This window comes from Lentzea sp. NPDC051208 (genome assembly GCF_040682435.1).
Taxonomy (GTDB): Bacteria; Actinomycetota; Actinomycetes; order Mycobacteriales; family Pseudonocardiaceae; genus Lentzea; species Lentzea kristufekii.
Genome location: NZ_JBFBAW010000014.1, coordinates 169,981 through 211,848, shown reverse-complemented (window position 1 = coordinate 211,848; position 41,868 = coordinate 169,981). Strand labels below are relative to the sequence as shown.

General features: G+C 67.8%; 41 protein-coding genes, 3 tRNA genes and 1 pseudogene (1 of these 45 only partly in view). 21 read left to right on the top strand and 24 right to left on the bottom strand.

The genetic code is table 11. The annotated features are described in order from the left end of the window. Window positions 1-104: 104 nt before the first annotated feature. The 4 genes from AB0M48_RS31350 to AB0M48_RS31335 form a co-directional block, all read right to left on the bottom strand. Window positions 105-761: an NAD(P)H-binding protein gene (locus tag AB0M48_RS31350; RefSeq protein ID WP_363848887.1), complete on the bottom strand. Its 657-nt coding sequence runs from the start codon at window positions 759-761 to the stop codon at window positions 105-107. Window positions 762-775: 14 nt separating this feature from the next. Then, the gene (locus AB0M48_RS31345) at window positions 776-1,393 is read right to left on the bottom strand and encodes a hypothetical protein (RefSeq protein WP_363848886.1); all 618 of its coding nucleotides are present in this window, start codon (window positions 1,391-1,393) and stop codon (window positions 776-778) included. Window positions 1,394-1,708: 315 nt separating this feature from the next. Next, window positions 1,709-2,290: a hypothetical protein gene (locus tag AB0M48_RS31340; RefSeq protein ID WP_363848884.1), complete on the bottom strand. Its 582-nt coding sequence runs from the start codon at window positions 2,288-2,290 to the stop codon at window positions 1,709-1,711. Between the two features lie 319 nt (window positions 2,291-2,609). Next, window positions 2,610-2,692 (bottom strand) — tRNA-Leu (locus AB0M48_RS31335). A 127-nt stretch (window positions 2,693-2,819) separates the two neighbouring features. On the opposite strand from AB0M48_RS31335, the gene AB0M48_RS31330 reads away from it, so the two are divergent. The 7 genes from AB0M48_RS31330 to pknB are packed head-to-tail and all read left to right on the top strand — an operon-like array spanning window position 2,820 to window position 12,494. After that, window positions 2,820-4,079, top strand: coding sequence for a DUF3662 and FHA domain-containing protein (locus AB0M48_RS31330; RefSeq protein ID WP_363848882.1), 1,260 nt, complete (start codon window positions 2,820-2,822; stop codon window positions 4,077-4,079). A gap of 50 nt (window positions 4,080-4,129) precedes the next feature. Beyond that, window positions 4,130-4,591 carry an FHA domain-containing protein gene (locus tag AB0M48_RS31325; RefSeq protein WP_030480247.1) on the top strand — a complete coding sequence of 154 codons (462 nt, stop codon included), beginning with the start codon at window positions 4,130-4,132 and terminating at the stop codon, window positions 4,589-4,591. Then, complete coding sequence (locus tag AB0M48_RS31320) at window positions 4,588-6,009, top strand: PP2C family serine/threonine-protein phosphatase (protein WP_363848880.1); 1,422 nt, start codon at window positions 4,588-4,590, stop codon at window positions 6,007-6,009. Before AB0M48_RS31325 ends, AB0M48_RS31320 begins: the two co-directional genes overlap by 4 nt. A 3-nt stretch (window positions 6,010-6,012) precedes the next feature. Continuing rightward, window positions 6,013-7,485 (top strand): FtsW/RodA/SpoVE family cell cycle protein, encoded by a 1,473-nt coding sequence (locus tag AB0M48_RS31315; RefSeq protein ID WP_363848878.1) that lies wholly within the window; start codon window positions 6,013-6,015, stop codon window positions 7,483-7,485. Continuing rightward, a complete protein-coding gene (locus AB0M48_RS31310; RefSeq protein ID WP_363848876.1) occupies window positions 7,482-8,954 on the top strand; it encodes a penicillin-binding protein 2 in 1,473 nt (490 codons plus the stop codon). Before AB0M48_RS31315 ends, AB0M48_RS31310 begins: the two co-directional genes overlap by 4 nt. Beyond that, window positions 8,954-10,438 carry a serine/threonine-protein kinase gene (locus tag AB0M48_RS31305; RefSeq protein WP_363848875.1) on the top strand — a complete coding sequence of 495 codons (1,485 nt, stop codon included), beginning with the start codon at window positions 8,954-8,956 and terminating at the stop codon, window positions 10,436-10,438. The genes AB0M48_RS31310 and AB0M48_RS31305 overlap by 1 nt, the downstream gene beginning before the upstream one ends. Window positions 10,439-10,493: 55 nt before the next feature. After that, a complete protein-coding gene (gene pknB, locus AB0M48_RS31300) occupies window positions 10,494-12,494 on the top strand; it encodes a Stk1 family PASTA domain-containing Ser/Thr kinase (RefSeq protein WP_363848873.1) in 2,001 nt (666 codons plus the stop codon). Window positions 12,495-12,555: 61 nt separating this feature from the next. Here the strand turns inward: pknB and AB0M48_RS31295 are convergent, their stop codons facing one another. Continuing rightward, the gene (locus tag AB0M48_RS31295) at window positions 12,556-13,197 is read right to left on the bottom strand and encodes an aminodeoxychorismate/anthranilate synthase component II (protein ID WP_363848871.1); all 642 of its coding nucleotides are present in this window, start codon (window positions 13,195-13,197) and stop codon (window positions 12,556-12,558) included. 77 nt (window positions 13,198-13,274) lie between these two features. Here AB0M48_RS31295 and AB0M48_RS31290 point away from each other — a divergent pair, with 77 nt between their 5' ends. Together AB0M48_RS31290 and AB0M48_RS31285 are read left to right on the top strand one after the other, a co-directional pair. Next, window positions 13,275-14,618, top strand: a complete 1,344-nt coding sequence (locus AB0M48_RS31290; RefSeq protein WP_363848869.1) for an FAD-dependent oxidoreductase — start codon at window positions 13,275-13,277, stop codon at window positions 14,616-14,618. A gap of 101 nt (window positions 14,619-14,719) precedes the next feature. Then, the gene (locus AB0M48_RS31285; RefSeq protein ID WP_363848868.1) at window positions 14,720-15,175 is read left to right on the top strand and encodes a hypothetical protein; all 456 of its coding nucleotides are present in this window, start codon (window positions 14,720-14,722) and stop codon (window positions 15,173-15,175) included. Here AB0M48_RS31285 and AB0M48_RS31280 read toward each other — a convergent pair. Beyond that, window positions 15,162-15,317 (bottom strand): hypothetical protein, encoded by a 156-nt coding sequence (locus AB0M48_RS31280; protein WP_090006645.1) that lies wholly within the window; start codon window positions 15,315-15,317, stop codon window positions 15,162-15,164. The genes AB0M48_RS31285 and AB0M48_RS31280 overlap by 14 nt on opposite strands. Continuing rightward, window positions 15,317-16,471: a class E sortase gene (locus AB0M48_RS31275; RefSeq protein ID WP_363848866.1), complete on the bottom strand. Its 1,155-nt coding sequence runs from the start codon at window positions 16,469-16,471 to the stop codon at window positions 15,317-15,319. The genes AB0M48_RS31280 and AB0M48_RS31275 overlap by 1 nt, the downstream gene beginning before the upstream one ends. Window positions 16,472-16,710: 239 nt before the next feature. Here AB0M48_RS31275 and crgA point away from each other — a divergent pair, with 239 nt between their 5' ends. Continuing rightward, a complete protein-coding gene (gene crgA / locus AB0M48_RS31270) occupies window positions 16,711-16,977 on the top strand; it encodes a cell division protein CrgA (protein WP_093595063.1) in 267 nt (88 codons plus the stop codon). Between the two features lie 234 nt (window positions 16,978-17,211). After that, window positions 17,212-17,607: a PH domain-containing protein gene (locus tag AB0M48_RS31265; protein WP_363848865.1), complete on the top strand. Its 396-nt coding sequence runs from the start codon at window positions 17,212-17,214 to the stop codon at window positions 17,605-17,607. 7 nt (window positions 17,608-17,614) lie between these two features. On the opposite strand, the gene AB0M48_RS31260 is transcribed toward AB0M48_RS31265, so the two are convergent. Both AB0M48_RS31260 and AB0M48_RS31255 read right to left on the bottom strand, forming a co-directional pair. Then, window positions 17,615-18,532: a rhomboid family intramembrane serine protease gene (locus AB0M48_RS31260; RefSeq protein WP_363848863.1), complete on the bottom strand. Its 918-nt coding sequence runs from the start codon at window positions 18,530-18,532 to the stop codon at window positions 17,615-17,617. After that, window positions 18,529-19,077, bottom strand: a complete 549-nt coding sequence (locus tag AB0M48_RS31255) for a peptidylprolyl isomerase (RefSeq protein ID WP_363848862.1) — start codon at window positions 19,075-19,077, stop codon at window positions 18,529-18,531. Before AB0M48_RS31255 ends, AB0M48_RS31260 begins: the two co-directional genes overlap by 4 nt. Before the next feature lie 94 nt (window positions 19,078-19,171). On the opposite strand from AB0M48_RS31255, the gene AB0M48_RS31250 reads away from it, so the two are divergent. Then, window positions 19,172-19,738, top strand: a complete 567-nt coding sequence (locus AB0M48_RS31250) for a hypothetical protein (protein WP_363848861.1) — start codon at window positions 19,172-19,174, stop codon at window positions 19,736-19,738. Between the two features lie 117 nt (window positions 19,739-19,855). Here the strand turns inward: AB0M48_RS31250 and AB0M48_RS31245 are convergent, their stop codons facing one another. Further along, the gene (locus tag AB0M48_RS31245; protein ID WP_363848860.1) at window positions 19,856-20,389 is read right to left on the bottom strand and encodes a DUF2020 domain-containing protein; all 534 of its coding nucleotides are present in this window, start codon (window positions 20,387-20,389) and stop codon (window positions 19,856-19,858) included. A 108-nt stretch (window positions 20,390-20,497) separates the two neighbouring features. On the opposite strand from AB0M48_RS31245, the gene AB0M48_RS31240 reads away from it, so the two are divergent. Next, window positions 20,498-20,890: a DoxX family protein gene (locus AB0M48_RS31240; protein WP_363848858.1), complete on the top strand. Its 393-nt coding sequence runs from the start codon at window positions 20,498-20,500 to the stop codon at window positions 20,888-20,890. 66 nt (window positions 20,891-20,956) lie between these two features. On the opposite strand, the gene AB0M48_RS31235 is transcribed toward AB0M48_RS31240, so the two are convergent. From AB0M48_RS31235 to dnaA, 11 genes and pseudogenes are all read right to left on the bottom strand, one after another. Further along, window positions 20,957-21,029 (bottom strand) — tRNA-Ala (locus AB0M48_RS31235). Window positions 21,030-21,069: 40 nt separating this feature from the next. Continuing rightward, window positions 21,070-21,189 (bottom strand): annotated as a pseudogene (locus AB0M48_RS31230) (DLW-39 family protein); the annotation flags it as partial. 199 nt (window positions 21,190-21,388) lie between these two features. Next, window positions 21,389-21,462, bottom strand: a tRNA-Ile gene (locus tag AB0M48_RS31225). A 69-nt stretch (window positions 21,463-21,531) separates the two neighbouring features. After that, the gene (locus AB0M48_RS31220; protein WP_363848857.1) at window positions 21,532-22,500 is read right to left on the bottom strand and encodes a DUF3566 domain-containing protein; all 969 of its coding nucleotides are present in this window, start codon (window positions 22,498-22,500) and stop codon (window positions 21,532-21,534) included. Between the two features lie 34 nt (window positions 22,501-22,534). Continuing rightward, window positions 22,535-25,078: a DNA gyrase subunit A gene (gene gyrA, locus AB0M48_RS31215; RefSeq protein WP_363848855.1), complete on the bottom strand. Its 2,544-nt coding sequence runs from the start codon at window positions 25,076-25,078 to the stop codon at window positions 22,535-22,537. A 49-nt stretch (window positions 25,079-25,127) separates the two neighbouring features. Further along, entirely contained in the window at window positions 25,128-27,098 is a 1,971-nt protein-coding gene (gene gyrB, locus AB0M48_RS31210) for a DNA topoisomerase (ATP-hydrolyzing) subunit B (RefSeq protein ID WP_363848853.1), read from the bottom strand. A 227-nt stretch (window positions 27,099-27,325) separates the two neighbouring features. Then, window positions 27,326-27,859, bottom strand: a complete 534-nt coding sequence (locus tag AB0M48_RS31205; RefSeq protein WP_363848851.1) for a DciA family protein — start codon at window positions 27,857-27,859, stop codon at window positions 27,326-27,328. Window positions 27,860-27,977: 118 nt separating this feature from the next. Further along, window positions 27,978-29,084 carry a DNA replication/repair protein RecF gene (recF, locus tag AB0M48_RS31200; protein ID WP_363848850.1) on the bottom strand — a complete coding sequence of 369 codons (1,107 nt, stop codon included), beginning with the start codon at window positions 29,082-29,084 and terminating at the stop codon, window positions 27,978-27,980. 5 nt (window positions 29,085-29,089) lie between these two features. Beyond that, the gene (gene gnd, locus AB0M48_RS31195; RefSeq protein WP_363848848.1) at window positions 29,090-30,004 is read right to left on the bottom strand and encodes a phosphogluconate dehydrogenase (NAD(+)-dependent, decarboxylating); all 915 of its coding nucleotides are present in this window, start codon (window positions 30,002-30,004) and stop codon (window positions 29,090-29,092) included. Between the two features lie 43 nt (window positions 30,005-30,047). Continuing rightward, window positions 30,048-31,172: a DNA polymerase III subunit beta gene (dnaN, locus tag AB0M48_RS31190; RefSeq protein WP_363848846.1), complete on the bottom strand. Its 1,125-nt coding sequence runs from the start codon at window positions 31,170-31,172 to the stop codon at window positions 30,048-30,050. Window positions 31,173-31,946: 774 nt separating this feature from the next. Next, window positions 31,947-33,545 (bottom strand): chromosomal replication initiator protein DnaA, encoded by a 1,599-nt coding sequence (gene dnaA, locus AB0M48_RS31185; protein ID WP_363848844.1) that lies wholly within the window; start codon window positions 33,543-33,545, stop codon window positions 31,947-31,949. Between the two features lie 347 nt (window positions 33,546-33,892). On the opposite strand from dnaA, the gene rpmH reads away from it, so the two are divergent. From rpmH to AB0M48_RS31160, 5 genes are read left to right on the top strand one after another with little or no spacing between them, the layout of a single operon-like run. After that, window positions 33,893-34,036, top strand: coding sequence for a 50S ribosomal protein L34 (gene rpmH, locus AB0M48_RS31180; RefSeq protein ID WP_030465619.1), 144 nt, complete (start codon window positions 33,893-33,895; stop codon window positions 34,034-34,036). A 26-nt stretch (window positions 34,037-34,062) separates the two neighbouring features. After that, window positions 34,063-34,404 carry a ribonuclease P protein component gene (rnpA, locus tag AB0M48_RS31175; RefSeq protein ID WP_090006634.1) on the top strand — a complete coding sequence of 114 codons (342 nt, stop codon included), beginning with the start codon at window positions 34,063-34,065 and terminating at the stop codon, window positions 34,402-34,404. Beyond that, window positions 34,401-34,658 carry a membrane protein insertion efficiency factor YidD gene (gene yidD, locus AB0M48_RS31170; protein ID WP_030480223.1) on the top strand — a complete coding sequence of 86 codons (258 nt, stop codon included), beginning with the start codon at window positions 34,401-34,403 and terminating at the stop codon, window positions 34,656-34,658. The genes rnpA and yidD overlap by 4 nt, the downstream gene beginning before the upstream one ends. A gap of 5 nt (window positions 34,659-34,663) precedes the next feature. Next, window positions 34,664-35,692: a membrane protein insertase YidC gene (yidC, locus tag AB0M48_RS31165; RefSeq protein ID WP_363848842.1), complete on the top strand. Its 1,029-nt coding sequence runs from the start codon at window positions 34,664-34,666 to the stop codon at window positions 35,690-35,692. A 30-nt stretch (window positions 35,693-35,722) separates the two neighbouring features. Then, window positions 35,723-36,286: a R3H domain-containing nucleic acid-binding protein gene (locus tag AB0M48_RS31160; RefSeq protein WP_319983467.1), complete on the top strand. Its 564-nt coding sequence runs from the start codon at window positions 35,723-35,725 to the stop codon at window positions 36,284-36,286. Window positions 36,287-37,155: 869 nt separating this feature from the next. Here AB0M48_RS31160 and AB0M48_RS31155 read toward each other — a convergent pair. Beyond that, window positions 37,156-37,443, bottom strand: coding sequence for a hypothetical protein (locus AB0M48_RS31155; RefSeq protein WP_363848979.1), 288 nt, complete (start codon window positions 37,441-37,443; stop codon window positions 37,156-37,158). Between the two features lie 356 nt (window positions 37,444-37,799). Here AB0M48_RS31155 and rsmG point away from each other — a divergent pair, with 356 nt between their 5' ends. The 3 genes from rsmG to AB0M48_RS31140 all read left to right on the top strand — a co-directional run bounded on the left by rsmG (window position 37,800) and on the right by AB0M48_RS31140 (window position 40,383). After that, entirely contained in the window at window positions 37,800-38,447 is a 648-nt protein-coding gene (gene rsmG / locus AB0M48_RS31150; protein WP_319983466.1) for a 16S rRNA (guanine(527)-N(7))-methyltransferase RsmG, read from the top strand. Between the two features lie 95 nt (window positions 38,448-38,542). Beyond that, window positions 38,543-39,418: a ParA family protein gene (locus AB0M48_RS31145; RefSeq protein ID WP_245983842.1), complete on the top strand. Its 876-nt coding sequence runs from the start codon at window positions 38,543-38,545 to the stop codon at window positions 39,416-39,418. Beyond that, window positions 39,415-40,383, top strand: a complete 969-nt coding sequence (locus AB0M48_RS31140; protein WP_363848840.1) for a ParB/RepB/Spo0J family partition protein — start codon at window positions 39,415-39,417, stop codon at window positions 40,381-40,383. Before AB0M48_RS31145 ends, AB0M48_RS31140 begins: the two co-directional genes overlap by 4 nt. 88 nt (window positions 40,384-40,471) lie before the next feature. Here AB0M48_RS31140 and AB0M48_RS31135 read toward each other — a convergent pair whose 3' ends face one another. Both AB0M48_RS31135 and AB0M48_RS31130 read right to left on the bottom strand, forming a co-directional pair. Beyond that, on the bottom strand, window positions 40,472-41,416 hold the full coding sequence (locus tag AB0M48_RS31135) for a D-alanine--D-alanine ligase (protein ID WP_363848838.1): 945 nt from the start codon (window positions 41,414-41,416) through the stop codon (window positions 40,472-40,474). Window positions 41,417-41,432: 16 nt separating this feature from the next. Further along, window positions 41,433-41,868: the 3' end of a PLP-dependent aminotransferase family protein gene (locus AB0M48_RS31130; protein ID WP_363848837.1), read on the bottom strand. The gene runs 881 nt beyond the window's last position; the window shows 436 of its 1,317 coding nt (coding positions 882-1,317); its start codon lies beyond the right edge, outside the window; its stop codon occupies window positions 41,433-41,435.

Genomic DNA, 41,868 nt, shown 5'->3' with positions numbered 1-41,868 from the left:
GGCGCCCTCCCGGGCCCACCCCCCCCCCCCACCCCCCCCCGCGTGCGGAAAATCCGAGCGGTGAACGGTCTGTTCGACGGGAGACAGGACTTCCGGGGCAGTGCTTAGAGGATCACGCGAACGGCGTCGGCGACCGGCGTCTCGCCGTTCACCAGCTCCAGCGTCTTGCCGATCGTGTTGGGAGCGTTGAGCAGTTCGGCCAGCACGGCGGCGACGTCCGCGCGGGTGACGGACGCCCGCGGCAGCCGGGGCTCGGCCAGCGTGACCAGCCCGGTCGGCGCGTCGTTCACCAGAGGCCCTGGCCGCAGGATCGTCCAGTCGAGATCACGCGGCTTCAGGTCGTCCTCGGCCAGCTTCTTGGCCTTCAGGTACACCGCGAACTCGGGATCCACCGACGGCGAGTCAGCGGACTCGATCCCGACGGTGGACACCTGCAGGAACCGCCGCACCCCGGCCTCGACGCAGGCGGAGGCGAAGAGCGCAGCGGCCCCGTAGTCCACGGTGTCCTTGCGGGCGGCACCAGATCCGGCACCGGCACCAGCGGCGAACACGGCCGCGTCAGCGCCGTTCAAATACGCGGCGACCGAGTCCAGATCAGCGGACTCCAGGTCGCACAACACCGGAACGGCTCCGGCTTCCTGCACATCGGCGAAGTGATCGGGGTTGCGGACCAGTGCTGTGGCGGCGTCTCCTCGGGTGGCCAGCAGCTGCTCGAGAAGCAGCGCGATCTGCCCGTGTCCGCCGGCTATGACTACTCGCATGGCCCGACCGTAGATCAGGAAGCGGTGGCGAGCACCTGCTCGTAGACCAGTTCGTTCACCCAGCGGGTGATGGCGGTGTCCTCGGAGGGGACGGTCTCCTGGCGGCCGGTCACGTCGACCGAGAGGTCCTTCTCGTCGGCGGCCAGCAGCACCGAGACGCCGTAGCGGCGCACGCGCGGCAGGCAGTTCGCGAGGTAGTCGTGCGAGAAGGCGACCGACTCGGGCAGGACGACCGCGGCGTTGCCGTAGCGGGCGAAGGGGACGGAGGAGGCCAGAGCCGTCCTCCAGTGACGCGCGACGGCCAGGACGCCGACGATCCGCACCGCGGCGGGGGGAACGCGGCCTTCCATCTCCGGCCACACCCACGTGGAGACGGTGGTCTTGTCGGCCTCGGGGCCCGCACCCACGCACACGCGCTCGGCGTGGGCGTCGGCCAGGAGTTCGGCCACGACGACGACCTTGCGGCCCATCAGGACCATTTCGGGGAGAACCACGCCGTGCCAGCCGAGGCGGATCGCCGCAGCGGCTGCCAACTCCTCGACGGACGCGGGCAGTTCCGGAACCGGGACCGGGGTGGTCGACAGACCGTTCGAGCTGTCGAGCGCCGCGATCCTTGCTGGGGTGCTGCTCACGCCAGTGCCTCCTCGTCACCCGCGGCGGGAGATCCGCCGCGTTTCGACTCGTGCTCTGGATAAGAATTAGCAGGAAGCGCGCGGCCCGCCCCCAGGTCACAGGACCCCCTGCGATCGACGGCGCCGACCGGTCGGTGACCGGTCGAGGAGTGGCGAGGGGAGTTCGGTCCTGCTGTGCTGCCGTCTGGGTGACGTTAATCCGGATGGACGCACCAAAAGAGCTGCTCAGGGTGTGTGCGCCAGGCGTGAGGGCAAAAAGCCGGTCAGCGGCGCCCGTCGCCGCCCGCCGACCGTTCACCGCGCCAGAACGACCACCTACATGATGATCACGGTCTTGCCGGGCCCGTGACCTGCGAAAACGTCGGTCGCCGCGCGCAACGGCACGCGTCGGCCGATCGGCACTTCCAGATCACCCGACTGCACCATGGACGCCAGTCGCACCAACAGTTCCCGTGACCCCTTCAGACCGAAGTTCTGGGCGGGATCAGCGGAAACGTAGTTGGTGTTGAAGGCCAGCGGCGCGTAGCGCGCGTTCGCCTCGAACGACGAACGGTCGGCGCTCACGAGGTCGATGAGCGCGTCGGCCTCGACCAGGGAATCGCCACGGCCGATCGGGATGACGCGCTTGCCGGCCGCACGCGCGATCTGGGTGGCGAACGACCCGACGCCGCCCGCCGCACCGACGATCAGCACGGATTGTGCGGAGCCGAGCGACTCGACCAACTGCAAAGCCGTCATACCCGCGGTCGGCAATGCGGCGGCGATGGCGGGATCCAGGTCTTCCGGCAACGGCGCCAACGCGTTCGTGGCCGGAACTGTGACGTACTCGGCGTATGTTCCGCCGCCGACGGGACGGCGGAAGAAGGTGCCGAAAATCCTCTCTCCGGAACCTTCCACCTCACCCGCACCATCAGTTCCGGGAACCAGCGGGAACTGGTGGGGAGCGGAATCGCGGAGCATCCCGTTCACCACTTTGCGGTCGAACGGGTTGACACTCGCCGCGAGCAGCCGAACCAGAAGCTGACCTGGCTCTGGCGTGGGCCGGGGAACCTCGACGAGCTCGAGTTCCGAGCCGAAGCCGGCAGCGGCTATCGCCCACATGGCGCCCCCCGAACGAGTGACAGACATCACCTGTTGGATCAAGGAATCCGATACTGCCGATCAACGAAAGAACCCCCCTCGCGATTCCGCGAGGGGGGTTCCATCTGTCATTCGATGGGCAAGGGGGGAGTTGAACCCCCACGTCCTTTCGGACACACGGACCTGAACCGTGCGCGTCTGCCATTCCGCCACTTGCCCCTGGAGACGTTGGAAACACTAGCACGCGTCCAAACCAGGTTCCTAATCGCCCCCTGTAGGGCTGGTCGCACCCGGATACGATCGGTACAGGAGCCCGGGCCGAGCGGACCGAACGGAAGGAGTCGACATGGGCCTGCAACGCTTCGAGCGCAAGCTCGAAGGTCTCGTCGGCAACACCTTCGCGCGCGTGTTCGGCGGCAGCGTCGTGCCCCAAGAGGTGGCACAGGCACTGCATCGGGAGGGTGACAGCAACATCCGCGAGCTCGCGGGTGGCAGACTGCTAGCCCCCAACCACTACAAGGTGCTGCTCGGGCCTCAGGACCACGAACGTCTTGCGGGCGACGAGCAGGATGAACTACGCATCACACAGCTTCTCGCAGAGGGCCTGCGAGAGCACCTGGCCGAGTCCGGATGGGATACCTATGGTGACGTCGTAGTCTCCCTGGAGCGCTCCGAGGCGCTGCACACCGGACAGTTCCGAACCAGCTCGTCCGTCGACCCCGACGTGAAAGCGGCCAGCCGACGGTCAGCACCACCTCGCACCGCAGGAGACCGATCCATGAGCCAGCCACCCGGCTACGGACAAGGACAGGGCCAGCCCGGCCAGGACCCTTATGGTCAGGGCGGCTACGGCCAGCAGGGCTACGACCAGCAGCAGGGCTATGACCAGCAGGGTTATGGCCAGCAGCAGGGCTATGGCCAGCAAGGACAGGACCCGGCCTACGGCCAGCAGGGCTACGGCCAGCAGCCGGGCTACGACCAGGGCTACGGCGGCGCCCAGCCGGCCGGCGGCTACGACCAGGGTTACGGCCAGCCGCAGGGCTACGATCAGGGCTACGGCGGCGGCCAGCAGCAGGGCTACGGCCAGGACCAGGGTTATGGCCAGCAGCAGGGCTACGGCCAGCCCGCCGGCTACGACCAGGGTTACGGCGGCGCGCAGCCGGCCGGCGGTTACGACCAGGGCTACGGCCAGCAGCCGGCAGGCGGCTATGACCAGGGTTACGGCCAGCAGCAGGGCTACGGCCAGCCTGGCGGCTACGACCAGGGCTACAACCAGGGCGGATACGCCCCGCCGGCCACCCAGGGCGCGAACCGTCAGCTCAACGCGACGCTGCACCTCGACGACGGATCCAACCGGACGTACAACCTGAAGCAGGGTGGAAACGTCGTAGGTCGTGGGCAGGAAGCCGACTTCCGCCTCCCGGACACCGGAGTCTCCAGGCGCCACCTGGAAATCTCCTGGGACGGGCAGAATGCGATGCTCGCTGATCTCGGTTCGACGAACGGCACCACGGTGAACGGCACGCCAGTGCAGACTTGGCAGCTCGCGGAGGGCGACGTCGTCCGCATCGGCCACTCGTCACTGGTCTTCCGCACCGCGGGCTGAGGTCGGTCGAGCGTCGGGTATGCAACTCAAGGCAGGAGCGGTTACAACCGGTGCAAGAGCTGGTGATGCAGCTGACCAGAGCGGGCTTTCTCGTGCTCCTCTGGCTCTTTGTGCTGGCCGCCCTACGTGTGGTCCGCTCTGATCTTTACGCAGCCTCAGGGCTCCGGGCATCAGGTCTGCCCGGATTCCGGAGGTCCGAGAAGTCGGCGAGGGGAAGCAAGGCGCCTCGGCAACTCGTGGTCACCCACGGGGCGCTCACGGGCACCCGCATCTCGCTCGACGGCAGGCCGATCCTGATCGGCCGCGCTGACGACTCCACCCTCGTCCTGGACGACGACTTCGCGTCGACCAGGCACGCGCGGCTGTCCATGCGCGGTACCGACTGGTACGTGGAGGACCTCGGCTCCACGAACGGCACCTACCTAGACCGAGCCAAGGTCACCGCACCCCTGCGCGTACCTCTCGGCACCCCGATCCGCATTGGCAAAACGGTGATCGAGCTGCGCTCATGACCTTGGTTCTTCGATACGCGGCCCGAAGCGACAGGGGCCTGGTTCGTGCCAACAACCAGGACTCCGTGTACGCGGGCCCCCGCCTGCTCGCAGTAGCCGACGGCATGGGTGGCCACGCCGCCGGTGAAGTCGCGAGCAAGGTGGTCATCGCCTCGCTGGCCCACGTCGACGACGACGAGCCGGGCGACGACCTCCTCGGCAAGCTGCGCGACGCGGTCGCGAGTGGCAACGGCGCCATCTCCGAGCTCGTGACGAGCGACCCGGACCTGGAGGGCATGGGCACCACGCTCACGGCCATCCTGTTCGCGGGCAACCGCCTCGGGCTCGTGCACATCGGCGACTCGCGCGCGTACCTCCTGAGGGAGGGCTCCTTCGCGCAGATCACGCACGACGACACGTTCGTCCAGTCGTTGATCGACGAGGGCCGGATCACCCCGGACGAGGCCGCCACGCACCCGCAACGCTCGTTGCTGCTGCGCGCCCTCACCGGGCACGACTTCGAGCCCAGCCTCACGGTCCGCGAAGCGCGCGTCGGCGACCGGTTCCTGCTCTGCTCGGACGGCCTGTCCGGCGTCGTGAGCATGGAGACGCTCGACGAGGCGATCCGCATCCCCGACCCGCAGGCCTGCGCGGACCGGATGATCGAGCTCGCGCTCAAGGGCGGCGGCCCCGACAACGTCACGGTGATCGTGGCGGACGTCGAGGACGTCGACTTCGGCGACGACTACCCGATCCTCGGTGGCGCGGCCGGCGACGGCAGCGAGGACCACAACGTCCCGCCGGACTCCGCGGCCTCACGGGCGAGCGCGCTCACGCAGCAGCGCCCGCCGATGCCGCAGCGGATGGACGCACCGCCACCACCTCCGCAGGACCCCAAGCGCAAGAAGCGCAACGCCATCAAGGCGTTCGCGATCATCTTCGTGCTGCTCCTGCTGACCGGTGTCGTGGCGGTCGGCGGCAAGCTGTGGCTCAACACCCAGTTCTACGTCGGTGCCACCGAGAATGGCCAGGTCGCGATCTTCCGCGGCCTGAACGGCACGGTGCTCGGCTTCAAGCTGTCGTCCAAGGTCGAGGACTCGTGCCCGCCCGGCTCCACGGGCTGCACCCCGATCACGTTGAACGACCTGCAGGAAGCCGGCCGGAAGACCATCACCGCGGGCATCCGCAGCGACAACGGACTCGACGGCGCCCGCGCCGCGGTCCGGTTGCTGCGCACCGAGCACATGCTGCCGCTGTGCAAGGACACGTCGTCGACGTCGTCCAGCACGACGCCCTCGACGACGCCGAGCACTCCGTCGTCCAGCACGTCGAGCACGCCGCCCGCCAACGGTTCTCCGAACCCGGAGACCGGTTCGACCGAGCCTTCGCTCGCCCCCTCCCAGCAAAAGCCGGGTGTGGAATGCCGGGAGGGTCCGTAGTTGATGGGCTCGCCCGTCCCCGCCGGGGAAGGTTCACCAGGCGCGTCGGTGGCGACCAACACGTCGCCGGGGCTGAAGGCGCCGACGCGACGCGGCACCGAACTGGTGATGCTGTCGTTCGCCGCCGGTCTCGTGACGCTGGCTCTGATCCTGGTCGAACTGAACCAGGAACGCTCGCTGAGCCTGAGGATCCTCTACCTCGGTCTCGCGTACCTCGGACTCTTCGCCTGTGCCCACCTCGCCGTGCGCAGGTGGGCGCCCTACGCCGACCCGGCGATCCTGCCGTGCGTCGCGCTGCTCAACGGGCTCGGACTGGTGGTCATCCACCGGATCGACCTCGCCCTGGAGGGCACCGTCTTCCCGGACGGTTCCACGTGGGACCCGGTGGCGTTCAAGCAGGTCATCTGGACCGGCATCGGGTTGCTGCTGTTCGCGGCCACGTTGAAGTTCCTCCCGGACCACCGGATGCTCGCGCGCTTCGGCTACACGTTCGGCCTCGTCGGACTGGTCGCGCTGCTGCTTCCCGGTGTGCTGCCCGGCTTCATCGCGCCGACGATCAACGGCGCGAAGATCTGGCTGCGCGTCGGACCGCTGTCGCTCCAGCCGGGTGAGTTCGCCAAGATCCTCCTGATGGTCTTCTTCGCCGCGTTCCTCGTGTCGAAGCGGGACCTGTTCACGGTGGCGGGCCGCCGGTTCCTCGGCATGGACCTGCCCCGCGCCCGTGACCTGGGCCCGCTGTTCGCGGCCTGGGGCGTCACGGTCGCGGTCATGGTGCTGCAGAAGGACCTCGGTTCCTCGCTGCTGTTCTTCGGCATCGTGCTCGTGCTGCTCTACATCGCCACGGAACGAGCGGCGTGGGTCGTGCTCGGTCTCGGCCTGTTCGCCGGCGGCGCCGTCATCGCGTGGAAGCTCTTCAACCACGTGCAGCAGCGCGTCGCGAACTGGCAGGACCCGATCGCCCGCTACGACATGATCGGCGGCGGGTACCAGATCTCGCAGTCGCTGTTCGGTCTCGCGACCGGCGGCATCGGCGGTGCCGGGCTCGGCGCGGGCCGTCCGGAGATGATCCCCGAGGCGAACACCGACTTCATCACCGCCGTGATCGGCGAGGAGCTCGGGTTCGTCGGCTTCGCGGCACTGCTGCTGGTCTACATGGTCTTCGCGTTGCGCGGCCTGCGTGGCGCCATCTCGGTGCGCGACAGCTTCGGCAAGCTCCTGGGCGGCGGTCTCGCGTTCGCGGTCTGCTTCCAGGTGTTCATCGTCGTCGGCGGTGTCACCAAGCTGATCCCGATGACGGGTATCACCGCGCCGTTCCTGTCCTACGGCGGTTCGTCACTTCTCGCGAACTACATCCTGGTCGCGTTGCTACTGCGAATTTCTGCGGCGGCACGGGCCCCGCAACGGGTCGCGAAGCCGAAACCGCAACAACCGGCTATCGCGGACCAGCACACTGTGATGGTGGAGCGTCCCAAATGAACACACCGCTCCGCCGCGTCGGCATGGCCATGATGGTGATGATCGTGCTCCTGCTGGGCAACGCCACGTGGGTGCAGGTGATCAACGCCGACGAGTGGCGCAAGAACGCCTACAACCGCCGGGTGCTGCTCGACGAGTACGCCCGCAAGCGCGGTCTGATCACCGTCGCCGACGGCACGGTGATCGCGGACGTCAAGGAGACGAGCGACCGTCTCCGGTACCTGCGCACCTACAACAGCGGCCCTGCCTACGCCCCCGTCACCGGCTACCTGTCGGTCACGTACGGCACCTCCGGCATGGAGCGCGCCGAGAACGACCTCCTCAACGGCTCGGACGACAGGCTGTTCACGCGCCGCGTCTCCGCGTTGATCACCGGTCGTGACCCGGTCGGCGGCAACGTGCAGCTCACCCTGAACTCCAAGGTGCAGCAGACCGCGTACGACCAGCTGACGGCCAAGGGCTTCACCGGCTCGGTCGTCGCGATCAAGCCGGACACCGGCGAGATCCTCGCGATGGCCAGCACGCCGTCCTACGACCCGAACCTGCTCGCGAGCCACGACGTGAACGAGCAGGCCGCGGCGTGGAAGCAGCTCACCGCCAAGGACGCCGGCGACCCGCTGGTCAACCGCGCGACGCAGGCCCTCTACCCGGCCGGCTCGACGTTGAAGGTCGTCGTCGCCGCCGCGGCACTGGCCGACGGCAAGAACAAGGACACGCAGTACACCGCCAAGGGTTCGATCACGCTGCCCGGCAGCCAGACCCCGCTGCCGAACTTCAACGGCACCCCGTGCGGCCCCGGCGAGACGGTGTCGATGGAGACCGCGCTCGCCAAGTCGTGCAACACGGCGTTCGGTGAGATGGCGGGCCAGCTCGGCGCGAACAAGCTGCGCCGCCAGGCCGAGAAGTTCGGCTTCAACGACCCGGACCTCACCGTGCCGCTGGTCGTCGAGACCTCGACGCTCGGCCCGATCCCGGACGACGCGGCGCTCTACCAGACCGGCATCGGCCAGCGCGACGTGCAGATCACCCCGCTGGAGAACGCGGTGATCGCGGCGACGATCGCGAACAACGGCAAGCGCATGCAGCCGTACCTGGTGTCGAAGATCCTCGGCCCGGACCTGAAGTCGATCGACGACACCGAGCCGGACCAGGTCGAGACCGCGATGAGCACGGCCAACGCCAACGCCCTGCGCGACATGATGATCCAGTCGGAGATCAACACCGGTGGCGAGGGCCGCCTGCAGAACGTGCAGGTGGCGTCCAAGACCGGTACCGCCGAGCACGGTTCCGACGTCACGAAGAACAACCCGCACGCCTGGTACATCGCGTTCGCGCCGGCGCAGAAGCCGGAGATCGCGATCGCGGTCATCGTGGAGGACGGTGGCGACCGCGGTCTGGGCGCCACCGGTGGCAAGGTCGCCGCGCCGATCGGACGCGCCGTGATGAACGCGTACCTGGCAGGCCGCTGATGCTGACCACGGGCCAGCTCCTCGCCGACCGCTACCGCCTCACCAGGCGGATAGCGGTCGGTGGCATGGGAGAGGTCTGGGAGGCGGCGGACGACAGGCTCGACCGCCGCGTCGCCGTGAAGGTGCTCAAGGCGGAGCTCTCCGGGGATCCCGAGTTCCTGCACCGGTTCCGCGTCGAGGCGCGGATGACCGCGTCGCTCAACCACCCCGGCATCGCGTCGGTGCACGACTACGGCGAGACCGCGTCGATCGCGGACGGACCGGAGGACACCGCGTACCTGGTGATGGAGCTCGTCGAGGGCGAACCGCTCGCGACGATCATCTCCCGGGGCAGGCTGACCGCCGACGTGACGCTCGACCTGCTGGAGCAGACCGGGAACGCGTTGCAGGCGGCCCACGAACGCGGGCTCGTGCACCGCGACGTGAAGCCCGGCAACATCATGGTCACGCCGTCGGGGAAGGTGAAGATCACCGACTTCGGCATCGCGAAGGCCGTGGACGCGGCACCCGTGACGCGGTCCGGCATGGTGATGGGCACCGCGCACTACATCGCCCCCGAGCAGGCTCTTGGTGGCGAAGCCGAACCGGCGAGCGACGTCTACTCGTTGGCCGTGTGTGGCTACGAGTGCCTGGCCGGCCATCGGCCGTTCCTCTCGGACAACGCGGTGACGGTCGCGATGATGCACATCCGCGACATCGCGCCGCCGTTGCCGCCGGACGTCCCGCCGGGTGCGCGGGCGTTGATCGAGGCCACGCTGGTGAAGGACCCGAGGCAGCGCTACCGGACCGGCGGGGAGTTCGCCGCGGCCGTGAGCGCGGTGCGGGTGGGCCAGCCGCTGCCGACGCCGTCCGGTTTCACTATGCCCCAGGTGGTTCCGCAGCAGCAGGTCGTGCAGGCGCCACCGCCTCAGGTGTCGCAGCCACTGCCGATTCCACCGCAGATGCAGCACCACCTGGGAGCGCAGGGCCGTCCCGGTACCCATCCGGCGATGCAACCGGCGCACCAGACCGGGATGCAGCCGTCGCACCAGACCGGAACGTTCACCCCCATGCCGACACCGCCGGGGAGGAACCGGACCGCCGTCTGGGTTATGGTCGCTTTCCTGGTGGCCGTGCTGCTGGTGGTCGGTGTGGTAGTCCTGTGGAAGTTGACCGCCAAGGACAATGGCGGTACCGGGCAAGGTGGCCGGCCGACGACGACGTCCAGCACGGCGAACCCGAACGCTCCGGCGAGCGGTCAGGCGAAGCCCGACTCCGCCGATCGCATACCGGGCAGTCAGCCGATGCGGATCAACGAGGACGACTACATCGGTCGTTCCGGCGACGCGGTCAGCATCGATCTGATCGACCACGGCCTGGAGCCCAAGGTGCAGAGCGCGCAGGGCACAGCGCCGGGCGACTTGAAGAAGTGCCGGGTCACCGCCATCGCGCCGACAGGCGAGGTGCCGGTCGGCTCGCAGGTGAAGGTGACGTGCGCGCCATGAGCAAGACCAGAACCGAGTTCGGAACACCGTCGACGAGGAGCGGGACGAAGCACCGATGAGCACTCCGCGACTGCTCTCAAACCGCTACGAACTGGGTGAGACTCTCGGGTACGGCGGCATGTCCGAGGTCCACAAGGGGCGGGACGTCCGCCTCGGCAGAGACGTGGCGATCAAGGTGCTGCGGGCCGACCTCGCCCGTGACTCCCAGTTCCAGGAACGATTCCGCCGTGAGGCGCAGAACTCCGCCGCCCTGAACCACCCGGCGATCGTCGCCGTCTACGACACAGGTGAGACGCAGACCGAGTACGGCCCGTTGCCGTACATCGTGATGGAGTTCGTCGACGGACGAACGCTGCGCGACATCGTGAAGACGCAGGGCCCGCTGTCGGGCAAGCGCGCGATGGAGGTCATGGCCGACGTCTCGGCCGCGCTCGACTTCAGCCACCGGCACGGGATCGTCCACCGCGACGTGAAGCCGGCGAACGTGATGATCACGAAGTCCGGCGCCGTGAAGGTGATGGACTTCGGCATCGCCCGTGCGCTGCACGACGGCCAGGCCGCGGTCACCCAGACCGCCGCCGTCATCGGCACGGCCCAGTACCTGTCGCCGGAGCAGGCGCGCGGCGAGTCCGTCGACGCCCGTTCCGACGTCTACGCCGCCGGTTGTGTGCTGTTCGAACTGCTCACGGGCGAGCCCCCGTTCACCGGTGACTCGCCCGTCGCGGTCGCGTACCAGCACGTGCGGGAAGACCCGAAGGCCCCGTCGCAGCTGAACCCGAAGGTGTCGCCGCAGCTCGACGCGATCGTGCTGAAGGCGATGTCGAAGGGCCCGGCGAACCGCTACCAGTCGGCCGCCGAGATGCGCGGCGACCTGGTGCGTGTGCTGTCGGGTCAGCGTCCGTCCGCTCCGGCCGTGATGACGGCCGAGGACCGCACCGCCGTGATGAACGAGCAGGCGGCGGCGCGTCCCGCGCGCACGCAGGTCGTGTCCGGCGGCAGGCACCGCCCGGCGGCGTTGAAGTCGGAGCCGGACGACGACTACGACCCTATCGCCGACGAGGAAGAAGAGCGTCGCGCGAAGCGCAAGAAGGCCATCATGGTCACGCTGGTGGTGATCCTGTGCGTGGCCGTCCTCGGTCTCGCCGCGTGGATCACCAAGAACGCGATGGACCAGGGCAGCGAGGCGACGGAGAAGGTATCGGTCCCGTCGATCGTGGGCCTGAGTCCGTTGGAGGCCAAGGAGAGGGTCCAGAAGCTCGGCCTCGTGGCCGTCCAGGAGGACATCGCCTGCGAGCCCGGCCCGAACGGCGCCGCCGCGAAGTGCAACGCCGACCAGATCAACAAGGTGATCGGCACCAACCCGCCGGAGGGCACCCAGCTGGTCAAGGGCGGGCAGGTCACCATCTCCGTCGGCGCGCCTCCCGGTGAGGGCACGGTCCCCGACCTGAAGGGCAAGACCGCGCAGGAGGCCCAGTCGATCCTGGACAAGGATCCCAACGGCTTCAAGCTGCAGCAGGGCGAGTCCATCGAGGTCGACGACCCGGCCAAGGCCGGCAAGGTCGCGCAGCAGAACCCCGAGGTCGGCCTGAAGCTGAAAAAGGGCGGCACGATCAACATCCAGCTCGGCAGGGCGCCGGACAAGGTGAACGTGCCCGGCGTCGTGAACGACGACCAGGCCGACGCCCGCCAGACGCTGGAGGGTTCCGGCTTCAAGGTCGTCATCGACCCGGTCGACAGCTCCAAGCCCGAGGGCACCGTCATCTCGCAGAACCCGGTCGCCAACAGCAAGGCGGAAAAGGGTGCGACGGTCACGCTGAAGGTGTCGAAGGGCAACCAGTTCGAGATGCCGGACCTGGTGGGCATGACCCAGAAGGAAGCCGAGCAGAAGCTGAAGTCGCTGGGCTGGAACGCTTCCTTCAACGTGCAGAAGGAGACGGTCACCGACCCGTCGAAGCGCGACCAGGTGCTGACGCAGCAGCCGCCCAAGGGCACGTTGATCACCAAGGGCACCGCGGTGACCGTGACAGTCGGCCAGCTGGGAATCGGCGGAAGTTGATTCTCCGAACGTGTGAAAAGGGGCGGCTTCCGCGAGGAAGCCGCCCCTTTTTCGTGGCCTGCTACAGACGCGCGGCCGCGGCGAGCGTGCGCATGCCGGTCTCGAGCGTCGCGACCGTGGACTCGGGAACCTCGAAGCCGCAGACCTTGAGCCAGTTCGCGAGCATCCGGTGGCCGCCGTCGGTCAGCACCGACTCGGGGTGGAACTGCACACCCTCGACCGGGAGTTCCTTGTGGCGCATGCCCATCACGATGCCGGTCTCGGTCTTGCCGGTGACCTCGAACTCGGCGGGGATCGTCTCCGGCAGCACCGTCAGCGAGTGGTAGCGCGTCGCGATGAACGGCTGCGGCACGCCGGCGAGAACACCCTTGCCCTCGTGGAAGACGATGCTCGTCTTGCCGTGCAACAACTCGGGCGCTCGATCGACCGTGCCGCCCCAGACCACACCGATGGCCTGGTGGCCGAGGCACACGCCGAAGACGGGTTTGCCGGTGTCGGCACACTTCTTGATGACGTCGATGCTCGCGCCCGCCCGCTCCGGTGTACCGGGGCCGGGGCTGACGAGGACACCGTCGACCTTGCCGATCTCGTCGAGGTCCACCTCGTCGTTGCGCCGCACGACGCACTCCGCACCCAGCTGAGCCAGGTACTGGACCAGGTTGTAGACGAAGCTGTCGTAGTTGTCGACCACGAGCACGCGCATGGACAGAGCCTAGTCGGTCGAGTCGAGTGAGTTAGCTCTCGTCTCCGTTGAGGTAAGGCTACCCTAAAATAGGTGTCATGAGTCGCACCTTGCGCGTCGCGGTCGTCGGCGCCGGACCGGCGGGCGTCTACGCCGCCGACATCCTGACCAAGTCCGACGTCGACGCGCAGATCGACCTCTTCGAAAAGCTGCCGGCGCCCTACGGCCTGGTCCGCTACGGCGTCGCACCGGACCACCCGCGCATCAAGGGCATCGTCACCGCCCTGCAGAAGGTGCTCGACCGCCCGTCGGTCCGCTTCTTCGGCAACGTCGAGTACGGCGTCGACATCAAGCTCGACGATCTGCGCCAGTTCTACGACGCCGTCATCTTCTCCACCGGCGCCTCGGCCGACCGCGCCCTCGACATCCCCGGCATCGACCTGCAGGGCAGCTACGGCGCCGCGGACTTCGTGTCCTGGTACGACGGCCACCCCGACGTCCCGCGCACCTGGCCGCTCGAGGCCCGGTCCGTCGCGGTGCTGGGCGTCGGCAACGTCGCCCTGGACGTGGCCCGCATCCTGGCGAAGACCGCGGACGAACTGCTGGTGACCGAGATCCCCGAGAACGTCTACGAGGGCCTGTCGTCCTCCCCCGTCACGGACGTGCACGTCTTCGGCCGCCGCGGCCCGGCCCAGGCCAAGTTCACGCCGCTGGAACTGCGCGAACTCGACCACTCGCCGAACGTCGAGGTGATCGTCCACGCCGAGGGCATCGAGTTCGACGAGGCCTCGATGCACGCGATCAGGACCAACAAGCAGGTCGAGATGATCGTGAAGACCCTCCAGGAATGGGCGATCCGCGACGTCGGCACCCGCCAGCGCCGCTTGCACCTGCACTTCCTGGAGGCACCGGTCGAGGTGCTCGGCTCCGACAAGGTCACCGGCCTGCGCACCGAGACCCAGGAGCTGACCGGCGACGGCAACGTCCGCGGCACCGGCGTCTTCACCGACTGGGACGTCCAGGCCGTCTACCGCGCCGTCGGCTACCTCTCGACGCACCTGCCCGACATCCCGTTCGACCACGTCTCGGGCACGATCCCCCACCAGGCCGGCCGCGTGCTGGACCTCGACGAGGTGCCCATGCCCGGCGTCTACACGACCGGCTGGATCAAGCGCGGCCCGATCGGCCTCATCGGCCACACCAAGGGCGACGCCCTGGAGACCATCACGAGCCTCCTGGAAGACGCCGCCGAACTCCCCCGCGCCACCTCGCCGTCGCCGGCGGCAGTGGTCGAGTTCCTGGAGCAGCGCGGCGTGCCGTTCGTCACCAACGAGGGCTGGGGCCGGCTCGACGCGCACGAGATCGCGCTGGGCGCGGCGCACGGCCGTGACCGCGTGAAGGTCGTGTCGCGCGAGGAGATGACCACGATCTCGAACGGCTGAGCTTGAACGGCCGGACGCCGTTCCCCGATGAAGCCGCCATCGCGCTTGGTCGCGATGGCGGTTTCACTTATTCCGTCGGCGCCTGTGCGGACACTTGATCCGTGAACGCCGAGCTCCGCAAACGCTTGTTCCGTCTCAACGCCGACCTCGCCGACAACACGGTCGTCCCTGAACGGGTGGTGTGGCTTGCGTGCGACCTGCTGGTCGCCGGCCTCGACTCCCCCGCACTGTGCGAGCTCGCGGGCGAGTCGCCGACCCGGCTGTCGAAGCGGGAGGCCGACGCGCTGGTCGAGCAGGTGCTCGTCGAACTCGGCGTCACGCTGATGTCCGAGGAGGAAGCCGACTGGTACCTCGGCCGCGAAGCCGCGCTCAGGGTCGTTGCCGGGGCGCCTCGCGCCGAGTGGGACGACGCGACCTGGCGCATCACCGCGAGGGTGAACGACGAGGAGGACGGCGTCTACTGGGCGTTGGCGCAGTACAACACCAACCCCGAGCCGTTCCTCGGCTACGTCCGCGAGTACCTGCGGCTCGCCGAGGAGCGGCTCACTGGGTGGTGACGTTGTTGAACGGCAGCTTCGGCTCCGCCCACGGGAACACCACGAACATCAGCAGCGCGACGATGCCGACGACCAGCACGACAGCCTCGATGACCCGCAGGAACAGCGGGCCCGGCAGGTGCCGCCAGATCCAGCCGTACATCAGCCCTCCGTCATCTCGGGCGGCACGAAGCCGTCGGCCACCGGGTAGCTCTTGGTCTCGATGGCGTGCACGATCAGGCGCTGCTTGTCGGAGAAGCGCGGGTGGCAGGTCGTCAGCGTGAGCAGCCGGGCCTGCTTGTCGGCGGGCACGGTCGCGCCCACCTGGTACGGGATGGGGGCGATGACCTCGCCCTGGGACGGCGCGACGATCTCCTGGCCGACGGTCTTCGCGTAGGCCTCGCCGAGGGTCGTCGACAGCGGGGCGACGCCGGCGCAGGCGGGTTCCTTCGACTTCGGGTTCGAGGCCCAGCCGGCCACCTCGCTCCTCATCGGCAGCACCCGGTAGACGAACCACTGGGTCTGGGTCTGCACGACGATCGAGTTGCAGGACTGGAGCAGGTCGAGGTCGTTGAACGGCGCGCCCTTGCCCACGCGGTGGCCCGCGATGGAGAAGTTGCCCGCCTCGCCCGGATGGGCGGTGTCCTTGTAGTGGCCGGGACCGATTTCGAGGTGCTTGTCCGTGGTGCCCTCGACGACGGAGAACTTCCAGTCGTTGCCGAACACCGGGATGTACATCTTCGCGAAGGCCTTGCCCTCGATGAGGTTCAGCTGCGACTTGCGGTTCGGGTCGGCCGGGGGCGGCGTGACGACGTTCGAGCTCCATTCGGAGTCGAGCGCGGCGGTCGCGTCCTGCTGCTTCTCCGCGGAGAGCAGGTCGGTCACGTAGACCTCGTAGACGACGAACAGGAGTACGACGAGGCCCATCGTGATGAGGGCTTCGCCGACGCCTCGCACGGCCTTGCGACCGAAGCTGTCCGGCGGCGGGGTGTCCTTCGCCGGAGGCTCGTCGTCGTAGTACTCGTCATCGTCGTAGTACTCGTCGTCGTAGTCGTCCTCGACGCGCGGGATCACCTCGGTGGGCGGATCGACCGGGCGGGGACGTGGGGGCGGCATCGGCATCGGCCTGCGGGGCATTCCGCCCGGCGGCGTTCCGGGAGGCGGCATTCCGGGAGGAGGCACCGGGCGGCCCGGCTGGGGCATGCCGCGCGCGGGCGTACCGGGCGGCGGGCCGGGGAACGGCGGGCGCTGCTGGGCGTTCGGAGGCAGGCTTCCGGAGAAAGCACTGGTGAACTGGGTCGCCTCGGGCGGTGGCACGGTGTGGGGGGTCGGCGTGGCCCGCACGTGCTGCAGGTCATCACGACGAGGTACAGGACGCCGTGGAGGCGGCTGCTGGGGTCCCGAGTTCACCTGAGAACCTCCGCGCGGACTGTGAACTGAAAACAACTGCGTCTACAAGGATGGTTCGCTGACCACCGCCGCTACGTTAACGTGTCTACTGAGTAGTGCACGTAAACTCGCGTCACTCACGGATATCCACGTCAGGCGAGGACAGCATGCCCAAGTCGAAGGTCCGGAAGAAGGCGGTCTACACCGCACCCACTGACCGCCGCACGCCGGTCAAGGTCAAGGCAGCGGGGCCGTCTCACCCGGTCTACGTCGTTGTCATGCTCGGCTTCATGCTGCTGGGCCTCGCGTGGCTGGTCGTCAACTACCTCGCGGCCGAGAAGATCCCGTTCATGCTCGAGCTGGGCGCGTGGAACTTCGCCATCGGCTTCGCGCTGATGATCATCGGCCTGCTGATGACGATGCGCTGGCGCTGAGCGCTCGGCAGGTCACTGTTCGTACAGGTCGGCCCGGACGTCACACGTCCGGGCCGACCTTTGTTCGTGCCAGGTTCACCTGGTTCATCTCTGCGTCACCGAAGCACACGGCTGTAAGTCATCCCCATTGGGGACAAGTCCTGTGGACAACTTTGCACCAAAATGCACAAGCGACGGTTTTCCCTCATGCGGAGCCGTTCAGTTGTCCACATTTCATGCGGGACACTCGACAGTGTGACTCGAACCTGGTCGACGCCCGTCCCGCTGATCGCCACCGCGTGGGTGGCCGCCCTCGCTCTCGCCGTCGCGGCGTACATCGCCGACGACAACGCGGGCCGTCTCCTCATCGGACTGGCAACGCTGCTGGTCACCGGCCTCGCGGCGTTCGCCACGATCGCACGCCCGAGGCTCACCGCGGACGTCGACGGCCTGTCCGTGCGCGGGTTCACGGGCACGACGCTGCTGCCGTGGCACGAGGTGAAGGTCAAGCTGCAGACCACCCGCCGGTTCGGCAGGGAACAGCAGACATTGGAACTCGACGCCGACGACCGCCTCGTGGTGCTCACGAGGCTGGACCTCGGCGCCGATCCCGAAGAAGTCGCCGGAGTGCTGCACGCACTGCGGCCGTGAATCAGTTCTAGCGGCACGTCCTGGCGTACTCGAGGATCACTTCGGCCGCCGTGTCGAGTTCGAAGGCACGCAACACGAACATGACCCCGAGCAACAACGCGGCCGCCGCAACAGCGCCGATCTGGTAGGCGTTGCGGTTCTTCGCGGGCGCCTTGACCATGGCGAGTGTCAGCAGGCCGCCGATCACGAACCCGCCGAGGTGCCCGAGCAGCGAGGCGTTGGTGAAGAGGTTCGACACCAGGTTGATGCCGACCACCACGAGGATCGTCGAGATGTCGCGCTTCTGGCGCTTGAACACGATCAGCAACGCGCCCATCAGGCCGAACACCGCACCGGACGCACCGGCGAGCTGCTGGCAGACGGTGCCGAAGAAGAAGGCCGCCGCACTGCCGCCGAGCAGCGACAGGAAGTAGACGGCGCTGTACCGCAGCTTGCCCAGTTCCTGCTCGACCACGGGGCCCACCACGAAGAGCGCTGCCATGTTGAGCGCGAGGTGGAGCAGGCCGAAGTGCATGAAGCCCGACGTGAGGATCCGCCACCACTCACCGTTGGCGGTGAGCTCCGGGATCATCGAGGTCGCGGTGAACAGGCCGGCCCGCTGGTTGTTCATCGGGCTGCCGGACTGGACGACCGTGACCACGTACGCGAGCACGTTGAGCGCGATCATCACCTGCGTGATGATCGGACGGCCGTTCGAGGCCACCGCGCCCGCGGACGTGCGGGCTTGGCGAACCGTGCGGGCACCCTCGTTCACGCAGTCGACGCAGTGCATGCCGACCGAGGCGTCGCGCAGACAGTCCGGGCACGCCGGACGGTCGCACCTGCTGCAGCGCAGCCGGGTAGGCCGATCGGAATGACGTACGCAGACCGGGATGTCCGGCTGCGCTCCGATCGGCCCGTCCGGTGGCACGGGGGCGTTGCTCACGCGCGTTCGATCGTGATCCGCTCGATCTTGATGTCGTTGACCGGACGGTCGCCCGCACCGGTCGTGGTGCCGCCGATCGCGTCGACGACGTTGCGCGAATCCTGGTCGGCGACCTCACCGAAGATCGTGTGCTTGAAGTTCAGCCACGTCGTCGGCGCCACGGTGATGAAGAACTGCGAGCCGTTGGTGTTGGGCCCGGCGTTCGCCATCGCGAGCAGGTAGGGCTTGTTGAACTGCAGTTCGGAGTTGAACTCGTCCGCGAAGCGGTAGCCGGGGCCACCGCGACCGGTGCCGGTCGGGTCACCGGTCTGGAGCATGAAGCCGGCGATCACGCGGTGGAACAGGGTGCCGTCGTAGAACGGACCCGTCTTGGTGCCACTCGCGTTCGCTTCGGTGTAGGACTTCGTGCCCTCGGCGAGCCCGACGAAGTTCGCCACCGTCTTGGGGGCGTGGTCGGGGAACAGGTTGATGCGGATGTCGCCCTGCGTGGTGTGCAGGGTCGCCGTCACCTTGGTCCCGACGAAGGATTCATTGCTGTCAGCCACCACCCCATCGTGCCATCCACGGGCGGCGATGTTCAGAAAGGGGCACGATGGGTACCTCTATGACATCACCGGACGACAACGTGTGGAGCAGAGGATGGACGAGGTGGACGTCATGACCCGTGCCGGCGAGAACGTTGGCAAGGCTGTCGGCACCGGTCTGAAGGCCGCGCGTCAGGGTGTCGTTCGCGCTGGTCACGCCGCAGAGGTCAAGCTCGCCGAGCGTGGCATCACGGCGGATCAGGTTCGCGGCGTACTCGTCGAGCGGGCTGACACGCTCATGGGCAAGGCCGAGGACTGGGAGAAGCAGACTCGTCGCTCTCGCAAGCGCCTCGCCAAGAAGAGCGCGAAGACTCGCGCCGACCTCATGGGCAAGGCCGAGGTCGTGCGCAAGGAAGTGAAGAAGGCGGCGAAGAGCGCGCGCAAGGACGCGAAGGTGCGCGCCAAGGAGATCCGCAAGGCCGCGGCCCAGCTCGGTGCGGACGCACCGAAGCGCCGCCGCTGGCCGTGGGTGCTCGGTCTCCTGATCGCAGCCGCGGCAGCCGGCTACGTCGCGATGACGCGTCAGCCGCAGGAGGTCCACCTGCAGGACGAGGAGCAGGTTCCGCACGCGGAGCCCGTCCTCAACGGGCAGGTGCCCTCCCAGAAGGAGCCGATCAAGTAAGCAAGAGCGGCGGACGCTGACGTTCGCCGTGTCTCTTCCACCGCCCCCGCGCACCGCTGCGCGGGGGCGGTGTCGTGCTTCTAGTGGTGTGGCCCGCCAACGGGCCGGGTCACGCCACTAGATCTTCAGGCCCTTGATCGCCTCTTCGGCGATGCGACGGGCCTTGATCGACTGCTTCTGGTTGCTGGTGACGACCACTGCGGCGTTGCTCTTCGCCACGGCGTAGACGACGCCGCCTTCGTTGCTGACGTACCCTCCGGTCCAGCCGGTGGGCGAGTTCGCGGGCTGTGAACCGTCCGGTGCCGCCTCGTTCACGATGCGCTTGGCGATGCCCTCATCCCCCACGTAGACCCGCACGGTCAACTGGACCTCGGTCGCGTTCGCGTAGAAGAAGCACGCCGGGTGAGGTTCGTCCGTTGACAGTTTCACTTTGGGAACGCGCTGTCCGTTGGCTTCCGCGACGAAACCGGTTGTGAGGTACGGGCACGTGCCGTCGTTCGCGGGCTTGGGCGCGGGCGGCACTGTCGGAGCCGCGCTGGTAATGGTCGTGACCTGCTGGGGCTGGGTCGTGGGAACCGGCACGTCCTGGGCGACGGGGGTGCCGCATGCGGCGAGGACGCCGAGCAGGGGCAGCAGCAGTGCTCGTTTCATAGGGGCAACAGTCAACCAGATACCAAAAGCGCCTCTAGCGGGACACTCTAGATTGGTCCATACCTTTTGTGCCCTGCCCCCTGTCTCCCGCCCTGGAAGGACCCGATCATGGAGTTCCTGGAGCAACGACGAGAGCACGCTTTGGCTCTCTTCCGCGTCGTCATCGGTTTGCTCTTCGTGTTCCACGGCGTGCAGAAGCTGTCCAAGGGAGTCGATCTGCTCTCGTGGCCGTCCGGCCCGATGGCCCTCATCGAACTGATCTGCGGCGGTCTCATCATCATCGGACTGTGGACGCGCTGGGCGGCGTTGCTCGCCTCCGGCGCCATGGCCTACGCCTACTTCGTGGTGCACCAGCCGAAGGGTCTGCTGCCGATCGAGAACGGCGGCGAGCTCGCCGCGATCTACTCGTGGGCGTTCCTGCTGCTGGCGTTCACGGGTGCCGGCGCGTGGAGCATCGACGCCCTTCGCAAGGCGCCGAAGAAGTCACTCGCCTCGGCGTGACGTGATGTGCGGAATGCACTGAAGCCCTGTTCGCAACGGCGCGAACAGGGCTTCAGTGAAAGCGGATGGAGACGAGGGGAATCGAACCCCTAACCCCCGCCTTGCAAAGGCGGTGCTCTGCCAATTGAGCTACGTCCCCAAGCCTGGGGGCGGCGAACCGCCCGTCAGAGCGAAGATCAGTCGGTGGGAGCGGTGGCCTCGCGCCACAGGTCCGCGTCGGCCTTGGCCGAACGGCTGCGCTTGACGAAGAACAGAACCGCACCGGCGACCGCAACGAGTGCGATGATCTTCTTAGCCACTTCGAATCCCTCCCAAGACCGTAAACCCAACGACCCCACCACGTTACAGCAGAACGGCGACTGCCGACTGATCAACGGTGATGGGGGCTCCGGGGGCTTGCCCCCGGCCGGGGGTCTGGGGGCTTGGCCCCCAGATAAAGAACGATGATTCGGGAAAGGGTCGGCGCATTCCGCCGACACGGTAAGCCCCCGAATCGAGTGGGCCTAGGAGGACTTGAACCTCCGACCTCTTCATTATCAGTGAAGCGCTCTAACCGCCTGAGCTATAGGCCCTCGATCATCACCCCTTGGGGCAACGAGGAAGACCTTACAGGATCGTCCTCGTTGCTCCCAAATCGGGGGTCACTCACGCTCGGAGAGCGTCAACTCCAAACCACCGGCCAGATCCGCGGACACGTTGTAGACGAACGCGCCAACGGTTGCGAGGGCCGTGAACAGCACGATGTTGACCGCGCCGATGATCGCCGAGACGCCGAAGACGCGACCGGCGCTGATCAACGGTTCGCCCGGCTCGTTGGCCTGGAGCAGGTCGTTCGCGGTGCTGTTGATCTTGTCCCAGACGCCCATGCCGTGCAGGACGCCGTAGAGCACGCCGACCGCCACGAGCCAGACGAAGAACAGCGCGACGCCCAGCACCAGGGCGAGCTTGAGGACCGACCACGGGTCGACGCGCTTCACCTGGAGCGAGGCGCGGCGCGGGCCACGGCCGGGGCGGCGGGCCGACGGGGAGGACGCGGCGGGGCGGGCCCCGCCGCTGCCCATGTTCACCGACGTGCGGCTGCTGCCCAGGCCGACCGGCACGGCCGAGCCCGTGACCACGGGCTTCTGCACCTTGACGGTGTCCGGGTCGGTCTGCGGGAAGGCCGGAGCCGGTTCGTGGCCGGACGGCACGGGCGGTGCGCCGGGAGCCACGTACGTCTCCGCCGAGTCGCTCTGGGCGGCCTCCGTGTCGTTCGTCACCCGCTGCCAGGGCGGCGGTGTCGAGACGACGACCGGCTCGTCGGCGGGTGCCGGGGTGGCGCCGCCGAGCGAGACCGTCTTCTCCTCGGCGGCCGGAGCAGGAGCCGGGGCCGGCGTGGACGCCGGAGCGGGTGCGGCCGGCTTCTCCTCGGCGGGTGCCGCGGCCTCGGCCGCCTTCTCCGCCGACACGGGCTTGGTCTTGTCCTGCGCGGTTCCACCCGAGGAACCGGAGGCCGCAGCCGAGTCCGCCTTCTTCTCCGCCGGCTTCTGCGCGGAGTTCTGCGGAGTCGGTTTGGTGATCACCGCGGTCTTGTCCGCGTCCCGACCTTCGCGGTTCTCGGGTGGAGTCACGAGCTTGTCCTTGACCTCTCGCTAGCGAATCCGACTACTCAGCCGAGTCGGTGGGGGTGGCTGCCTGGTCAGCGGCAGAGTCCTCCGCGGCAGACGCCTCACTGATGATGACGTCGCTGGGCTCGTCCGCGTTGCGTGCGACGGCGATCAAAGTGGTGCTCTCGCCGAGGTTCATCAGCCGCACGCCCTTCGTCTGCCGTCCAGCCTTGCGCACCTGCTCGGCTCGAGTCCTGATGACCCCGCCGCTCGAGGTGATGGCGTAGAGCTCGTCGTCGACGTCGACGATGAGCGCGCCCACCAGCCTCCCACGTCGGCGGTCGTGCTGAATGGTCAGCACACCCTTGCCGCCACGCCCCTGGACCGGGTAGTCCTCGATGGGCGTTCGCTTCGAGTACCCACCGTCCGTCGCGACCAAAACGAACAGGCCCTCTTGGACGACACCGACGGAAAGCAGCTCGTCATCGGCGTTGAAGCGCATGCCCTGCACGCCTGACGTGGCACGCCCCATGGGGCGCAGCACGTCGTCGGTGGCGTGGAAGCGGATCGACTGGCCGTCCGCGGACACCATGAGCAGGTCGTCATCTGCTGAGCACAGCACGGCTCCGACCAGCTCGTCGTCCTCACGCAGGTTGATGCCGATTAGTCCACCCGATCGGTTGGAATCGAAGTCGGACAACTTCGACTTCTTCACCAGACCCTTGCGGGTGGCCAGCACGAGGTACGGCGACACGTCGTAGTTCTTGATCTGGATGACCTGCGCGATCTCCTCCTCCGGCTGGAACGCGAGGAGGTTCGCGACGTGCTGGCCGCGGGCGTTGCGGTTCGCCTCGGGCAGCTCGTACGCCTTCGTGCGGTACACCCGCCCCTTGTTCGTGAAGAACAGGATCCAGTCGTGCGTCGAGCACACGAAGAAGTGCGCGACGATGTCGTCCTGCTTGAGCTGTGCGCCCTGCACGCCCTTGCCGCCGCGCTTCTGCGCCCGGTAGAGGTCGGTCTTGGTGCGCTTCGCGTAGCCGGTGCGCGTGATCGTGACGACCACGTCCTCGACCGCGATCAGGTCCTCCATGGACACGTCGCCGTCGAACGGGATGATCTCCGTGCGCCGGTCGTCGCCGTACTTGTCCACAATGGCCATGAGCTCGTCGCGCACGATGGCGCGCTGCCGCTCCGGCTTCGCGAGGATGTCCTGGAGGTCCGCGATCTCGACCTCGATCTCGGCCAGCTGGTCGATGATCTTCTGGCGTTCCAGTGCCGCCAGGCGGCGCAGCTGCATCTCCAGGATCGCGTTCGCCTGGATCTCGTCGACGTCGAGCAGCTCCATCAGGCCCGTGCGCGCGATGTCCGGCGTCTGCGACCGGCGGATCAGCGCGATGACCTCGTCGAGGTGGTCGAGCGCCTTGACCAGACCGCGCAACACGTGCGCGCGCTCCTCGGCCTTGCGCAGGCGGAACCTGGTCCGCCGGACGATGACCTCGATCTGGTGCTTCACGTAGTGGCGGATCATCTGGTCGAGCCGCAGGGTGCGCGGCACGCCGTCGACCAGCGCCAGCATGTTCACGCCGAACGAGTACTGCAGCTGGGTGTGCTTGTAGAGGTTGTTCAGCACGACCTTCGCCACCGCGTCGCGCTTCAGCGTGATCACGATGCGCATGCCGCTGCGGCTGTTCGACTCGTCCGCGATGTTCGAGATGCCCGTGAGCTTCGCGTCACGCACGAGCGCGGCGATGTTCTCGACGAGGTTGTCGGGGTTGACCTGGTAGGGCAGCTCGGTGACGACCAGGATCGTGCGGCCCTTGGCGTCCTCGTCGACCTCGATGACGGCGCGCATCTTCACCGAGCCGCGGCCGGTGCGGTACGCGTCCTGGATGCCCGAGTTGCCGAGGATCTGACCGTACGTCGGGAAGTCCGGGCCCTTGATCCGCTCGATCACGGCTTCGAGGGTGTCCTCGTCGGAGGCCTCCCAGTTGTCCAGCGCCCACACCACGCCCGACGCGACCTCGCGGAGGTTGTGCGGCGGGATGTTCGTCGCCATGCCGACCGCGATGCCCGAGCTGCCGTTGATCAGCAGGTTGGGGATGCGGGACGGCAGGACCGTCGGCTCCTGGATGCGGCCGTCGTAGTTGTCGCGGAAGTCGACGGTCTCTTCCTCGATGTCCGCGAGCATCTGCATGGCCAGCGGGGTCAGGCGGCACTCGGTGTAGCGCATGGCGGCGGCGGGGTCGTTGCCCGGCGAGCCGAAGTTGCCCTGGCCGTCGATCAGCGGGTACCGCATGGCCCACGGCTGGGCGAGCCGCACGAGCGCGTCGTAGATCGACGAGTCGCCGTGCGGGTGGTAGTTGCCCATCACGTCGCCGACGACGCGGGCGCACTTGTTGTAGCCGCGGTCCGGCCGGAACCCCGAGTCGAACATCGAGTAGAGCACGCGGATGTGGACGGGCTTGAGTCCGTCGCGCACGTCCGGCAGTGCCCGGCCGACGATGACGCTCATCGCGTACGCGATGTAGGAGTTCTGCATCTCCTGCTGGATGTCGACCGGCTCGGTGCGGTCGTGCTCCGGCGGAAGGGTCGTCTCAGTCACGGTTCTTCTTTCCTCTTCGCCAGCCGTGGATGTCTAGAAGGGACCGGACTCAGACGTCCAGGAACTTCACGTCCTTGGCGTTGCGCGTGATGAACGAGCGGCGCGCCTCGACGTCCTCACCCATGAGCACGCTGAACAGCTCGTCGGCGGTGGCGGCGTCGTCCATGGTGACCTGGAGGAGCACCCGGTTCGCCGGGTCCATCGTGGTCTCCCACAGCTCCTCGGCGTTCATCTCGCCGAGACCCTTGTAGCGCTGGATGTTGTCTTCCTTGCCGAGCTTCTTGCCCGCCGCGAGACCTTCCCTGATCAGGCCGTCGCGCTCGCGGTCGGAGTAGGCGTACTCCGGCTCGGTGCGCTGCCACTTGATCTTGTAAAGCGGCGGCTGTGCGAGGTAGACGTGGCCGTGCTCGATGAGCGGCTGCATGAAGCGGAACAGCAGCGTCAGCAGCAGCGTGCGGATGTGCTGACCGTCGACGTCGGCGTCCGCCATCATGATGATCTTGTGATAGCGGAGCTTCGACAGGTCGAACTCTTCGTGGATGCTGGTGCCCAGAGCCGTGATGATGCTCTGGACCTCGTTGTTCTTCAGCACGCGGTCGATGCGCGCCTTCTCCACGTTGATGATCTTGCCGCGGATCGGCAGGATGGCCTGGTACATGGAGTCCCGGCCTTCCTTGGCCGAGCCGCCGGCGGAGTCGCCCTCGACGACGTAGAGCTCGCACTCCTCCGGGTTGGTGGAGCGGCAGTCCTTCAGCTTGCCCGGCAGGCCGCCGATGTCCAGCGCACCCTTGCGGCGGACCAGTTCACGGGCCTTGCGCGCGGCCATGCGGGCCTGCGCCGACGAGACCGCCTTGCTGACGATCGTCTTCGCCTCGTTGGGGTGACGCTCGAACCAGTCGGCCAGGTGCTCGTTCGTCGACTTCTGCACGAACGACTTCGCCTCGCTGTTGCCCAGCTTGGTCTTCGTCTGACCCTCGAACTGGGGCTCCTTCAACTTCACCGAGATGATCGCGGCGAGACCCTCGCGGATGTCGTCACCGGTGAGGTTGGTGTCCTTCTCCTTGAGGAGCTTCTTCTCGCGCGCGTACTCGTTGACGACGCGCGTCAGCGCGGCGCGGAAGCCCTCCTCGTGCGTGCCGCCCTCGTGCGTGTTGATCGTGTTCGCGAACGTGTAGACCGACGCCGTGTAGCCGGTGTTCCACTGCATCGCGACCTCGACCTCGAGGTCCTCGCCCTTCGCCTCGAACGCGATGACCTTCTGGTGCACCGCTTCGCGGGTGTGGTTGATGTGGCGGACGAAGTCCTCGAGCCCACCGGGGTAGTGGTAGACGCGTTCCTTCACCGCGGCCTGGTGGCCCTCGGCGTCGGCTTCCTCGTCCTCCTCCGAGACCCGCTCGTCGCGCAGGATGATCGTGATCCCCTTGTTGAGGAACGCCATCTCCTGCAGGCGGCGCGCGATCGTCTCGACGTTGTACGTCGTCGTCTCGAAGATCTCCGGGTCGGCCCAGAACGTGACCGTGGTGCCGGTCTCGTCGGTCGCCTCGCCCTGGCGCAGCTCGTGCGCGGGCTTGGAGCCCTCGTAGCGCTGGGTCCAGACGTGACCCTGGCGCCTGATCTCGAGGTCGACGGCGGTGGACAGCGCGTTCACCACGGAGATGCCGACGCCGTGCAGACCGCCGGACACCGCGTAGGAGTCGCTGTCGAACTTGCCGCCCGCGTGCAGCTTGGTCATGACGACCTCGACGGTCGGCACGTTCTCGACCGGGTGCATGTCGATCGGGATGCCGCGACCGTCGTCGATCACCCGGACGCCGCCGTTGGCCAGCAGGGTGACGTCGACCTTCGTCGCGTAACCGGCCATCGCCTCGTCGACGGAGTTGTCCACGACCTCCTGGACCAGGTGGTGCAGACCGCGCTCGCCGGTCGAGCCGATGTACATGCCCGGCCTCTTGCGCACTGCCTCGAGGCCTTCGAGGACGGTGATCGAGGACGCGCCGTACTCATTCTTCTTAGCTGACACGGGCCTGGAGTCTCCTCGCTGATGCGGGCAGGACCCGCACGGTGATGGGTGACGCTTCTGTGATTCTACCGGTGCACCCCGACAGAACGGGGCCAAGGACACCTTTGATTCGGTCACAGAGCGCCTCAAGCGCCATCAGACGGGTCAGGACCGCCGAAACGGGGGTTCAAATCCGCTGGTGAACACTCATTGAGCCACAGAATCGCCGCTGAGCCCTTGACAGGACCTCACCCGTAGGTGTCACGCGGACCGCGCCCAGGCGCGTGCCTGGGGCCGTGTCGCCAGCTCGGAGCGTCCGGTCCCTTGATCCTGAGCCTCTTGACGACGCCGTTGCCCACACCCGCGGCGATCCGTTTGATCAGCTCGCGCTGCAGAAGGCGCAGCTGGGTGGCCCACGCCGTCGACGACGCCTGGACCGTCAGTTCCCCGTCACTGAGAGCGATCGGTGTCGCGTGCTCGGCGACGTCCTCACCCACTAATTTTGCCCAACGACCGAAGACCTGGCCACCCTGCAACTGCTCGACCCAGCCGCGGTCCGCCGCGATCCTGGACGCGATCCGGCCGAGCGGCTGGGGGTCGCGGTCGTCCGGGCCCGGGCCCGACCAGCGACGCCGCCGGCGGTTGACCGGACGGCCCGTCGACTTGCTCCCCGGCACCCGTCCGCGCGCCTTCGCGGCCGCCTTCGCCGCCTCCAGAGCGGCCCTGGCGAGGTCCGAACCCTTCAGCTGCTCACCCTCAGGTGTGAATGAACCTGTGGACAAGTCCGGATTTGTGACGGAGTTATCCACACCATCCACAGACTTGTCCCCAGATGTGTGGGCGGACACACCCGATCGAGCTACATGTGGGGGCTTCGAACCCCGAGAGTCAGCCTCCGAGTCAGACACGCCGTACCTCCCCGCCCTGTACCTCGAACCGGGCACCGACCAGTTCGTCCGGAACGTCCTCGGCCACCGCCGCGGTGATCAGCACCTGCTCGGCGGCAGCTGCCACCTTGGCCAGTTGCCGACGCCGGCCGCGGTCGAGTTCCGCGAACACATCGTCCAGCACGAGCACCGGTTCGATGCCGTCGACACGCATCAGTTCGTACCCGCCCAGCCGCAGGGCGAGGGCGAAAGACCATGACTCTCCGTGACTGGCGTAGCCCTTCGCCGGCAGTTCGCCGAGCGTCAGGTCCAGGTCGTCCCGGTGCGGACCGACGAGGCACACGCCCCGTTCGATCTCCTGCCGCCGCACGCGGTCCAGCTCGGCCAGCAGCAGGTCCTCGATGCTCTCCCTGTCCTCCGGCAGGTCGCCGACGCTCGACCGGTACGAGATGAGCGCCGGACGCGACTCCGGAGCGACCTCCGCGTACGCCGAGGTCACGTGGTCCGCCATGTCGCGGATCAGCTTCAACCGCGCGGCCAGGAGCTCCGCGCCGTGCTTGGCGAGATGCCCGTCCCAGACGTCGAGCGTCGACAGGTCCGCCGATCGGGAGTGCTTCACCGTCTTCAACAACGCGCTGCGCTGCTTCAGGACACGGTCGTAGTCACTGCGGACACCGGCGTAACGCGGTGTGCGCAGCACGAGCATCTCGTCGAGGAACCGCCGCCGGTCGCTCGGATCGCCCCGCACCAGAGAGAGGTCCTCCGGTGCGAACAGCACGGTGCGCAGGATCCCGAGCACGTCACGCGGACGCGGCACCGGACCCCGGTTGATCCGCGCCCGGTTCGACTTGCCGGCCGTGATCTCCAGTTCCACGAGCAGCTCGCGGTCGTCGTTGACCACGGCCGCCCGCACGACGGCGCGCTGGGCGCCGTGCCGGATCAGCGGCCCGTCGCTGGAGACGCGGTGCGAACCCAGCGTCGCCACGTACCCGATCGCCTCGACCAGGTTCGTCTTGCCCTGGCCGTTGCGCCCGACGAGCACCGACGCGCCGGGCTCGAGCTCCAGGTCGGCGAGCTCCCAGGACCGGAAGTCGCTGACCTGGAGATGTCTGACGTGCACTCTCGCTAGCCCTGGGTGCTGCCGCCGCCGGACGACGGTCCGGCGAGGTGCACCGAGTGACCGCCGAACTGGTTGCGCAGCGCGGCGACCGCACGCATCGCGGGCGAGTCCTCCTGCCGCGACTGGAACCTCGCGAAGAGCGCGGCGGAGATCACCGGGAGCGGCACCGCGTTGTTGATGCCCTCCTCGACGGTCCACCGGCCCTCACCCGAGTCCTCGACGTACCCGCGCAGGTCGTCGAGCTCCGGGTCGGACTCCAGCGCGCGCACCAGCAGGTCGAGCAGCCACGAGCGCACGACCGTTCCGCGCTGCCAGGCCGAGATCACGGCGGGCACGTTGTCCACGACGTCGGTCTTGTCGAGCAGCTCGAAGCCCTCGGCGTACGCCTGCATCAGGCCGTACTCGATGCCGTTGTGGACCATCTTCGAGTAGTGGCCGGCGCCGACCTTGCCCGCGTGCGCGAAGCCCTCCTCGCGGGGACCCTCCGGACGCAGCGCGTCGAAGATCGGCATCGCGAGCTCGACGTGCGCGGCGTCGCCGCCGACCATCAGCGCGTAGCCGTTCTCGAGGCCCCACACACCGCCGGACACACCGCAGTCGACGTAGCCGATCTCCTTCTCCGCCAACAGGTCCGCGTGGACCCGGTCGTCGGTGAACTTGGAGTTGCCGCCGTCGATGACGAGGTCACCCGGCGACAGGAGCTCGGACAGCTCCTTCACGGTGTTACGGGTGATGTCGCCGGCGGGCACCATCACCCACACCACGCGCGGCGCTTCGAGCTTGGACACCATGTCCGCCAGCGACTCCGAGTCGCTGACCTCGGGGTTGCGGTCGTAGCCGATCACCTCGTGACCGGCCCGGCGCACCCGCTCGCGCATGTTGAAACCCATCTTGCCGAGGCCGACGAGTCCGAGCTGCACGGTGTTCTCCCCTGTGTTCTTCTGGTACCCGGTAAGGGTTTTCTCAGCCGGGAAGGCGAACGGGCATGAGCAGGTACAGGTAGCCCGGCGCCACGTTCCCATCCTCGTCCACCGGCTTCAGCAATGCCGGTCGGCTGGGTGTGGTGAAGGACAAGTGGACTTTCTGCGTGCGGACCGCACCGAGTCCGTCGAGCAGGTAGCCCGGGTTGAACGCGATGGTGACCGCGTCGCCGGTGTACTCGACGGGGAGCTCTTCCTCGGCCGAACCCTCGTCGTCGCCACCGGCGGACAGGCGCAGACCGCCGTCGACGAACTCGAGGCGCACCTGCGTGCCGCGCTCGGCGACGAGCGACACGCGCTTGATCGCCTGCTGCAGCGCGTCGATGTCGATGATCGCCGCGGCGCTGTGCTCGGACGGCAGCAACTGGCGGTACTTCGGGAAGTCCGCGTCGAGCAGGCGGGTGGTGGTCCGCTTGCCGGAGCCGGAGAGACCGAGCAGTCCGTCGTTGGCCGCGAGCGACATCTCGACCTTGCTGCCGGACGAGCCGAGCGTCTTGGCCGCGTCGCCGAGCGTGCGGGCCGGGACGAGGACCGCGACCTCCCCGAGGGTTGCGTCCGGCTCCCAGGGGAACTCCCGCATGGCGAGCCGGAACCGGTCGGTGGCGACGAGGGTCAGCTTGCCCTCGCCGATCTCGACGCGGACGCCGGTCAGCATCGGGAGCGTGTCGTCCTTGCCGGCCGCGACGGCGACCTGGCTGACCGCCTCACCGAAGACCTCGCCGGGGAGTTCACCGATCAACTGGGGCATCGAGGGCAGGGCCGGGTAGTCCTCGACCGGCATCGTCGGGAGGCTGAACCGGGCACTGCCACAGGTGATCATCATCCGGGCGCCGTCGACCGCGATCTCGACGGGGTGGTTCGGCAGCGCCTTGGTGATGTCGGCGAGAAGACGCCCGGAGACCAGAGCGCGGCCACCGTCGGCGATCGTCGCCGGGACACCGACCTGAGCGGAGACCTCGTAGTCGAACCCGGACACCGTCAGCGAATCGTCAGACTCCGCGTCGAGCAGCACGCCGCCCAGCACGGGGACCGGCGGACGGGACGGAAGGCTGCGAGCGACCCAGGCGACAGCGTCGGCCAGGCCGTCGCGTTCGACGCGGATCTTCATGAGGCGTCCTTTCCTCGACAGTCGACAAGCCCAACCACGACAACGTGCCAGTGGGGGTTAGGGAGCCTCGACCTCGGCTGACCGAGGTGCGGAGCAACCACGTTAGAGCGTCCTGGCCCTTCCCGTCACTTCGGGGTTCGGGCACCGATCCCCGGGAGCTGTCCACCGCTGTTTTGCTTTTGAGTTCTTCCTAGAAGAGATCAAACAGCAGTAACAGTAAGGGTTGTGGATTGTGGGGACAGCCCTTGAACATGCAGGTCAAGGGGGCAGTCACCATGTGGACTAAGGGGGGACAGCACCCGGGGACAGATCGACGCACCCGGGGACAACCAGTTGTGCACAGCCGGCGATCCACAGATCGTCCACAGTTGTCCCCGGGTGCGTCCCCGGGTGCGGGCCAGTTGTACCCGGGTGTTCAACAGGCTTCTGTGGCCAGATCGTGGCCGGGGCCACAGACTTTTCCAGTTGTCCCCACCCCTTCGAGTGCCGGGGGCGAACAGAAAGCCTCGCCGCGCGGCGGATCGAGCCTCGTCTACCTGGGTACGTGTGCGGCGCGTGGTGGTGGTTGGAGCCGCACGGACTGATGCAGTCCCATCGTTGCGCCGAAGCCGTCCCCGGGTGTTGGCCGTCGAGCCGCGGCCAACACCCGGGTGCTCGCCTCTCGCCCCGCCGGTCGCGTCCCCAGGCGCCGGGGTCCGGTCGCCCGCCCCGTCTCGGGCACGCGAAAAGGGGCCCTCCGCGATGGAGGACCCCTTCGTTGCCACCCGGGCGAGATCAGGGAGTGTGGCGGGCGCGCTGCTTGATGCGCGACGTCAGCTCCTGCACCTGGTCGTAGATCCGCCGGCGTTCGGCCATCTCCTTGCGGATCTTCTTGTCCGCGTGCATGACCGTCGTGTGGTCGCGGCCGCCGAACGTCTGGCCGATCTTCGGCAGCGACAGGTCGGTCAGTTCCCGGCACAGGTACATGGAGATCTGCCGTGCCTGCGCGAGCGCCTTCGTCTTGCCGGGGCCGCACAGGTCGTCGATCGAGACCTGGAAGAACTCGGCGGTGACCGCCATGATCATCGGTGCGGTGATCTCAGGCGCGTGCGAGTCGGGGATCAGGTCGCGCAGCACGATCTCGGCGAGCTGGATGTCGACCGGCTGCCGGTTGAGCGACGCGAACGCCGTGACGCGGATGAGCGCGCCTTCGAGCTCGCGGATGTTCCGCTCGATGCGGGAGGCGATGAACTCCAGCACGTCGGCCGGGGCCGCGAGCCGGTCCTGCGCCGCCTTCTTGCGGAGGATCGCGATCCGGGTCTCCAGCTCGGGCGGCTGGATGTCCGTGATCAGGCCCCACTCGAACCGCGTGCGCAGACGGTCTTCCAGCGTCTCCAGCCGCTTGGGCGGCCGGTCGCTCGACACCACGATCTGCTTGTTCGTGTTGTGGAGCGTGTTGAACGTGTGGAAGAACTCCTCCTGCGTACCTTCCTTGCCCTCCAGGAACTGGATGTCGTCGACGAGCAGGACGTCGATGTCCCGGTAGCGGCGCTGGAAGGCGACCTTGCGGTCGTCACGCAGCGAGTTGATGAAGTCGTTGGTGAACTCCTCGGTTGACACGTACCGCACGCGCATGCCGGGGAACAGGCGCTGGGCGTAGTGCCCGACGGCGTGCAGCAGGTGCGTCTTGCCGAGACCGCTCTCGCCCCAGATGAAGAGCGGGTTGTACGCCCTGGCCGGAGCCTCGGCCACCGCGACGGCCGCGGCGTGCGCGAACCGGTTCGAGGCGCCGATGACGAACGTGTCGAAGTTGTACTTCTCGTTCAGCCGGGTCTGCGACGGCGACGGGTTCGCGGGCCGCGTGTACGGCAGGTTCGCGTTCGGCGCCGCGGCGACCGCCGCGTTGGCGGTGTTGAAGGTCGGCCAGATCTCGGTGACGGCGGCGAGCGCGTCGCCGGCCTCGTCGACCTCTTCCTCGGCACCGTCGGCGGCGACCGCGTCCTCCGTGATCACGGAGCCGGGCGTGTCGCCGTTCGCGGTGCCGGGAACCGGCGGGATCTGGACCGGCGCCACGGGCTGGATCGCCTGGACCGGGATGGGCGTGGTGGGCGGGCTCATGGGACTCACCGGCTCCGGCGAGTCGACCTTCACCGCGAGCGAGACCGTACGGCCCAGCCTGCGGGAGAGCGCCGCGGTGATCGGGTCGCGCAGTGCGCGTTCGATCGCCTCTTTCGCGAAGTCACTGGGAGCAGCGAGCAGTGCCGTTCCATCCAGCAACCCGATCGGACGGGTGACCCTCATCCACGCGCGCTGCTGGGGGGACAGGTGGCTGGTCGCCAGTTCCTGCACCACCTCGGCCCACACGAGACCAAGATCGACCTGCTGGTTCGACACCTCCGCGCTCCCCTCCCCTCCACCGGAGCCCAAGACTCCACACGTGGACACGGAGAATAGAGGTATCCACAGAGTTATCCACAACTGTGCACTAAAAGGTGCGTTGTGTTGCCGGTCGGTGGCGGCTCCCACGCCAGCCCGGCACGCGCGAAGGACGAACGGTAACAAGGCCCGGCACCCCCCACAAGACGTGGCGTGGCCCACCCCGATTTGGTTGCCGCACCCGGGCATGCGTACCCTCGTACGAGTCTCCCGCTTGCGACGGGCGCCTTTCGCGCGCCTACGTCCACTGCCGTCGGGGACAACCACAAGGCTTTTGTCAGCAGTGAAGCACCGGGAGACCGACCGTGAGCAAGGGTAAGCGCACCTTCCAGCCCAACAACCGCCGCCGCGCGAAGACGCACGGCTTCCGGCTGCGCATGCGGACCCGCGCCGGCCGCGCCATTCTGGCCGCGCGCCGCAGCAAGGGCCGTGCCACTCTGTCCGCCTGACCGCGGCTGGTAAGCGCAGCGTCGTCGTGCTACCACCGGCCGCCCGGCTCACCCGCAGCCAGGACTTCGGCCTGGTGGTCCGCCGAGGCCGCCGCGCCGGACGACCCCGGTTGGTCGTCCACGTCTTGAAGCCTGACGTGCCCACCTTGGATTCGTCCAAGGTGGGCTTCGTCGTGAGCAAGGCAGTGGGCAACTCGGTGGTCCGCCACCGTGTCTACAGGCGCCTGCGCCACGTGGTGCGTCCCGCGCTGGCAGAGATGCCGCCGGGAACTCTCGTCGTGGTCCGGGCGTTGGCTCCAGCAGCCGAGGCGTCGAGTTCCGAGCTCGCCGCCGATTTCTCTTCTGCCCTGCGCAAGGTGCTGCGATGACCACGTTGCCCGCGAAGGTCGCGCTGCTGCCGGTGCACTTCTACCGGAAGTTCATCTCGCCGCTGCTGCCGCCGACATGCCGCTTCTACCCGAGTTGCAGTGCGTACGCGGTGGAAGCCCTGACAGTCCACGGCGCACTTCGAGGAACCTGGCTGACCATCCGCCGGTTGCTGCGCTGCGGACCCTGGCACCCTGGAGGCCTGGACCCCGTTCCGCCGAGGCGGCAGGTCCCCGACGTATCCACCGAGGAGTAGCTCCCGTGCTCAACTTCATCTACTACCCGGTGTCCTTCATCTTGTGGTGTTGGCACTGGGTGTTCGGCAAGGTCTTCGGTGAGTCGAGCGGCTTCGCCTGGGCGCTGGCCGTGATCTTCCTGGTCTTCACCCTCCGCGCCATCCTCTTCAAGCCGTTCGTCGGCCAGGTGCGCTCCATGCGGAAGATGCAGGAGTTCGCGCCGGAGATGCAGAAGATCAAGAAGAAGTTCCCGAACGACCGCCAGCGCCAGGCGCAGGAGATGCAGAAGCTGCAGTCCGAGCACGGCGTCAACCCGCTCGGCGGCTGCCTGCCGATGCTGGTGCAGATCCCGGTGTTCATCGGTCTGTTCCACGTGCTGCGCTCGTTCAAGCCCGGCTGGGGCGAGGTCTACTTCTTCGACAAGCAGGGCGTCGACTCGTTCGTCAACGCCAAGCTCTTCGGCACGAACCTCTCGACGTTCATCACGATGCCGGGCGACCAGCTGGCCCAGTACGGCACCGAGCGCCTGAACGTCATCCTGCTGTCGGTGCCGCTGATGATCGTGGCGTCCATCGCGACCCACTTCACGGCCCGCCACTCGGTCGCCCGCCAGAACCAGGCCGCGCTGGACAACCCGCAGACGGCCATCATGAACAAGCTGACGCTCTGGATCTTCCCCCTGGGCGTCCTGGCCGGTGGCTTCTTCTTCCCCGTCGCGATCCTGCTGTACTGGCTGTCCAACAACGCGTGGACCCTCGGCCAGCAGCACTTCGTCTACAAGCGCATCGACTCCGAGGAAGAGGAGAAGAAGGCCACGGTCGTCGAGACCCGTCAGGCCCTCGCTCCGAAGCCCGGCGCGAAGCCGGTCAACCCGAAGAAGCCCGCCCCCGGAGCCAAGCCGGCCAACGGCGCCAAGCGCATGCCGACCGCGGGCCCGAGCGGAGCGCCGAAGGCTTCCCCGGACGCCGGCAACGGCAACGCGAACACCGACATCCCCGGCCTGACCCCAGGCCGATCCACCAGCAAGAAGCCGGGCAGCAAGAAGCGCCGCTGATTTCGGGCGTTGCCCCGGAGAGGAGACATCGTGTCGGAGACCTTGCAGGCGACCGACGACGTGGAGGCGTCGTCGGAGGCCGCGGCCGAGTCCGAGAACACGGCCGAGCCGCAGTCGCAGAGCAAGACCGAGGACCTGCTCGTCCAGGAAGGCGACATCGCAGGCGACTACCTCGAGCGCCTGCTCGACCTGCTCGACTACGACGGCGACATCGACCTGGACGTGGAGAGCGGCCGGGCCATCGTCAGCATCGACGGCGGCGAAGACCTCGCCAAGCTGGTGGGCCCCCGAGGCAACGTCCTCGAGTCGCTCCAGGAACTCACCCGCCTGGCAGTCCAGCAGGAAACGGGGGTCCGCTCCCGCCTGATGCTGGACATCGCCCAGTGGCGAGCGGGCCGCCGGGCAGAACTGGCGGAGATGGGCAAGACCACCGCAGAGAAGGTGGCCGCCTCAGGCGAACGCGCCCGCCTGCATCCCATGACCCCGTTCGAGCGCAAGGTCGTCCACGACGCCGTTGCCACGGTCGCGGGCGTGCACAGCGAGAGCGAAGGCGAGGAGCCGCAGCGCCGGGTCATCATCTTCCCGAAGCCCTGACAGCTTCCGCATTCCACGGCCCCTGGTTCCACCGGAATCAGGGGCCGTTTGCTGTCCCGGACAGAACGAGCAAGAGACGGAACAGGAAGCAAGCGAAGCCAGACGCCGAGCAGTACGGGCAGACCCCGCCTGCCGTCAGCACACGATCGGTTGAGGGCCCGCCACAACAGAAGCTCAACAACGGGACACTGCACCCGGTGCCGACATGTCGACACGACACGAAGACCGGACGCGATGACCAAGGAACCGCGCGGTCAGGGCAACGGCGAAGCCGAGCCACCCTGCCATCCAACGCAACGGCGAAGCCGAGGCGTGTGAACCTTGGTCTGCTGGTCAAGCGGTCATGAAGCGACCACCGCACTGCGATTGGGGCTTGACCTTGAGTGGGCGGGATGCTCCCCTCATGGGCACGGCCGGGCGCTTTTCAGCCCGGCCTTTTCCGGCCGTTTAAGCATCCCGCCAGAGGCTCAAGGTCAAGCCCCAATCGCTATCGTCGCGAAGCGGCGATGACCGGCACCGGCCCGGTCCTGCCTGAGCGACCACCCAAACAAGGCGACCCGAGCGCATTGGTGACCCACCCCGCTGGGACGCGACAGGCCACCGCAAGCCGACCCGCGCACTGCCTAACCCCCAGCCCCTCGCAAGGCGACCGCCCGCACGGCAGGCGACCACCCCGCTGGAACCGGCGCCCGCCCTCGCAACCCAACCCTGCCGCTGCCACCCGCCGGCTGCACCCCAGCCGTTCACAGACAAAGCCAGCCGCCCATGGACAAGTCAGCAAACCTACGCCAATCAGCCACCCACACGCACAGTCAGCCCCACGCCAAGTCAGCCACCCCACGGCACCCCACGTGTTCCACGTGAAACACCTACCCCCGCCCCTCCCACCAAGCAGCCAACCACTCCCCCTGCTCAACGGTGTCCGGCACAACCCGCCCCCGAGCCGCCGAAATCCACTCCCAAGCCTCCCCAGGCGAAACCCCATCCATCCCCAACAACAACCCAGCCAACAATGAAGACCGCCCCACCCCAGCCCAACAGTGGAACACCACATGCGCCCCACCCACATACAACGAGTGGAGCGGAGCAACCACCCCCACAGCCGCCCCAACATCCGGCACAGACCGATCCGGAATCGGCAAGCACACGTACCGCATCCCAGCAGCGACCACCACCCGCTCCTCATCCACCAGATCGCACTCGATCCGCTCCTCATCGGTCTGCGCCGACACGAGCACATCAACCCCAACCCGACGCAGCCCGCGAACCTTGCCCTCCAGCAGTCCCCCGCCGGCCGGATGCCCCATCGTCGAAACCGTCCCCGGACCAAGCCGGGCGACCGTGTAGAGCGTCGGATGCAACTTTCCCCCAAGTTTGACGTGAAACGGCGCTCAGGATTTGGCGCGGCACGCGGTCGATCCGTCATGATGGTGCCCTGGCATTCGCCAGCTTTTCCACCGGCCGCTGGGAACACCGCCGCCGCGTGGTTTCACGTGAAACGCGGACGGAGAACATGGCCGGGGAGTTGCCCGACAGCGCGAAGCTCGTCTTCGGTGAGCACGTTGAGCGTGCCGCTGAGTTTGTCCGGCTCCTGGAGGAGCACGGCGTCGAGCGTGGACTCATTGGTCCCCGTGAAGTCGAGAAGATTTGGGATCGGCACGTGCTGAACTCGGCGGTGATCGAGGAGCTGTTCCAGCCCAACGAACGTGTCGTGGACGTGGGCTCGGGCGCCGGGCTGCCGGGGGTGCCGCTCGCCATCGCGCGACCCGACCTGAGGATCACGCTTCTCGAGCCGATGGCGCGCCGCATCGCGTGGCTCGAGGAAGTGAAGGAACGGCTCCAGCTCGACAACGTGACGGTCCTCCGGGGACGCGCGGAGGAAGGGCCCATCCGCAAGCAGTTGCTGAACTGCGACGCCGCGACGGCGCGGGCGGTGGCTCCGCTGGAGAAGCTGACGAAGTGGTGCCTTCCGCTGCTCCGGGGCGGCGGGCGGATGGTTGCGCTCAAGGGCGAGCGTGCGCAGGAGGAGCTCGAACGCGACGGCGAGGCGGTGCTCAAAGCCGGGGGCGCCAACGCACACGTCGTCGTCGTGGGAGCGGATGTACTTGAGGTGCCTACGACGGTGCTCATCGTGGAGCGCCAGACGCGGAGGGATCGTTGAGCGTGTACCCGGAGTTCCAGGCTGCCGATGTTCCACGTGAAACGAAGCCTCCCAAACACCAAGCCAAGCCGACCAACAACGGAGATGACAGCGCCGTGGTGTGGACCCCGATTGCAGAAGAGGCGGCTCGTGCGGCAAGCGTGCTGCACCCCGACGAGTCACTGCTCCCCCGCCCGACCCATCGCCGGGTGATGACCGTCGCCAACCAGAAGGGTGGCGTCGGCAAGACGACGAGCACGGTGAACCTCGCTGCCGCGCTCGCCATTCACGGACTCAAGACGCTCGTGATCGACCTCGACCCGCAGGGCAACGCCAGCACGGCGCTCTCCGTCGAGCACCGCAGCGGCACGCCGTCCGTCTACGAGGTGTTGCTCGGTGAGATCTCCATCGCCGAGGCGGCTCAGGTCAGCCCGACGTCACCGAACCTCTTCTGCGTGCCCGCGACGATCGACCTCGCGGGTGCCGAGATCGAACTCGTCTCGATGGTGGCGCGCGAGTCGCGGCTCAAGGAGGCGCTCTCCTCCGAGGCGCTCGACCAGCTGCAGCCGGACTACGTCTTCATCGACTGCCCGCCGAGCCTCGGTCTGCTGACCGTCAACGCGATGGTCGCGGCGCAGGAGGTGCTGATCCCCATTCAGTGCGAGTACTACGCGCTGGAGGGGCTGAGCCAGCTGATCCGCAACATCGAGCTCGTGCAGCAGCACCTCAACCCCGACCTCGCGATCTCCACGATCCTCCTCACCATGTACGACGGACGCACGAAGCTCGCCGACCAGGTGACCAGTGAGGTGCGCGGTCACTTCGGCGACGTCGCCCTCCGGACGGTGATTCCGCGCAGCGTGAAGGTCTCCGAGGCGCCAGGATTCGGGCAGACGGTGCTGACGTACGACCCGGGCTCGCGCGGGTCGATGAGTTACCTCGACGCCGCCAAAGAGATCGCGATCCGCGGGGCCAAGAAGGAGGGCGCATGACGGAGCAGCGCAAGGGCGGGCTCGGGCGCGGTCTCGCCGCACTCATCCCGCAGGGTCCGCCGGCCGGTGCGCCGAGCACGATCCGGCCCGCGATGGGCGGCAACGGGTCCACCAAGACCCTGACCCAGCAGCCGGCCGGTGAGGTCGCGGGTGCCATCTACCGCGAGATCGCGGTCACGGCGATCAGGACCAACGCCAAGCAGCCGCGCCAGGTGTTCGACCAGGATGCGATCGACGAGCTCTCGTTCTCCATCAAGGAGTTCGGGCTCATGCAGCCGATCGTGGTCCGCGAACTGACCGCGGACACCTTCGAGCTCGTCATGGGCGAGCGCCGGTGGCGGGCCACGCAGCAGGCCGGGCTCAAGACGATCCCGGCCATCGTCCGGCAGACCGCCGACGACGTCATGCTGCGCGACGCGCTGCTGGAGAACATCCACCGCGTTCAGCTCAACCCGCTCGAAGAAGCGGCGGCGTACCAGCAGTTGCTGGAGGAGTTCGGCGTCACGCACGAGGAACTCGCGGACCGCATCGGCCGCAGCCGCCCCGTCGTCACGAACACCATCCGGCTGCTGAAGCTCCCCCTCCCCGTTCAGCGGCGGGTGGCGGCGGGTGTGCTGAGCGCCGGCCACGCGCGGGCACTTCTCGGTCTGGACGACGCGGGAGCGCAGGAAGACCTAGCGGCACGGATCATCGCCGAGGGCATGTCGGTCCGCGCGACCGAAGAAGCGGTGACGGTCGCCAAGAACGAGAGGCCGAAGAAGGAGAAGGCCGCGCCGCGCAAGCAGCTGCACGCGCCCGGTCTGCAGGAGCTCGCCGAGCGCCTCTCGGACAACTTCGACACCCGCGTGAAGGTCGAACTCGGGCAGCGAAAAGGCCGGATCGTCGTCGAATTCGGGTCAGTTGATGATCTTCAAAGGATCATCAGCATGATGAGCCCAGAAACGACAATTCGGACATCGGAGTAGGCCCATAGGATCGCACCAGGGCCTTATGTCACGGTGACGATGACGCCCCGCATTCAATTGGATACGGGGCGTCACCTATGAACAGAGATCAACGAGCGACAGCACGCTCGATCAAACCGGCGTAGATCTCGCCCAACGACTGCCCCGCCGCCTCGACGGCCATCGGCAGGAGCGACGTCTCGGTCAGTCCCGGCGACACGTTCACTTCGAGGAAGTAGACGGTCCCGTCCTCGGCCACGATGGCGTCGGTGCGCGACACGTCCCGCAGCCCGAGCAGCCGGTGTGCCGCCACCGCGAGCTCCCCCACCACCTTGGCCGAGGCCGCGTCCAACCGAGCCGGCGCGTGGAAGTCCGTCAGCCCCGCGGTGTACCGAGCGGTGTAGTCGTAGACCCCGGTCTCCGGAACGATCTCGACGGCCGGCAGCGCGTACGGACCCTCCGGGCCGTCGACCACCGCGACCGCCACCTCCACCCCGGAGATGAACTGCTCGGCCAGCACGGTGTCCCCGTACGCCAGGCAACCGACCATCGCCGGCGGCAGCTCCGCGGCGTCACGGACGACCTGGGCGCCCAGCGCCGAGCCACCCTGGTCCGGCTTCAGCATCAACGGCAGCCCCAGCGTCGAGACCATCGCGTCGAGCACCGGCTTGGCACCCAGCTCCCGGAACGTCGCGTGCGGCAGCACCACCCACTCCGGCGTCGCCAGCCCGGCACGGGCGAGTTCGGCCTTCGCGGTCGGCTTGTCCCACGCCCGCCGGCACGCCCGCGAGTCGGTGCCCACGTACGGCACCCCGAACATCTCGAGGATCGCCTGGACCGATCCGTTCTCGCCCTCGCCACCGTGCAGCGCGACGACGACGGCGTCCGGCCGGTTGTCCCGCAACCGCGTCAGCAACGACGCGTCGGCGTCCCACTCCTCCACCGTCACGCCCGCGGACCGCAGGGCGGCCGACAACCGGCGGCCGGAGCGGATCGAGACTTCACGTTCGTGGGAAAGCCCACCGGACAGCACAGCGACCATGCGGTCAGCCACAGCAGAACTCCAAGGATCAGGCGGTGTCGGGCGACGGGGTCTGCGGACCGGACAGCTGACGGCCCGGCGTCGCGCCGAAGGTCGCGGCCAGCTGCATCTCTTCCTCGATGACGTTCGCCAGGCGGCGGACGCCCTCGCGGATGCGTTCCGGCGTCGGGTAGCAGTACGAGATCCGCAACTGGCGGGAGCCGAAGCCGTCCGCGTAGAAGCCGGTGCCGGACGCGTACGCCACGCGGGCCGTCACGGCGCGGGGCAGCATCGCCTTGGTGTTGATGCCCTCCGGAACCGTCACCCAGACGTAGAAGCCGCCATCCGGAATGTTCCACGTGGAACCTTGCGGCATGTGCTGTTCGAGAGCGGAGATCGCCGCGTCCCGGCGTTCCCGGTACGCCTCGCGATAGGTCTTGATCTGGCCCTTCCAGTCCTGCGTCGACAGGTACCGGGACACGACC

Bases quoted from the DNA above. Each gene is read 5' to 3' on its own strand.
- AB0M48_RS31350 (WP_363848887.1), bottom strand. From the start codon at position 761: ATGCGAGTAGTCATAGCCGGCGGACACGGGCAGATCGCGCTGCTTCTC.
- AB0M48_RS31330 (WP_363848882.1), top strand. From the start codon at position 2,820: ATGGGCCTGCAACGCTTCGAGCGCAAGCTCGAAGGTCTCGTCGGCAAC.
- AB0M48_RS31320 (WP_363848880.1), top strand. From the start codon at position 4,588: ATGACCTTGGTTCTTCGATACGCGGCCCGAAGCGACAGGGGCCTGGTT.
- AB0M48_RS31315 (WP_363848878.1), top strand. From the start codon at position 6,013: ATGGGCTCGCCCGTCCCCGCCGGGGAAGGTTCACCAGGCGCGTCGGTG.
- AB0M48_RS31310 (WP_363848876.1), top strand. From the start codon at position 7,482: ATGAACACACCGCTCCGCCGCGTCGGCATGGCCATGATGGTGATGATC.
- AB0M48_RS31305 (WP_363848875.1), top strand. From the start codon at position 8,954: ATGCTGACCACGGGCCAGCTCCTCGCCGACCGCTACCGCCTCACCAGG.
- pknB (WP_363848873.1), top strand. From the start codon at position 10,494: ATGAGCACTCCGCGACTGCTCTCAAACCGCTACGAACTGGGTGAGACT.
- AB0M48_RS31295 (WP_363848871.1), bottom strand. From the start codon at position 13,197: ATGCGCGTGCTCGTGGTCGACAACTACGACAGCTTCGTCTACAACCTG.
- AB0M48_RS31290 (WP_363848869.1), top strand. From the start codon at position 13,275: ATGAGTCGCACCTTGCGCGTCGCGGTCGTCGGCGCCGGACCGGCGGGC.
- AB0M48_RS31280 (WP_090006645.1), bottom strand. From the start codon at position 15,317: ATGTACGGCTGGATCTGGCGGCACCTGCCGGGCCCGCTGTTCCTGCGG.
- crgA (WP_093595063.1), top strand. From the start codon at position 16,711: ATGCCCAAGTCGAAGGTCCGGAAGAAGGCGGTCTACACCGCACCCACT.
- AB0M48_RS31250 (WP_363848861.1), top strand. From the start codon at position 19,172: ATGGACGAGGTGGACGTCATGACCCGTGCCGGCGAGAACGTTGGCAAG.
- AB0M48_RS31245 (WP_363848860.1), bottom strand. From the start codon at position 20,389: ATGAAACGAGCACTGCTGCTGCCCCTGCTCGGCGTCCTCGCCGCATGC.
- AB0M48_RS31240 (WP_363848858.1), top strand. From the start codon at position 20,498: ATGGAGTTCCTGGAGCAACGACGAGAGCACGCTTTGGCTCTCTTCCGC.
- dnaN (WP_363848846.1), bottom strand. From the start codon at position 31,172: ATGAAGATCCGCGTCGAACGCGACGGCCTGGCCGACGCTGTCGCCTGG.
- yidD (WP_030480223.1), top strand. From the start codon at position 34,401: ATGACCACGTTGCCCGCGAAGGTCGCGCTGCTGCCGGTGCACTTCTAC.
- AB0M48_RS31155 (WP_363848979.1), bottom strand. From the start codon at position 37,443: ATGCGGTACGTGTGCTTGCCGATTCCGGATCGGTCTGTGCCGGATGTT.
- rsmG (WP_319983466.1), top strand. From the start codon at position 37,800: ATGGCCGGGGAGTTGCCCGACAGCGCGAAGCTCGTCTTCGGTGAGCAC.
- AB0M48_RS31140 (WP_363848840.1), top strand. From the start codon at position 39,415: ATGACGGAGCAGCGCAAGGGCGGGCTCGGGCGCGGTCTCGCCGCACTC.